The sequence below is a fragment of the Coralloluteibacterium thermophilum genome (genome assembly GCF_042654365.1).
Taxonomy (GTDB): domain Bacteria; phylum Pseudomonadota; class Gammaproteobacteria; order Xanthomonadales; family Xanthomonadaceae; genus Coralloluteibacterium; species Coralloluteibacterium thermophilum.
This window is the reverse complement of record NZ_JBHSGG010000029.1, coordinates 1-57671: the sequence shown is the minus strand read 5'-3', so window position 1 is coordinate 57671 and position 57671 is coordinate 1. Positions and strand designations below refer to the sequence as shown.

The 57671-nt window shown below is 72.3% G+C and carries 42 protein-coding genes and 1 pseudogene (1 of these 43 running past the window's edge); 15 read left to right on the top strand and 28 right to left on the bottom strand.

Annotated elements, in window-relative coordinates; all coding sequences use genetic code 11:
• From ACFO3Q_RS10130 to ACFO3Q_RS10115, 4 genes are all read left to right on the top strand, one after another.
• Positions 1-765 carry the 3' portion of an acyl-CoA dehydrogenase family protein gene (locus ACFO3Q_RS10130; RefSeq protein ID WP_377004663.1) on the top strand. Its footprint begins 417 nt before the window's first position, so only the last 765 of its 1182 coding nucleotides appear in the window; its start codon lies beyond the left edge, outside the window; its stop codon occupies positions 763-765.
• A gap of 256 nt (positions 766-1021) precedes the next feature.
• Positions 1022-5974 carry an NAD-glutamate dehydrogenase gene (locus ACFO3Q_RS10125; RefSeq protein WP_377004553.1) on the top strand — a complete coding sequence of 1651 codons (4953 nt, stop codon included), beginning with the start codon at positions 1022-1024 and terminating at the stop codon, positions 5972-5974.
• Positions 5975-6161: 187 nt separating this feature from the next.
• Positions 6162-6935, top strand: coding sequence for an NAD kinase (locus tag ACFO3Q_RS10120; RefSeq protein WP_377004552.1), 774 nt, complete (start codon positions 6162-6164; stop codon positions 6933-6935).
• Between the two features lie 209 nt (positions 6936-7144).
• Positions 7145-8146 (top strand): 5'-nucleotidase, encoded by a 1002-nt coding sequence (locus tag ACFO3Q_RS10115; RefSeq protein ID WP_377004551.1) that lies wholly within the window; start codon positions 7145-7147, stop codon positions 8144-8146.
• 9 nt (positions 8147-8155) lie between these two features.
• On the opposite strand, the gene ACFO3Q_RS10110 is transcribed toward ACFO3Q_RS10115, so the two are convergent.
• The 6 genes from ACFO3Q_RS10110 to ACFO3Q_RS10085 all read right to left on the bottom strand — a co-directional run bounded on the left by ACFO3Q_RS10110 (position 8156) and on the right by ACFO3Q_RS10085 (position 13825).
• Positions 8156-9037, bottom strand: coding sequence for a polyprenyl synthetase family protein (locus ACFO3Q_RS10110; RefSeq protein WP_377004550.1), 882 nt, complete (start codon positions 9035-9037; stop codon positions 8156-8158).
• Complete coding sequence (locus tag ACFO3Q_RS10105) at positions 9027-9278, bottom strand: exodeoxyribonuclease VII small subunit (protein ID WP_377004662.1); 252 nt, start codon at positions 9276-9278, stop codon at positions 9027-9029. The genes ACFO3Q_RS10110 and ACFO3Q_RS10105 overlap by 11 nt, the downstream gene beginning before the upstream one ends.
• A 25-nt stretch (positions 9279-9303) precedes the next feature.
• Complete coding sequence (gene tilS, locus ACFO3Q_RS10100) at positions 9304-10623, bottom strand: tRNA lysidine(34) synthetase TilS (RefSeq protein WP_377004549.1); 1320 nt, start codon at positions 10621-10623, stop codon at positions 9304-9306.
• Positions 10624-10648: 25 nt separating this feature from the next.
• Positions 10649-11167 carry a methylated-DNA--[protein]-cysteine S-methyltransferase gene (locus ACFO3Q_RS10095; protein WP_377004548.1) on the bottom strand — a complete coding sequence of 173 codons (519 nt, stop codon included), beginning with the start codon at positions 11165-11167 and terminating at the stop codon, positions 10649-10651.
• Position 11168: 1 nt separating this feature from the next.
• Entirely contained in the window at positions 11169-12653 is a 1485-nt protein-coding gene (locus tag ACFO3Q_RS10090; RefSeq protein WP_377004547.1) for an AlkA N-terminal domain-containing protein, read from the bottom strand.
• 212 nt (positions 12654-12865) lie between these two features.
• The gene (locus ACFO3Q_RS10085; RefSeq protein ID WP_377004546.1) at positions 12866-13825 is read right to left on the bottom strand and encodes an acetyl-CoA carboxylase carboxyltransferase subunit alpha; all 960 of its coding nucleotides are present in this window, start codon (positions 13823-13825) and stop codon (positions 12866-12868) included.
• Between the two features lie 380 nt (positions 13826-14205).
• Here ACFO3Q_RS10085 and ACFO3Q_RS10080 point away from each other — a divergent pair, with 380 nt between their 5' ends.
• Positions 14206-17052 carry a TonB-dependent receptor plug domain-containing protein gene (locus tag ACFO3Q_RS10080; RefSeq protein WP_377004545.1) on the top strand — a complete coding sequence of 949 codons (2847 nt, stop codon included), beginning with the start codon at positions 14206-14208 and terminating at the stop codon, positions 17050-17052.
• 89 nt (positions 17053-17141) lie between these two features.
• Entirely contained in the window at positions 17142-17792 is a 651-nt protein-coding gene (locus ACFO3Q_RS10075; protein WP_377004544.1) for a putative 2OG-Fe(II) oxygenase, read from the top strand.
• 34 nt (positions 17793-17826) lie between these two features.
• Here ACFO3Q_RS10075 and dnaE read toward each other — a convergent pair whose 3' ends face one another.
• The 16 genes from dnaE to rpsB all read right to left on the bottom strand — a co-directional run bounded on the left by dnaE (position 17827) and on the right by rpsB (position 37556).
• Positions 17827-21387 (bottom strand): DNA polymerase III subunit alpha, encoded by a 3561-nt coding sequence (gene dnaE / locus ACFO3Q_RS10070; RefSeq protein WP_377004543.1) that lies wholly within the window; start codon positions 21385-21387, stop codon positions 17827-17829.
• Between the two features lie 92 nt (positions 21388-21479).
• On the bottom strand, positions 21480-22127 hold the full coding sequence (locus tag ACFO3Q_RS10065; RefSeq protein ID WP_377004542.1) for a ribonuclease HII: 648 nt from the start codon (positions 22125-22127) through the stop codon (positions 21480-21482).
• Entirely contained in the window at positions 22124-23329 is a 1206-nt protein-coding gene (gene lpxB, locus ACFO3Q_RS10060; protein ID WP_377004541.1) for a lipid-A-disaccharide synthase, read from the bottom strand. Before lpxB ends, ACFO3Q_RS10065 begins: the two co-directional genes overlap by 4 nt.
• A gap of 92 nt (positions 23330-23421) precedes the next feature.
• On the bottom strand, positions 23422-24192 hold the full coding sequence (gene lpxA, locus ACFO3Q_RS10055) for an acyl-ACP--UDP-N-acetylglucosamine O-acyltransferase (RefSeq protein ID WP_377004540.1): 771 nt from the start codon (positions 24190-24192) through the stop codon (positions 23422-23424).
• 31 nt (positions 24193-24223) lie between these two features.
• On the bottom strand, positions 24224-24691 hold the full coding sequence (gene fabZ, locus ACFO3Q_RS10050) for a 3-hydroxyacyl-ACP dehydratase FabZ (protein WP_377004539.1): 468 nt from the start codon (positions 24689-24691) through the stop codon (positions 24224-24226).
• The gene (gene lpxD, locus ACFO3Q_RS10045; RefSeq protein WP_377004538.1) at positions 24688-25728 is read right to left on the bottom strand and encodes a UDP-3-O-(3-hydroxymyristoyl)glucosamine N-acyltransferase; all 1041 of its coding nucleotides are present in this window, start codon (positions 25726-25728) and stop codon (positions 24688-24690) included. Before lpxD ends, fabZ begins: the two co-directional genes overlap by 4 nt.
• 11 nt (positions 25729-25739) lie before the next feature.
• A complete protein-coding gene (bamA, locus tag ACFO3Q_RS10040) occupies positions 25740-28139 on the bottom strand; it encodes an outer membrane protein assembly factor BamA (RefSeq protein ID WP_377004537.1) in 2400 nt (799 codons plus the stop codon).
• Between the two features lie 110 nt (positions 28140-28249).
• Positions 28250-29605 (bottom strand): RIP metalloprotease RseP, encoded by a 1356-nt coding sequence (gene rseP / locus ACFO3Q_RS10035; protein WP_377004536.1) that lies wholly within the window; start codon positions 29603-29605, stop codon positions 28250-28252.
• 2 nt (positions 29606-29607) lie between these two features.
• Positions 29608-30786 (bottom strand): 1-deoxy-D-xylulose-5-phosphate reductoisomerase, encoded by a 1179-nt coding sequence (locus ACFO3Q_RS10030; RefSeq protein WP_377004535.1) that lies wholly within the window; start codon positions 30784-30786, stop codon positions 29608-29610.
• Positions 30783-31595 (bottom strand): phosphatidate cytidylyltransferase, encoded by an 813-nt coding sequence (locus ACFO3Q_RS10025; RefSeq protein ID WP_377004661.1) that lies wholly within the window; start codon positions 31593-31595, stop codon positions 30783-30785. The genes ACFO3Q_RS10030 and ACFO3Q_RS10025 overlap by 4 nt, the downstream gene beginning before the upstream one ends.
• A gap of 58 nt (positions 31596-31653) precedes the next feature.
• Positions 31654-32403: a polyprenyl diphosphate synthase gene (gene uppS / locus ACFO3Q_RS10020; RefSeq protein WP_377004534.1), complete on the bottom strand. Its 750-nt coding sequence runs from the start codon at positions 32401-32403 to the stop codon at positions 31654-31656.
• Between the two features lie 97 nt (positions 32404-32500).
• Positions 32501-33058 (bottom strand): ribosome recycling factor, encoded by a 558-nt coding sequence (gene frr, locus ACFO3Q_RS10015; protein ID WP_377004533.1) that lies wholly within the window; start codon positions 33056-33058, stop codon positions 32501-32503.
• Between the two features lie 96 nt (positions 33059-33154).
• Positions 33155-33883, bottom strand: a complete 729-nt coding sequence (gene pyrH / locus ACFO3Q_RS10010; protein WP_377004532.1) for a UMP kinase — start codon at positions 33881-33883, stop codon at positions 33155-33157.
• A gap of 178 nt (positions 33884-34061) precedes the next feature.
• The gene (locus ACFO3Q_RS10005) at positions 34062-35567 is read right to left on the bottom strand and encodes an HDOD domain-containing protein (protein ID WP_377004531.1); all 1506 of its coding nucleotides are present in this window, start codon (positions 35565-35567) and stop codon (positions 34062-34064) included.
• Between the two features lie 168 nt (positions 35568-35735).
• The gene (gene tsf, locus ACFO3Q_RS10000) at positions 35736-36611 is read right to left on the bottom strand and encodes a translation elongation factor Ts (protein WP_377004530.1); all 876 of its coding nucleotides are present in this window, start codon (positions 36609-36611) and stop codon (positions 35736-35738) included.
• A 141-nt stretch (positions 36612-36752) separates the two neighbouring features.
• On the bottom strand, positions 36753-37556 hold the full coding sequence (gene rpsB / locus ACFO3Q_RS09995) for a 30S ribosomal protein S2 (RefSeq protein WP_377004529.1): 804 nt from the start codon (positions 37554-37556) through the stop codon (positions 36753-36755).
• Between the two features lie 250 nt (positions 37557-37806).
• Between rpsB and map the strand changes: the two genes are divergently transcribed.
• The 6 genes and pseudogenes from map to dapE all read left to right on the top strand — a co-directional run bounded on the left by map (position 37807) and on the right by dapE (position 44263).
• Complete coding sequence (map, locus tag ACFO3Q_RS09990; RefSeq protein WP_377004528.1) at positions 37807-38583, top strand: type I methionyl aminopeptidase; 777 nt, start codon at positions 37807-37809, stop codon at positions 38581-38583.
• Positions 38580-41228 (top strand): [protein-PII] uridylyltransferase, encoded by a 2649-nt coding sequence (gene glnD / locus ACFO3Q_RS09985; protein WP_377004527.1) that lies wholly within the window; start codon positions 38580-38582, stop codon positions 41226-41228. The genes map and glnD overlap by 4 nt, the downstream gene beginning before the upstream one ends.
• An 87-nt stretch (positions 41229-41315) precedes the next feature.
• Positions 41316-42143 (top strand): annotated as a pseudogene (gene dapD, locus ACFO3Q_RS09980) (2,3,4,5-tetrahydropyridine-2,6-dicarboxylate N-succinyltransferase); the annotation flags it as partial.
• A gap of 13 nt (positions 42144-42156) precedes the next feature.
• Positions 42157-42522 carry a Spx/MgsR family RNA polymerase-binding regulatory protein gene (locus ACFO3Q_RS09975; protein WP_377004526.1) on the top strand — a complete coding sequence of 122 codons (366 nt, stop codon included), beginning with the start codon at positions 42157-42159 and terminating at the stop codon, positions 42520-42522.
• Between the two features lie 157 nt (positions 42523-42679).
• Complete coding sequence (locus ACFO3Q_RS09970; RefSeq protein WP_377004525.1) at positions 42680-42961, top strand: EF-hand domain-containing protein; 282 nt, start codon at positions 42680-42682, stop codon at positions 42959-42961.
• Between the two features lie 129 nt (positions 42962-43090).
• Positions 43091-44263 carry a succinyl-diaminopimelate desuccinylase gene (gene dapE / locus ACFO3Q_RS09965; protein ID WP_377004524.1) on the top strand — a complete coding sequence of 391 codons (1173 nt, stop codon included), beginning with the start codon at positions 43091-43093 and terminating at the stop codon, positions 44261-44263.
• Here the strand turns inward: dapE and ACFO3Q_RS09960 are convergent.
• The 3 genes from ACFO3Q_RS09960 to parC form a co-directional block, all read right to left on the bottom strand.
• Complete coding sequence (locus ACFO3Q_RS09960; protein ID WP_377004523.1) at positions 44260-44694, bottom strand: hypothetical protein; 435 nt, start codon at positions 44692-44694, stop codon at positions 44260-44262. The genes dapE and ACFO3Q_RS09960 overlap by 4 nt on opposite strands.
• A 209-nt stretch (positions 44695-44903) precedes the next feature.
• Positions 44904-47255 (bottom strand): penicillin acylase family protein, encoded by a 2352-nt coding sequence (locus ACFO3Q_RS09955; RefSeq protein WP_377004522.1) that lies wholly within the window; start codon positions 47253-47255, stop codon positions 44904-44906.
• A gap of 211 nt (positions 47256-47466) precedes the next feature.
• Positions 47467-49713, bottom strand: a complete 2247-nt coding sequence (gene parC, locus ACFO3Q_RS09950; RefSeq protein WP_377004521.1) for a DNA topoisomerase IV subunit A — start codon at positions 49711-49713, stop codon at positions 47467-47469.
• 155 nt (positions 49714-49868) lie between these two features.
• Between parC and ACFO3Q_RS09945 the strand changes: the two genes are divergently transcribed.
• The 3 genes from ACFO3Q_RS09945 (at position 49869) to ACFO3Q_RS09935 (ending at position 52833) form a co-directional block, all read left to right on the top strand.
• On the top strand, positions 49869-50321 hold the full coding sequence (locus tag ACFO3Q_RS09945; RefSeq protein ID WP_377004520.1) for a MarR family winged helix-turn-helix transcriptional regulator: 453 nt from the start codon (positions 49869-49871) through the stop codon (positions 50319-50321).
• 96 nt (positions 50322-50417) lie between these two features.
• Positions 50418-51518: a hypothetical protein gene (locus ACFO3Q_RS09940; protein ID WP_377004519.1), complete on the top strand. Its 1101-nt coding sequence runs from the start codon at positions 50418-50420 to the stop codon at positions 51516-51518.
• Positions 51519-51588: 70 nt separating this feature from the next.
• Complete coding sequence (locus ACFO3Q_RS09935) at positions 51589-52833, top strand: multidrug effflux MFS transporter (protein WP_377004518.1); 1245 nt, start codon at positions 51589-51591, stop codon at positions 52831-52833.
• Between the two features lie 30 nt (positions 52834-52863).
• On the opposite strand, the gene ACFO3Q_RS09930 is transcribed toward ACFO3Q_RS09935, so the two are convergent.
• The 3 genes from ACFO3Q_RS09930 to ACFO3Q_RS09920 all read right to left on the bottom strand — a co-directional run bounded on the left by ACFO3Q_RS09930 (position 52864) and on the right by ACFO3Q_RS09920 (position 57553).
• Positions 52864-54873: a M2 family metallopeptidase gene (locus ACFO3Q_RS09930; protein ID WP_377004517.1), complete on the bottom strand. Its 2010-nt coding sequence runs from the start codon at positions 54871-54873 to the stop codon at positions 52864-52866.
• An 82-nt stretch (positions 54874-54955) separates the two neighbouring features.
• The gene (locus ACFO3Q_RS09925; RefSeq protein WP_377004516.1) at positions 54956-56926 is read right to left on the bottom strand and encodes an AsmA family protein; all 1971 of its coding nucleotides are present in this window, start codon (positions 56924-56926) and stop codon (positions 54956-54958) included.
• Between the two features lie 177 nt (positions 56927-57103).
• Positions 57104-57553: an MliC family protein gene (locus ACFO3Q_RS09920; protein WP_377004515.1), complete on the bottom strand. Its 450-nt coding sequence runs from the start codon at positions 57551-57553 to the stop codon at positions 57104-57106.
• Positions 57554-57671 lie beyond the last annotated feature (118 nt).

Genomic DNA, 57671 nt, shown 5'->3' with positions numbered 1-57671 from the left:
GCCTCGGCCATGCGCACGCGTGCGGTGCTCTCCGCCGACGGCAGCCACTACGTGGTCAACGGCAAGAAGAGCTGGATCACCTCCGGGCCGGTGGCGAAGTACGTCACCCTGTTCGCGATGACCGACCCGGAGAAGGGCGCGCGCGGCATCAGCGCCTTCGTCGTCGACACCGACGCGCCCGGCTTCCACCGCGGCAAGACCGAGCCCAAGCTCGGCATCCGCGCCTCGGCCACCTGCGAGATCGAGTTCGTCGACTACCGGGTCCCGGTGGAGAACCGCATCGGCGAGGAGGGGAAGGGGTTCGGCATCGCCATGAGCGTGCTGGATGCCGGCCGCATCGGCATCGCAGCGCAGGCCGTCGGCGTGGCGCGCGCGGCCTACGAGGCGACGCTGGACTACGTGAAGGAGCGCAAGTCCTTCGGGCAGCCCATCGGCAGCTTCCAGATGACCCAGGCCAAGATCGCCGACATGAAGTGCCGCCTCGACGCGGCGACCCTGCTGACCCTGCGCGCGGCCTGGGCCAAGCAGCAGGCGCTGGCCAGCGGGGCGCGCTACTCCACCGAGGCCTCGGTCGCCAAGCTCACGGCCTCGGAGGCGGCGATGTGGATCGCCCACCAGGCCGTGCAGATCCACGGTGGCATGGGCTATTCCAAGGAGATGCCGCTGGAGCGCTACTTCCGGGACGCCAAGATCACCGAGATCTACGAAGGCACCAGCGAGATCCAGCGGCTGGTCATCGCCCGCAACGAGACCGGGCTGCGCTGACCGGGCGGGTGCGCCGTCCGGGCAGGCTGAACGGCGCACAACGCGCGAGCTGCGCCGCAGCAGGACGGCGCCGCGGCGGGCACTCCGCCGGCAACCCGGGCAGGGGCCAGCGCTCGCGGGTCGCCAGGTGGTGGCGTCGCCCGCGGGTTGCTGCGGCCGCAGCATGACGAACGCATCAAGAAACGCGGCGCGCGGATGGCCGGCCGTCGGAGCCGGGGGCTAGAATCCGCGGATTCCCCGCCCACCCACTGGAATCATGAGCGCGCGAGCCGCCGATCCGCAGTCCCCCGACGTGTCCCTCGACCCCATCCTCGACGCCCTCCGCGCGATCGTGCCGCAGGACCGGCTGGCCCAGGCCACCGCCTTCGTCGAGGCCTTCTACGTGAGGATGTCGGCCGAGGAGTATGCGGTGCGGCCGGCCGCCGACTGGGCAGCGCTGGCCGCCGGGATGCTCGGGTTCGCGCAGCGCCGTACGCCGGGAACGGCGTCGGTCCGGGTGTTCAACGCCAACCGCGCCGAGCTGGGCTGGGAGTCGACGCATACGGTCGTGCAGATCGTCAACGACGACATGCCCTTCCTGGTGGACTCGGTCAGCATGGCGCTGGCCCAGGCCGGCGCCGCCATCCACGTCCTGGGCCATCCGGTGCTCAACGTCGAGCGCGATGCCGACGGCGCGCTGCTCGGCCTGGGCGGAAGCGCCGCCGAGTCGCTGATGCACATCGAGATCGACCGCCAGACCGACGCGGCCGACCTGGAGAAGATCCGCGAGGGCATCGCCGCCGCGCTGGAGGACGTGCGCCTCTGCGTGCGCGACTGGCGCGCGATGCGCCGGCGCATGGAGGAGATCGCGGCCGACCTGCCGAACCATCCCTCGCCGGTCCAGGGCGCCATGGTGGCCGAGGCGCAGGAATTCCTGCGCTGGGCCGCGGACGACCACTTCACCTTCCTCGGCTATCGCGAATACGCGTTCCGCCAGGCCGACGGCGATCAGCTGCTCGCCGCGGAGCCGGGCACGGGGCTGGGTCTGCTCTCCAGCGACGACCGCGCCGGCCGGCCGCGCTCGCTGAAGGCGCTGGCCGCGCAGGGCGTGGTGCCCTCGTCGCTGCCCGAGCCCATCATCCTGACCAAGACCAACGCACGCTCCACCGTCCATCGCCCCGGCTACATGGACTACATCGGCATCCTCCGCTTCGGGCCGGACGGCACGCCGGTGGGCGAGATGCGCTTCGTCGGCCTGTTCACCTCCAGCGCCTACAACCGCCGGCCCTGGGACATCCCCATGGTGCGCAGGCGCTACGCCTACGTCATGGAGCGCTCCGGCCTGCGCGGCGACAGCCACAGCGGCAAGGCGCTGCGCCACATCCTCGAGACGCTGCCGCGCGACGAGCTGTTCCAGGCCTCCGACGAGGAGCTCTACCGGACGGCCATGGGCATCCTCGGCCTGCAGGAGCGCGTGCGCTCGAAGCTGTTCCTGCGCCGCGACCGCTACGGTCGCTTCTACTCCGCGCTGGTCTACATCCCGCGCGACCGCTTCAACACCGAGACCCGGCTGCGCATCGAGGCGCTGCTGATGGAGGAGCTCGGCGGCCAGCGCATCGACACCACCATCCAGGTCGGCGAGTCGCCGCTCGCGCAGCTGCACCTCATCGTCCGCCCGAAGGCCAGCCCGCCGCCGGTGGACACCGACGCCATCGGCCGTCGCCTCGCCGAGATCGTGCGCAACTGGCACGACGAGCTGCGCGACCTGCTCGTGCGCACGCACGGCGAGGAGCGCGGCCTGCGCCTGGCGCGCGACTTCGGCCGTGCGCTGCCGCCGGGCTACATCGAGGCGGTGACGCCCAGCGGCGCCGCCTCGGACGTGGAGGAGGCCGCGGCCCTGACCGGCCCGGACGACCTGCGCCTGAGCTTCTACCGCGCCCGCCGCGGCGATCGCGAAGGCCTGCGCTTCAAGCTGTTCCGCGAGGACGAGGACATCCCGCTCTCCGACGTGCTGCCCATGATGGAGAACATGGGGCTGCGCGTGATCAACGAGCATCCCTACCAGCTGCGCACCGGCGGACGCGAGATCTACATCCACGACTTCGAGGTGGAGCGCTCCGGCGGCGCCGACCTCGACGAGGCGGCGGTCGCGCGCGTGCACGTCCGCTTCGAGGAGGCCTTCGAGCGCGTCTGGCGCGGCCTGGCCGAGAACGACGGCTTCAACCGCCTGATCCTGGCCGCCGGCCTCGACTGGCACCAGGTCGCGATGCTGCGCGGCTACTGCAAGTACCTGCTGCAGACCGGCGTGCCGTTCTCGCAGGCCTACATGGAGCAGACCCTGCTCGACTACCCGCTGGCCGCCCGCGTGCTGGTGGAGCTGTTCGCCTCGCGCTTCGACCCGGCGCACGACGCCCCGGCGCGCAGCGAGCTGGAGGCCATCCGCGAGGCGCTCAGGGAGGAGCTCGTCGGCATCGCGACGCCGGAGCAGCGCCAGGAGATCGGGACCGTCATCGAGGAGGTCGCCTACGCCCGCGGGCTGGACCGCGACGCGCAGATGGACGCCTGCCGCGACGCGCTGGCGATCCTGCTCGACCGCGTCTCCAGCCTCGACGAGGACCGCATCCTGCGCAGCTTCCAGGGCGTCATCGAGGCGACCCTGCGCACGAACTACTATCAGTGCGACGCCGCGGGCGCGCCGCGCGAGTTCATCAGCTTCAAGTTCGATTCCAACCGCGTGCCCGACCTGCCGAAGCCGCGGCCGTACCGCGAGATCTTCGTGTACTCGCCGCGGGTCGAGGGCATCCACCTGCGCTTCGGCCCGGTGGCGCGCGGCGGCCTGCGCTGGTCCGACCGCCGCGAGGACTTCCGCACCGAGGTGCTGGGCCTGGTCAAGGCGCAGATGGTGAAGAACACCGTGATCGTGCCGGTCGGCGCGAAGGGCGGCTTCATCGTCAAGCGCCCGCCGGTCGGCGGCGACCGCGACGCGCAGCAGGCCGAGGGCATCGCCTGCTACAAGATCTTCATCAGCGGCCTGCTGCAGATCACCGACAACCTGGTGGACGGCGAGGTGGTGCACCCGCCGCAGGTCGTCCGCCACGACGGCGACGATCCCTACCTCGTGGTCGCGGCCGACAAGGGCACCGCCAGCTTCTCCGACATCGCCAACGGCCTGTCGATCGAGCACGGCTTCTGGATGGGCGACGCCTTCGCCTCCGGCGGCTCGGTCGGCTACGACCACAAGGGCATGGGCATCACGGCGAAGGGTGCGTGGGAGTCGGTCAAGCGCCACTTCCGCGCCCTGGGCGTCGATTCGCAGGGCGAGGACTTCACCGTCGTCGGCATCGGCGACATGTCCGGCGACGTGTTCGGCAACGGCATGCTGCTGTCCGAGCACATCCGCCTGGTGGCGGCCTTCGACCATCGCCACATCTTCCTGGACCCCGATCCCGACGCGGCGCGCTCGTTCAAGGAGCGCCAGCGCATGTTCGCGCTGCCGCGCTCGAGCTGGGCGGACTACGACCCGTCGCTGATCAGCCGCGGCGGCGGCGTGCACCCGCGGTCCGCGAAGAGCATCGCGCTGACGCCCGAGGTCAAGGCGAGCCTCGGCATCGATCCGTCGATCGAACGCATGACGCCGAACGAGCTGATGACGGCGATCCTCAGGGCGCCGGTCGACCTGCTCTGGAACGGCGGCATCGGCACCTACGTCAAGGCCTCGACCGAGAGCCACGAGGAGGTCGGCGATCGCGCCAACAACGCGATCCGCGTCGACGGTTGCGACCTGCGCTGCAGGGTGGTGGGCGAGGGCGGCAACCTGGGCCTGACCCAGCGCGGCCGCATCGAGGCCGCGCTCAACGGCGTGCTGCTCAACACCGACTTCATCGACAACTCCGCCGGCGTGGACACCTCGGACCACGAGGTCAACATCAAGATCCTGCTGAACGCCGCCGTGAAGACGGGCGCACTCACCGAGGCGCAGCGCAACGCGCTGCTGGCCGAGATGACCGACGAGGTCGAGCGCCTGGTCCTGTGGGACAACATCCGCCAGAACCAGGCCATCAGCCTGATGGAGCGGATGAGCGTGTCGCGCCTCGGCGCCAAGCAGCACTTCATCCAGGTGCTGGAGGCGCAGGGCCTGCTCGACCGCGCCATCGAGTACCTGCCGACGGACGCCGAGTTCGCCGACCGCCGCGAGCGCGGTCTCGGCCTGACCCGCCCGGAGCTGGCGATCCTGCTGTCGTACTCCAAGATCGTCGCCTTCAACCAGCTCCTGGAGTCCGACGTCCCCGAGGACCCGTACCTCTCCAAGGAGCTTGCGCGCTACTTCCCGGTGCCGCTGCAGGAGCGCTTCGGCGACCTGATGGAGAACCACCGCCTGCGTCGCGAGATCATCGCCACCGCGGTCACCAACTCCATGGTCAACCGCATGGGCGCGACCTTCCTGCTGCGCATGCAGGAGGACACCGGACGCGGCCCGGCCGACGTGGCCAAGGCCTACAGCATCGTGCGCGAGGCGCTGGACGCGCGCGGCCTCTGGGTCGCGATCGACGACCTCAACCTCGTGGTGTCCGACGCCGCGCAGGTGGACGCGCTGCTCGCGGTGTGGAACCTGCTGCGCACGCTCAGCCGCTGGCTGCTCAACCGCCCGAACGTCTCGCTGGACATCGCCGAGTCGGTCGCCCGCGTGCAGCCGGGGCTCGATGCGCTGCGCGCCAGCCTGCCGGGCGTGCTGCCCGAGGCCTGGCACGGCGAGTTCGCCGACGAGTGCGCGGCCTGGGCGGGCAAGGGCTTCCCGGAGCCGCTGGCCCGCGACCTGGCGACCCTGCGCTTCCTCAACGTGGCGGCGGACATCATCGCCGTGGCGGTGGAGCGCGCGCGCCCAGTGGAGGAGATCGCGCGGGTCTACTACGCGCTCGGCGACGCCCTGCACCTGCGCTGGATGATCGAGCGCATGGAGGAGCTGCCGGTCGAGGGCCGCTGGCACGCGAACGCACGTGGCGTGCTGCGCGACCAGCTCCAGGCCCAGCAGGGCGCCCTGGTCGGCCAGGTGCTGGACCTGTGCGGCGGCGAGGCGGATCCGGTGCAGGCCTGGCTGGAGCGCGACGACGCCACCCTGCGCGCGACCCGCGCGACGCTCGACGACATCCGCGGGCAGAAGGCGCTCGACTACCCGACGGCCTTCGTCGCTGTCCGGCGCGTCGCGCTGCTCATCGGCAACATGACGGGCTGAGGCCGCACCCGGGCGCCTGCGGCCGCAGGCGTCCGGGTGGGTGTCGTGCGCGTCGCGGCGGGACGCAGGCGCCGTTGGCGCGGCGCCGCGCGCGCCCGGCCCCGCGCAGCCCGGGACCCTCCGCGCTCACCCAAAGCGCCTGACAGGCTCTAAGCTTCGGCATCCGTCGAACAGGGTGTGGCCCCACGTGCTTCCCGAACAGCCCCGCATCGCCTTCCTCGCCAGCCGTGCCGAGGACGCGCAGTCCGCGCTGGCGGAACTGGTGCGCGTGCACGGCCAGCACGATCCGCGCGAGGCCGACGTGCTGTGCGCGCTCGGCGGCGACGGATTCATGCTGCAGACCCTGCATCGCCATGGCGACCTCGGCGTGCCGGTGTTCGGCATGAAGCGCGGCACGGTCGGCTTCCTCATGAACCACTACCGCGACGAGGAGCTCCTCGCTCGCCTGGCGGCGGCGCAGCCGGCGGTGCTCAAGCCGCTGGAGATGGAGGCGCTGACCGAGTCCGGCGCGAGCGTGCGCACGCTGGCCTACAACGAGGTGTCGCTGCTGCGGCAGACCCGCCAGGCGGCGCACATCGCCATCCACCTCAACGGCCGCAGCCGGCTCGACGAGCTGGTCGCCGACGGCGTGCTGGTTGCCACCCCTGCCGGCAGCACCGCCTACAACTACTCCGCGCACGGACCGATCCTGCCGCTGGGCGCCGGCGTGATCGCGCTGACGCCGATCGCCCCCTTCCGCCCCCGCCGCTGGCGCGGCGCGCTGCTGCGTGCCGGCACGGAAATCCGCTTCGAGGTCCTCGACCCGCTCAAGCGCCCCGTCAGCGCCACCGGCGACTCCCACGAGGTCCGCGACGTCGTCGAGGTCACCGTCCGCGAATCGCAGTCGCACACGGTCACCCTGCTGTTCGACCCCGAGCACAATCTCGAGGAGCGGATCATGAATGAGCAGTTCGTTACCTAGGAGAAGCGGGAGTCGGGAAGCGGGAATCGGGATCGGGAGGCCGCGGATGCGGCGAGGCTTGCTCCAGGTCGCGGCTGGATGTGGCCGTCTCCGAGCTTGAGTACGCTCATGTTCCCTGTTCCCTGTTCCCTGTTCCCTGTTCCCTGTTCCTCGTCCTGCGCCCCGATTCCCGATTCCCGATTCCCCCTTCCCGCTTCACCCAGAACGCCATGCCCACCCCAACCCCCAGCCCCATGCCCCCCGCCGAGCCGGATCCCGATCGCCTGGTCGTGGCGATCACGGCGCGGGCGCTGTTCGATCTCGAGGACAGCCACAGTCTGTTCGAGAGCGACGGGCTGGATGCGTATTCGGCCTACCAGCGCGAGCGCGAGAACGAGCCGCTGCAGCCGGGGATCGCCTTCCCGCTGGTCAGGAAGCTGATCGGCCTCAACGCCAACGACGACCCGGAGGCGCCGCGGGTCGAGGTCATCCTGCTGTCGCGCAACTCCGCCGACACCGGCCTGCGCATCTTCAACTCGATCGAGCACTACGGCCTGCGCATCATCCGCGCGGTGTTCACCAGCGGCGCGCCCACTGCGCCCTACATCAAGCCGTTCGGGGCGCAGCTGTTCCTGTCGGCGAACCCGGAATCGGTGCGCAACGCGCTCGATGCGGGCATCGCCGCGGCGACCATCCTGCCGGCCCGCGCGCCGGAGGCCGAGCCCGCGCATCCGCAGCTGCGCATCGCCTTCGACGGCGACGCGGTGATCTTCTCCGACGAGTCCGAGCGCATCTCGCAGGAGCAGGGCGTGGCGGCCTTCCATGCCAACGAGCGCGAGCTCGCGGACACGCCGCTGTCGGGCGGGCCGTTCAAGGGCTTCCTCGCCGCGCTGCACTCGCTGCAGCAGGCCTTCCCGGAGAAGGACTCGCCGATCCGCACCGCCCTGGTGACGGCGCGCTCGGCGCCCGCGCACAAGCGCGTGATCCTGACGCTGCGCGAGTGGGGCGTGCGCCTCGACGAGGCGCTGTTCCTCGGCGGGCGGGACAAGGGGCCGTTCCTGCGCGCCTTCGGGGCCGACCTGTTCTTCGACGACTCCATGCGCAACATCGACAGCGCCCGGGCTCACGTCGCCACCGGGCACGTGCCGCACGGCGTCTCCAACCCACGCGCCGAGCACGCGGTCGACACCGCCCTGACGGATCCCGACACGCCGGCCGGGCCGGCGCGCTGAGCGGCGGCCCTAGCTGCTGCGCTCGACCGCGAGCGTCGCCAGGGCGAGCAGGTCGTCGGCGCGCGGGCCGTCCTCGGCGAGCAGGGCGCGCATGAGCCCGGCCTGTTCCGCCAGCCGTGCACGTGCGCCGTCGAGGCCGAGCAGGGCCGGATAGGTGGACTTGGCCTGCGCCGCGTCCTTGCCCGCCGTCTTGCCGAGCGTGGCCGCATCGCCCTCGACGTCCAGGATGTCGTCGCGGATCTGGAAGGCCAGGCCCAGCGCGCCGGCGTAGCGCTCCAGGCGCGCGAGGGTCTGCGCGTCGGCGCCGCCGGCGAGCGCGCCCATGCGAACGGCGGCGCGGACCAGGGCGCCGGTCTTGGCGGCGTGCATGGTCTCCAGCGCGTCCAGGTCCTGGAGCCGGCCGGTCGCGTCGATGTCGAGCGCCTGGCCGCCGCACATGCCGCGCGAGCCGGCCGCCAGGGCCAGCGTCCGCACGATCTCGAGGGCCACCGCCGGCGCCACCGCGCTCTCGGCCGCGACCTGGAACGCGAGCGCCTGCAGGGCGTCGCCGGCGAGGATGGCGGTCGCCTCGTCGTAGGCCACGTGGACGGTCGGCTGGCCGCGACGCAGCGCGTCGTCGTCCATCGCGGGCAGGTCGTCGTGCACCAGCGAATAGGCGTGGATCAGCTCCACCGCCACCGCCGCACCGTCGAGCGGCGCGGCATCCGCCGCGCCGGCGAAGCGGCCTGCGGCGTAGACCAGCAGCGGGCGCAGGCGCTTCCCGCCCCCGAGCACCGCGTGCCGCATCGCCCCGTGCAGCCGGACCGGTGCGAGGTCGGCGGGCGGAAGGTGGGTCTCGAGCAGGGCGTCGATGCGCGCGCGCCAGCGGGCGAACCGCGCGTCAGGCGTCATCGCGCTCGAACGGCTGTGCGCTCTCGGGATCGAGCGGGTCGCTCAGGAGCTTGACGCGCAGTTCGGCCTGTTCGAGCGCGCTGCGGCACTGCCGGTACAGCCCGACGCCGCGCTCGTAGGCGGCGAGCGAGTCGTCGAGCGAGAGATCGCCCTTCTCCATCTTCAGGACGAGGGCCTCGAGCGCGTCCAGCGACTGTTCGAAGGCGGCGACGGGTGCGGTGTCGTCGGGCAGGTCGGGCATGGGTTCGGACGGCGTCGGCATGCGCTCAAGTTTGCCATACCAGGCGTTGTCCACGGACCTCCAGCCATGCCTGCAGGCGCGCCGAGACCAGGAGGTCGCCGGCCGCGAGCAGCTCGCCGTCGTCGGCGAACAGCAGCGGCAGGCGCGCCCGCTCCCAGGGCGGCACGGCGGCGTCCTGCAGCAGGTGCTTCAGCGCGTGCGAGTGCGCGCGTCCGGGCAGGCGCATGCGTTCGCCGCCGCGGCGCGCGCGGACGCGGAAGGCCGCTGCCGGCGCGTGCGCAGGTGCGGCGCCCGCGACCGCTTCCAGCAGGAGCAGACCGCCGCCGGGCAGCGGGAGCGGCGAGGCGCCGTCCCAGGCGAGGTCGAGCCCGGCGGGCAGGGCGTCGCGCAGCGGCGCGGCGTGCAGCAGCGTGCGCCAGCGGGTGATGGCGGCGCCGCACCAGCGGAACTGCGCCTGTGCGTCCCGGCGGACCGTCAGCAGCGCCTCGACCGCGGCGCTGCCCGAGGCGGGCAGCGGCGGCAGTCCGCATGCGGCCACCCAGTGGCGCACGACCCGCGCGCGCCGCGCGGGCGGCAGCCGGAGCAGGCCCGGCACGTCCAGCGTCGCCGGGTCGAGTCCCTGCACCTGCGCGAGCGCGCCCGCGTCCTCGCGCGCCAGCAGGCCGGCGGCCTCCGCGCACAGCGTCGCGCTCCGGGCGAGGGACGCGGCCGCGTCCGGCCAGCGGGCCCGCAACAGGGGCATGACGGCGCTGCGCAGGCGGCTGCGGTCGTGCCGGAGGTCGGTGTTGGCCGGATCCTCGACGACCGGCAGACCGTGCCGGACGACGTGGTCGATCAACACCTCGCGCGGAACGTCGAGCAGCGGGCGCCACAGCCAGCCCCGGCCGAGCGGACGCAGGGGACGCATGCCCGCCAGCCCGTCCGGCCCGCTGCCGCGCAGGGCGCGCAGCAGGAAGGTCTCGGCCTGGTCGTCGCGATGGTGGGCGACCACGAGGCGCTCGCCCGGCTCCAGGTGGGCCTCGGCCGCCGCGTAGCGCGCCTCGCGCGCCGCGCCCTCGAGTCCGCCGGCCGAGGCGGAGACCTCGACGCGGACCACCGCGAGAGGCACGTCGAGCGCCTGCGCACGGTGGGCGCAGCGGGCCGCCCAGGTCGCGCTGTCGGCGTGCAGGCCGTGGTCGACGTGCAGGGCGCGCAGGCCGTGCACGCGTGCGGCATCCAGCCGCGAGAGCGCGTGCAGCAGGGCGGTGGAGTCGGGGCCGCCGCTGAAGGCGACGCACAGCGGCGCCGGCTCCGCGGCATCGAGCGCGGCGGCGAGATGGTCGGTCAGCGGATCGTTCGTCGGCATGCGCACATGATGCGGCACGCCATCCTCAGGCCGACGCGCGCAGTGCGGCATGGCGCGCCTCGTGCGCCAGCAGCCAGCGCTTGGTGTCGAGGCCCCAGAGGAAACCACCGAGCGTGCCGTCGCTGCGCAGGACGCGGTGGCAGGGCACCACCAGCGCGACCGGGTTGCCGGCGCAGGCACTGCCGGCGGCGCGCACCGCGCGCGCGTTGCCGCAGCGGGCGGCGAGCGCGGCGTAGCTCACGGTGGTGCCGGGAGCGATGCCGCGCATGGCATCCCGGGCCGCCTGCACGAAGCCGGCGCCGGGCCGGGCGACGGGCAGTGCGTCGATGGCGTACAGGTCGCCCTCGAAGTAGGCGAGCACGGCCGTACTGGTGGCGCCGAGCTCCGGCCGTACGTGCAGCCGCACCGGCGCACGCAGCGTCGGGGCGAGGCGTTCGGGCGCGGGCGCGAAGCCGACGGCATGCAGCACGCCGTCGGCATCCTGCAGCAGGCTGAGCGGGCCGACCGGCGTGGCGTGGGTGGTGGCGTCGAGGACGAGCGGCATGTCAGGCCTCCTGGAGCGGGCGGCGCCGGGCGGGCGCGGCGCCGGCGAGATGGGTCCACAGGTGCAGGGTCGCGTAGGCGCGCCAGGGCCGCCAGGCCTCGGCGCGGCGGGCGAGGGCGCGGGCGTCCAGGGGCTGGCCCAGTCCCGCCATGGCGTTGCGCAGGCCGATGTCCGTGGCGGGAAAGGCGTCCGGATCGCGCAACGCGCGCATCGCGACGTATTCGGCCGTCCACGGACCGAAGCCGGGCAGTGCGCACAGGGCCTCGCGGGTCCGGGCGCGGTCGCTGCCCGCGTCGAGTTCCACCTCGCCCGACAGCACAGCGCGCGCCAGCGCCTGCAGCGCCCGGATGCGCCCGCCGGTCAGGCCGAGGCCCCCCAGGTCGTCGTCCAGCAGGGCCTGCGGCGTGGGGAACAGGCGGTCGATCTCGCCCTCCGGCGCGGCCAGGGGCGTGCCGAGCCGCGCCACCAGGCGTCCCGCGAGCGTGCGTGCGCCCTGCACCGTGACCTGCTGGCCCAGGACCGCGCGTACCGCCAGCTCGAAGCCGTCGACATGGCCGGGCACGCGCAGGCCGGGTCGGCCCGCCACCAGCGGCGCGAGCAGTGGGTCGGTCGCCAGCGCGGCGTCCACCGCGCGCGGGTCGGCGTCCATGTCGAACAGGCGGCGGACGCGTGCGACCGCATCCGCCAGATCGCGCAGGTCGTCCAGGCGCAGGCGGACGCGGGCATGTCCCGCCGCGGCATCGGGTGCGACGGCGACGATCGCGCCGCCATGCGCGAGCCGCAGGCTGCGCAGGTAGGTGCCCGCCTCGAGGCGTTCGATGCCGGGCACTGCGCGGCTGCCGAGGAAATCCAGCAGCGGGACGTGCGCGAACGGCGTCCGGACGGCGACGCGCAGCACGATCTCGCGGCTGTCGCCGGTCGTGCGTGGGCGGCGGCCCCGCAGCGCTCCCGGAGCGCAGCCGAAGGCCTCGTGCATGCTGGCGTTGAACTGGCGGATGCTCGCGTAGCCCGCGGCGAAGGCGACGTCGGTCACCGGCAGGGCGGTGGCCTCCAGCAGCATGCGCGCGGTCTGTGCGCGTCGGGTGCGGGCGATGGCCAGCGGGCCGACGCCGACCTCGGCGACCATCTCCCGGTGCAGGTGGCGGGGCGAGATCGACAACCGCGCGGCGAGCGCGTCCACGCCGGCCTCATCCAGGGCGCCGGCATGGATGAGACGCAGCGCCCGGGCGACCCGGTCGGCGCGCGCGTCCCACGCCGGCGAGCCGGGACTGGCCTCGGGGCGGCAACGGCGGCAGGCGCGGAAGCCGGCGGCCTGCGCGGCCGCGGCGCTGTCGAAGAACTGCACGTTCTCCCGCCGCGGCGTCCGCGCCGGGCAGCTCGGCCGGCAGTAGATCCCGGTCGTGCGCACCGCGGTGAAGAACACCCCGTCGTAGCGCTCGTCGCGACTGGCGATGGCGCGGTAGCGCGCGTCGAAGGTATCGGCCATGCGCGCAGTATCGCGCCGCCGGGCGGGCGGGACTGGCGGATTTCGGACGGGGCGGTGGGGGCGAGGGTGGAGCGGGAATCGGGAAACGGGAATCGGGACTGGAAGTCCAAGGTGCCGCCACGGGGCGTCTTCGCCGCCCTGGCGAATGCAGGGCTCGCCGCCTACGCAGCCTTCAGGTCCCTCTTCCCGATTCCCGCCTCATCCTTCCCGCATCACCCCACCTCGTACGCCCCATACGCCCGCAGCCGTTCGTAGCGTCGCTGCAGCAGGGTGTCGACGTCCTGGCCTTCGAGGGCGGCGATCTCGTTCAGGAGGATCGCCTTGAGCCGGGTCGCCATGGAACGCGGGTTGCGGTGCGCGCCGCCGAGCGGTTCGCGCACCACCTTGTCGACGAGGCCGAGGCCGTGCAGGCGTCGGGCGGTGAGCCCGAGCGCCTCGGCGGCGTCCTTGGCGCGGTCGGCGGACTTCCACAGGATCGAGGCGCAGCCCTCGGGGGAGATCACCGAGTAGGTGCTGTATTCGAGCATGAGCGTGCGGTCGCCGACGCCGATGGCCAGCGCGCCGCCGGAACCGCCTTCGCCGATCACGGTGCAGACGATGGGCACGCGCAGTTCGCTCATCTCCAGCAGGTTGCGGGCGATGGCCTCGGACTGCCCACGCTCCTCGGCGCCGACGCCCGGGTAGGCGCCGGGCGTGTCGATGAAGGTCAGCACCGGCAGGCGGAAGCGCTCGGCCAGCTTCATCAGGCGCAGCGCCTTGCGGTAGCCCTCCGGGCGCGGCATGCCGAAGTTGCGCTTGATCTTGCTCTTGGTGTCGCGCCCCTTCTGGTGGCCGATCAGCACGGCGCCGCGGCCGCCGATGCGCGCCAGGCCGCCGACGATCGCCGGGTCGTCCGCGAAGGCGCGGTCGCCCGCGAGCTCGTGGAACTCGTCGCAGATCAGCTTGACGTAGTCCAGCGTGTAGGGGCGCGCGGGGTGCCGTGCCACCTGCGAGATCTGCCAGGGCGTGAGGTCCCGGAAGATCTCGGCGCTGCGCTGGCGCAGCTTGCCCTGCAGGGTGCGGATCTCGGCCTCGACGTCCACTTCCGAGCCGGTACCGGCGTGGCGCAGTTCCTGGATCTTGCCCTCCAGGTCGGCGATGGGCTGTTCGAAGTCGAGGAAGTTCGGGTTCATGCGGACGGGCGCGGACCAGCGGAAACGGTGCGGAAGGATAGCCGATGGGCGCCGTACGGCTCAGTTCGGCCCGGTATGGATGCGCCCGAGGATCGCGGCGCATGCAGGGCACCGGGCGCGGTGCCGCGAGGGCCCTGGCGTGGGCTGCGGCGGCGGTCCGATGGTCGATTCGCGCTCCGCGTTCTGCGGGGGCAGCGTCGATTACAGGTCATGATCCGTGATGTCCATCACAAAAATAGAGCTGACCTGCGCGAGATAAACGATATATTCATCCTGCATTAACAAGAAAGTCGGCGTTCGTTCATGCAGATGTAGCGCTTTCGTGCATGGCCGTGGACCGGCTCGAGAAGGGGAGGGTCACTCTCAAGGGGAGATCCAGGATGACCTTCACGCTGCAGCCGCTCAGCAAAGCGATCGCAATGGCCTGCGCCGGCGCGACCATCGTCTTCGTCGCACCTGCCGTCGCGCAGGAAAGCTCCGCTCCGACCACCCTCGACCGCGTCCAGGTCACCGGCTCGCGCATCCCGCGGGTGGACATGGAATCCTCCCAGCCGGTGTTCTCGCTGGGACGCGACGACATCCTCGCCGAGGGCCTCACCTCCGTCGGCGACGTGCTCCAGAACCTCAGCATCGCGGGCTACGGCCTGAACACCAACGTCAACAACGGCGGCAACGGCGAGACCCGGATCAGCCTGCGCAACCTCGGTGCGAGCCGGACGCTGGTGCTGGTCAACGGCCGCCGATGGGTCGGCGGCACGGGCCTCGGCGGGCCGGTCGACATCAACACCATCCCGACCGCCGCGGTCGAGCGCATCGAGGTGCTGAAGGACGGCGCCTCGGTCATCTACGGCGCCGACGCCATCGCCGGCGTGGTGAACATCATCCTGCGGTCGAACTTCGACGGCTTCGAGGCGAACGCCTACTACGGCCAGTACGGGCAGGGCGACGGCGCGCGCGAGGCCTACGACGTGACCGTGGGCGGGACGGGCGACCGCTGGTCCACGACCTTCGGCGTGGGTTACGTCAAGGAAGAGCCCGTGATGGCGGGCGACCGCACGCTCTCCGCCGTTCCGACCTTCGGCACCGGCAACTACTACGGAAGCTCCAACACGCCGAACGGGCGCTTCGGCTTCGGCCCGCGCGGCAACCTGCGGCCGGACGGCAGCACGGGGTCGGTCACCAACGACGGGCCCGGGACCCCGACCCGGCCCTACGTGGGCGGCGCGACCGGCGACGCCTACAACTTCGCGCCGGACAACTACCTGGTGACGCCGCAGGAGCGGATCTCGCTCTTCGGCAACGCCACCTACGACCTCACCGACCGCGTCCGCTTCCTGGCGACGGCGACCTACAACGAGCGCGAGTCCGAGCAGCTCCTGGCGGCGATGCCGGTCAGCCTCGGCGCCGCCGGGCCCGGCACCCGCGGCGCCGACATCGTCTGGTCCGCGGACAGCATCTACAACCCCTTCGGTCAGGACGTCACCTCCGTCGCGCGGCGCGTCAACGAATCCGGCGGCCGTTCCTTCCGCCAGACCGTCGATACCACCGCGGCCTCCGTCGGCCTGGAGGGCGACTTCGACGTCGGCAGCCGCTACTACGCCTGGGACGTGGGCTACTTCCATGGCAGGAACAAGAACAGCCAGACCACCGAGGGCCTCTTCACCTACACCGCGCTGGCGAACGCCCTGGGGCCGTCCTTCATCGACGCGACCGGGGTGCCGACCTGCGGTACCCCGGGCGCCCCCATCGCAGGCTGCGTGCCGCTGGACATCTACGGCGCGGGCTCCATCACCCCCGAGATGCTCGACTACCTGAGCTTCACCGCGCACGACAACCGCCGCTACCAGAACAGCTACTGGTACGCGACGATCTCCGGCGACATCGTCGCCCTGCCTGCCGGGCCGCTGCAGTTCTCCTTCGGTGCCGAGAGCCGCACCGAGAAGGGCTACGACCAGCCCGACGCCCTGATCAACGCCGGCGACACGACCGGCAACGCGCGTACCGCGACGATCGGCTCCTACGACGTGGACGAAGCCTACCTGGAGCTCAACATCCCGATCCTGGCGAACGTGCCGGGGGCGCGCCTGCTCGACCTCAACGTGGCCAGCCGCTATTCGGACTACAGCTCCTTCGGCGACACCACCAACAGCAAGGCCGGCTTCCGCTGGAAGCCCATCGACGACCTGATGGTCCGCGGCAACTACACCCAGGGCTTCCGCGCGCCGGCGATCTCCGAACTGTTCCAGGGACGCTCCGATTCCTATCCCTCGGTCACCGACCCCTGCTCCATCGGCCAGTTCGCTCTGCTCAGCCCCGACGCGCAGGGACGCTGCCTCGCCCAGGGCGTGCCGGCGGGCGGCTATGCGCAGGCCAACAGCCAGCAGCGCATCACCGTCGGCGGCAACCCGGACGTGCAGCCCGAGACCTCGACCAGCAAGACGCTGGGCTTCGTCTACAGCCCCAGCTTCGCACCGGGGCTCGACGTCTCGGTCGACTGGTGGAACATCGAGATCCGCGACACGATCACCACCTTCAGCGCCAACAACATCCTGACGCAGTGCATCGTGCAGGGCATCCAGAGCTTCTGCGACCTTTACTCGCGCACGCCCGAGGGCCCGCTGGAGGACCTGCTCTCGGTGCAGACCAACATCGGCAGCAGCGAGATCGAGGGCTTCGACGTCACCCTCAACTACAGCCTGCGGGACACCCGCGTCGGCGATTTCAGCTTCACGCTCGACACGACCTACATCGGCTTCTACAAGGAGGACCGCGACGGCGACGGCGTGCGCGGGACCCGCGCCGATGGCGACAACCTGATCGGCACCTACGGCAATCCCTACTGGCGCCTCCGCTCCAATCTCGGCGCGCGCTGGCGCTACGGCGACTTCGGTGCGACCTGGAACGCCCGCTACTACTCGGGCGTGGTGGAGGCCTGCCAGTCCATCGCGAACGCGGGCTTCCCGGAACTGTGCTCCGAAGGCGTGGGGCGGATCGTCGACAACGCCGCCGGCAATCCGACCCTGGCGGCACGCAACCGCCTCGGCGGCTCGACCTTCCACGACGTCAGCGCCTTCTGGGAAGCGCCGTGGGAGGGACGAGTGACCCTGGGTGCGAACAACGTGCTCAACAAGGAACCGCCGCGCTCTGTGAATGCGACGAACAGCTTCCCGGCGATGTACGACATCCCGGGCCGCTTCGTGTACATGCGCTACTCGCAGCGCTTCTGATCCGCCGCCGGCGGCTCCGGACACGGCCCCGCGCGGGGCCGTGTTCCCGGGGCGCAGCGGCCGGCAGCTTCCGACGGAGTCGTACAGCATTGGCCAGACCCAGCATCTACCCGGCGTTCGCCGTTCCCTTTTCCGACGCGGACATGCCGGAGGCCGAGGCGCTCAACGCCGAGCTTCGGGCCCTGCTGCTGGAACGCGAGCGCGAGGGGACGTACGCCAATCCCAATCCCTCGCTCACCCTGCACCCGGGCGTCTTCGAGAGCGACTTCACCCTGTTCTCCTGGCCGGAGCCCTGCATCCTGCGCCTGCGCGACTTCTGCTGGCGGATGCTGGGCCTGACCATCCAGGAGCTCAACGGGTACGGCGAGGAGGAGATGCGCCGTCTGCAGATCTTCTCCCACACCTGGTACCACGTGACCCGCCACGGCGGCTTCACCGTCACCCATACCCACCCGATGGCGTCGTGGTCGGGCGTGTACTGCGTCGATCCCGGGGACACGCCGGCGGACCGTCCGGAGTCCGGCGTGCTGCGTTTTCACAATCCGCACGGCTACAGCGACCTGTTCCGGGACGCCGGCAACCTGCGCCCGGCGATGCCCTACCACCACGGCACCTGGAACATCCGCTTCCGTGCCGGGCAGCTGGTGCTGTTCCCCTCGTGGATCCCCCACGAGGTGCTGCCCTACTACGGCAGCGGCGAGCGCATCACCGTCGCGTTCAACACCTGGTTCAGGATGTAGCTGCCGCGCGGGCCGGGCGGCGCCCGGTCGCGCGCTAGTCGCTCCTCGCCCACGGTCGCTGCATTGCCAGGGCGACGCCGCTGATGCATGGCAGGGCGCGGAGCTGGCCGAGGAGCTCGGAGCTGGCGCGGATGGCGTGGCTGCCGTTGAGCTGCAGGCTGCCCCGCGCGCTGGGGGTGATGAGCTCCAGGCGCAGCGGCACCTTGCCGGGCCGGTGCGGAGCGAGCACGGCCTCGAAGCGCGACAGCGCGTCCGGCATGCGCGCATCGAGCGTCAGGCTCAGGCGCCGGCCGCCGCTGGCCGCGACCTGGTCGAACTCCCAGCAGTTGCGCACGCGCAGGGCGTAGCCGCCGGAGAATTCATCCTCGCGCAGACCGCCCTCGATCAGCAGCACGCGGTCGCGCCCGAGCAGGGTCGAGAACTGCGCGAAGGCCTCGCCGAAGAAGGCGCACTCGAGCTTGCCGTGGCCGTCCTCGATCTGCACGAAGGCCTGCGTCTCGCCCTTGCGGCGGACCGCGACGACCAGGCCCGCCACCACGACCTGGGTCTCGCGCCGGCCGCGCGTGTCGCCGAGCAGCTTGGGCAGGTCGCCCAGGTGGGAGCCGGTGAGGGACTGCAGCTCCGCGCGGATCGGGTCGAGCGGGTGGCCGCTGAGGTAGTGACCGAGGGTGTCGCGTTCGCCGTCGAGGCGCTGCTTGAGCGGCCACTCGTCGGCACGCGGCAGTTCGAGGTGCAGGGCCGGCGCCGCGTCCGCGGACGGGCCGCCGAACAGCGAGACCTGCCCGGCCTCGCGCTCGCGGGCCATCTGCTCGGTCGCGCGCATGACCTCCGGGAGCTGCAGCATGAGGCTGGCCCGGTTCTCGCCCAGCGCGTCGAGCGCACCGGAAAGCACCATGGCCTCGAGCACGCGCCGGTTGAGGCGCCCTGCGTCCACGCGGCGACAGAAGTCGAGCAGGTCGGTGAAGGCGCCGCCCGCGTCGCGCGCCTCGACGATGGCCTCGATCGCGCCGCGGCCGACGCCCTTGATCGCGCCGAGGCCGTAGCGGATGGTCCGCGCGTCCGTCGCCTCGAACATCCAGGTGGAGGCGTTGACCTCGGGCGGAAGCACGGTGAGGCCCATCACCCGCGCTTCCTCCAGGAAGCCCGTGACCTTGTCGGTGTTGTCCATGTCCGAGGACATCACCGCCGCCATGAACTCGGCCGGGTAGTGCGCCTTGAGCCACGCGGTCTGGTAGGCGACCAGCGCGTAGGCGGCCGAATGCGACTTGTTGAAGCCGTACTCGGCGAACTTCTCCATCAGGTCGAAGATGGCCGTCGCCGTCTGCGGGTCGACGCCGCGCTCGGCCGCGCCCGCCTCGAACATCTGGCGCTGCTTGGCCATCTCCTCGGGCTTCTTCTTGCCCATCGCGCGGCGCAGCAGGTCGGCACCGCCCAGCGAGTAGCCCGCCAGGACCTGGGCGATCTGCATCACCTGTTCCTGGTAGACGATGACGCCGTAGGTCGGCTTGAGCACCGGCTCCAGCGAGGGATGCGGGTAGGTCACCTCGGCGTTGCCGTGCTTGCGGTCGACCCAGTCGCGGTCCATTCCCGAGCCCAGCGGGCCGGGACGGAACAGCGCCGCGAGCGCGATGATGTCCTCGAACACGTCCGGCTTGGCGCGCTTGAGCAGCTCGCGCATGCCGCGCGATTCGAACTGGAACACCGCGACCGTGTCGCCGCGCGCGAAGATGCGGTAGGCCTCGCGGTCGTCCAGCGGCAGCGCGGTGATGTCGAGCGGCTCGGCGCCCTCGCGTGCGCGACGCGCGTTGATGGCCTTCACCGCCCAGTCGATGATGGTCAGCGTGCGCAGGCCGAGGAAGTCGAACTTGACCAGGCCGACCGCCTCGACGTCGTCCTTGTCGTACTGGGTGACGATGCTGCGCGCACCGCCGTCCTTCGCGGGCGGCTCGGCGAACAGCGGCGCGAAGTCGGTCAGCGGCGACGGCGCGATCACCACGCCGCCGGCGTGCTTGCCGGCGTTGCGGGTGAGGTCCTCGAGCTTCAGCGCGAGGTCGATGAGGTCGCGCACGTCCTCCTCGAGCTCGTAGCGCTGGATCAGCTCGGGCGAGCTGAGCTCGGCGTTCTCCCTGGCCTTCTTCGAGCGTCCCAGTGCGTCGGAGAGCGTGATGCCGAGCGTGTTCGGGATCAGCTTGGCGATGCCGTCGACGAAGCCGTAGGGGTGCCCGAGCACGCGGCCGCAGTCGCGCACCACGGCCTTCGCGGCCATGGTGCCGTAGGTGATGATCTGGCTGACCCGGTCGCGCCCGTACTTCCGCGCGACGTAGTCGATGACCTCGTCGCGCCGGTCCATGCAGAAGTCGATGTCGAAGTCCGGCATCGACACGCGTTCGGGGTTGAGGAAGCGCTCGAACAGCAGGTCGTAGGGCAGGGGATCGAGGTCGGTGATGCCCAGCGCCCAGGCGACCAGCGAACCCGCGCCCGAGCCGCGTCCCGGACCCACGGGGATGCCGTTGGCCTTGCCCCAGTTGATGAAGTCCGCAACGATCAGGAAGTAGCCCGGGAACCCCATCTTGATGATGACGTCGAGCTCGATGTCGAGCCGCGCCTCGTAGCTGGCGCGGTCGTGGCCCGGGGCCATCGGATGCTTGGCCAGCCGCGCGTCGAGTCCCTCGTGCGCCTGCTTGCGGATCCAGGTCTCCAGCGTCTCGTCGTCGGGGACCGGGAACTGCGGCAGGTAGTAGGTGCCGAACGACAGCGCGATGTTGCAGCGCTTGGCCAGCTCGACGGTGTTCTCCAGGGCCTCCGGGATGTCGGCGAACAGCGCGGCCATCTCCTCGGCCGACTTCATGTACTGCTCGGGGCTGTAGTCGCGCGGGCGGCGCGGGTCGTCGAGCACGCGCCCGGTCGCGATGCACACGCGCGCCTCGTGCGCCTCGAAGTCCTCGCGGGCGATGAAGCGCACGTCGTTGGTGGCGACCAGGGGCAGGTCGCGCCGTGCGGCCAGCTCCAGCGCCGCCGCGTTGAAGGCCGCCTCGCCGTCGCGCTCGGTGCGGGTCAGCGCCAGGTACAGGCGGTCGTCGAAGTGGCGCTGCCAGGGGCCCAGCGTGCGCTCGGCCTGCTCGATGCGCCCGGCGACGGCATCGGCGCCGATCAGGCTCTCGCGTCCGGCGAGCACGAACAGGCCGGTGTTGTCCTCGAACAGCCACTGCGGCTGGGCGACCACGCAGTCGCCGCGATGGCCGTCGAGGTAGGCCCGCGAGAGCAGGCGCGACAGCGCGAGGTAGCCGTCGCGGTTGCCGCACAGCAGGGTGAAGCGCGACGGCGGCCCGTCGCCTTCGGCGAACCAGACGTCGGCGCCGGCGATCGGCTTGATGCCGGCACTTTCCGCTGCGCCGTAGAACTTGACCAGGCCGAACAGGTTGCTGTCGTCGGTCAGCGCCAGCGCGGGCTGGCGCAGCTCGACCGCCCGGCTCAGCAGGTTCGGGTGCGGCGCCTTGGCCGGATCGACGTAGTCGGACTTTTCCGGCAGACGAATGATGGAGTCCCGCAGCGAGTACTCGCTGTGGACGCGGAGATGGACGAACCCAGGGGACATGGCGACTCGCGGCGACGCCCGGGAAGGGTAGGGGCGGGCAGGGGGGGCGGCAAGGCTTGACAGCATCCGCCGGGGCGGCGGCGTCGCCGGGCTCAGGAGGGCGTGGCTTCCGGCGTTTCCCGGAACAACGGCCGGGTGCAGGGCAGCGCGGGCGCCTCGCGCTCGGCGCGGATGCGCACGGGCGCGAAGCTGCGCCGATGGATCGCGCAGGGGCCGAGGCGCTCCAGCGCCTCGAGGTGCTCGGGCGTGGAGTAGCCCTTGTGGCGGGCGAAGCCGTAGCCCGGGTGGATCAGGTCGAGGTCCTGCATCAGCCGGTCGCGGGCGACCTTGGCGAGGATGGAGGCGGCCATGATGGCCGGTACCCGCGCGTCGCCACCTACCACGGCCTCGCCGGGGCAGCACAGCGCCTTCGGCACGATGTTGCCGTCGATGCGGGCGCGGTCGGCGGCGGGCACCAGTCCCGCCACGGCCCGGCACATGCCGGCGAGCGTTGCCTGCAGGATGTTGATGCGGTCGATCTCGCCCACGTCGACCACCTCGATCCGCCATGCCAGCGCGCGCGCCTGGATCCGGGGGAACAGGGCCTCGCGCGCCGCGGCGCTCAGCGCCTTGGAATCGTCGAGTCCGCGCAGGCGGCGGCGCGGGTCCAGCACCACCGCCGCCACGACCACCGGCCCGGCCAGCGGGCCGCGCCCGGCCTCGTCCACGCCGGCGACGCGCGCGGGCAGGGCGGCGCTCACCGGCCCGCCTCCAGCGCGAGTCCGGCGACGGCGTCCGCGGCCAGCACGTCGGCGTCGCGGCGCAGGGCCTCGTGCAGCGTGCGGAAGCGCGGCACGAGCGCGGCGACCTCGTCCGGCCGCTCGAACCAGCGCGCGACCGCCTCGGCGAGGTTGGGCCCGGTGCAGCGCTCCTGCATCAGTTCGGGCACCACCGGCTCGCCGGCGAGGACGTTCGGCAGGCTGTAGTGCGCGATGCGCAGCATCCCCAGGCGCTTGACGATGAAGTGGGTCGAGGCGGCGATGCGGTAGCCGACCACCATCGGCCGCTTGGCGAGCATGGCTTCCAGCGCGGCGGTGCCGGAGGCGAGCAGCACCACGTCGGCGGCGACCATGGCGTCGTGCGCGCGGCCCTCGACCACGTGCAGCAGCGGCGCCAGGCGCGCCTGCTGCGGGTGCGCGGCGAGCGCGCGTTCGAAACTCGCCCGCGCCCCGGGGCCCGCCATGGGCGCCACCGCACGCAGGCCGGGGATGCGCTCCGCGAGGAGGCCGAGCGCGTCGAGGAAGTCCGGCGCGAGGCGGCGGATCTCGCCGTCGCGGCTGCCCGGCAGCAGGGCCAGCAGCGGTGCCCCGGCCGGCAGGTCCAGCGCCCTGCGCGCGGCGGCGCGGTCGGGGTCGAGCGGGAACGCCTCGGCCAGCGGATGCCCGACGAAGCGCGCGTCCACTCCGTAGCGGGCGTAGATGGCGGGCTCCATCGGGAACAGGCACAGCACGCGGTCCGCGCTGGCGCCGATCTTCCGGGCGCGCTGCTCGCGCCACGCCCAGACCGAGGGGCTGACGTAGTGCACCGTGCGGATGCCCGCGCGCTTGAGGCGCTTCTCCAGCCCGAGGCAGAAGTCGGGCGCGTCGATGCCCACGAACACGTCCGGCCGCCAGTCCAGCAGGCGCCGCGTCAGGCTGCGTCGCAGGGCGAGCAGGCGGGGCAGGTGGCGGAGCACCTCGGTCAGGCCCATCACCGCCAGCACGCTGTAGTCGTGCCAGGCGTCGAACCCGTGCTCGCGCATGCGGCGGCCGCCGATGCCTGCGATCTCAGCGTCGGGGAAGCGCGCGCGCAGTTCGCGCACCAGGCCGCCGCCGAGCTGGTCTCCCGAGGCCTCGCCCGCGACCAGCGCGATGCGCAGCGGGCGTTGCGGTGCCGGAGCGGGGTGGGGGGCGTCTGCGCTCATGGTGCCGGGAGAGCCCGGGGGACGTCGGGTGGCCGCCCATGCTACGCGGGCGGCGGCCGCTTGTGTGCGGCCTGCAGGCGATGCGCCGCGGGTCAGCGGGCGAGCGGGCGCGTGCCCTGCCGGATGAACTCGACGAAGGCGCGCACGTCCTCGCTGTCGGCTGCGGCCGCGTCCAGCGCCTGCATGGCCTCGCTGCGCGGCAGCCCGCCCATGTAGAGCGTGCGGTAGGCGCGGCGGATGGCGCCGATGCGCTCGGCGTCGAAGCCGCGCCGCTTGAGTCCCTCGGCGTTGATGCCGCGCGGGCGGCCGTACTCGTCGGCCACCATCACGAACGGCGGCACGTCGCCGTTGACCAGGCAGCCCATGCCGATGAACGCGTGGGCGCCGACGCGGCAGAACTGGTGGACGCCGGCGAAGCCGGAGAGGATGGCGTGGTCGTCGACCTCCACGTGCCCCGCGAGGGTCGCGTTGTTCGACAGGATGATGTGGTCGCCCAGGCGGCAGTCGTGCGCGATGTGCGCGTAGGCCTGGATCCAGTTGTCGTTGCCGATCGTGGTGACGCCGCCGCCGCCCGCGGTGCCGCGGTTGATGGTGACGAATTCGCGGATGTGGTTGCGGTCGCCGATGACCAGCTCCGCACGCTCGCCCTGGAACTTCTTGTCCTGCGGGTCGCCGCCGATGGCCGCGAACGGATGGATGCGGTTGTCGCGGCCGATCCGGGTGGGGCCCAGCACCACGCAGTGGGCGCCGATGCGGGTGCCGTCGCCGATCTCGACGCCCTCGCCGATCACGCTGAAGGCGCCGACGTGGACCTCGGCGCCGAGGACGGCGCCGGGGTCGATCTGCGCGGTCGGATGGATCATGTCGGTCCCTCGGGTCGGAAGACGCGCGGCGTCAGAGCGTGCGCTCGGCGCACACGACCTCGGCGCAGGCGGCGACCTCGCCGTCCACCAGCGCCCTGCAGGAGTAGAAGCTCATGCGCTTGATCGTCCGCTTGAGCTCGACCTCGAGGACGAGCTGGTCGCCGGGCACCACCATCCGCGAGAAGCGCGCCTCGTCCACCTTGACCAGGTAGTACTCCTTGTCCTCGGTGCGCGGCGGTTCGGAGAGCTGGGTCAGGAGGCCGCCGGCCTGGGCGAGCGCCTCGATGACCAGGACGCCCGGCATGATGGGGTTGCTCGGGAAGTGGCCCTCGAAGAAGGGCTCGTTGACGGTGACGTTCTTGATCGCGCGCAGGCGCTTGCCCGGCTCGACCTCGACGACGCGGTCCACGAGCAGGAACGGGTAGCGGTGCGGCAGCATCTGCTTGATGCGCTGCACGTCGAGCGGCAGGTCGATGGGCGGCAGGTCGTGGGTGGTCATTCGGTGTCCTTGCTGGCTGCCTTGACGCGGCGGGCGAGCGTGTCGAGTTGCTTGAAACGCGCGGCGTTGCGGCGCCAGCTGCGGTTGTCCTGGATCGGCGTGCCCGAGGAATACTCGCCCGGTTCGCGGATCGAGTGCGTCACCAGGCTCATCGAGGTGATGGTGACGCGGTCGGCCAGCTCGAGATGGCCGAGCACCCCGGCGCCGCCGCCGATGAGGCAGTAGCGGCCGATGGTGGCCGAGCCCGCGACGGCCGAGCAACCGGCCATGGCGGTGTGCGCGCCGATGCGCACGTTGTGCGCGATCTGGATCTGGTTGTCGAGGCGGACGTCCTCGCCGAGCACGGTGTCGTCCATCGCGCCGCGGTCGATGGTGGTGTTGGCGCCGATCTCGCAGTCGTCGCCGACCGTCACGCCACCCAGTTGCGGCACCTTGAGCCAGCGCCCCTGCTCCATGGCCAGGCCGAAACCATCGGCACCGAGCACCGCGCCCGGATGGACGAGCACGCGCGCGCCCAGGCGCACCCGCGTCACCAGGGTGACGCGCGCGACCAGGCGGCTCTCCGGCCCCACCACGCAGTCCTCCCCGATCACGCAGCCGGGGCCGACGTAGGCGCCCGCGTGCACGACGCTGCGCGCGCCGATGCTGACGAAGGGGCCGATCTCCGCGCCCGGGTCCACCGTCGCGTCCGCCGCGACCACGCTGGAAGGATGGATGCCCGGCTGCAGCGCCGGCGTCGGGTCGAACAGCGCGGCGATGCGCGCGAAGGTCGCGTACGGGTCGCGCGCCACCAGGCATGGCACGGGACAGGCCTCCGCGTCGGCCTCGCGCAGCACCACGGCCTCCGCGCCGGTGCGCTCGAGGTCGCTGCGGTACCTGGGATTGGCGAGGAAGGCGAGCTGTCCCGCGGCCGCGCGCGCGAGCGTGGCGACGCCGTGGATGCGCGTGGACGCATCGCCACGCACGTCCACGCCGAAGCGCTCGGCGAGTTCGCCGAGCGTATGGCCGTCGTTGCTGCCGCGGGCCGGCGTCCCCATGCCGCCCCCGCTCAGAACTGGGTCCCGAAGGTGAACTGCAGGCGCTCGACGTCGTCCCCGTCCTGCTTCTTGATCGGCATCGCGTAGCTGATCGAGATCGGGCCGATCGGCGCGCGCCACTGCAGCGCGAGGCCGGCCGAGGCGCGAAGCTCGCCGGCGTCGAAGTCGTCCGTGCCCGCGTACACGTTGCCCGCGTCGACGAAGGCCGAGACGCGCGCGGCAGGGGTGTCGAGCAGACGCGGGAAGTAGAACTCCAGCGAGCCCACCGTCTTCAGCGAGCCGCCGAGCGGCTGCCGGAAGCCGGGCGAGTTCGACGCATAGGCGACCGGACCCAGGGTGTTGTCGCGGAAGCCGCGCACCGAGTTCACGCCGCCGGCGTAGAAGTTCTCGAAGAACGGCAGGCCGCTGGCGGTGATGGTCACCGTGCACTCGTCCTGGCCTTCCGGGCAGTCCGGGCGCGGACCCGTGACGGTCCGGCTGAAGTCGCTGCCGTAGGAATCGCCGTAGCCGAGGTCCGCGCGGGTCTGCATCACCAGCCACGACGCCAGCGGCCAGTAGCGCGAGTAGGTGTAGTTGAGCTTGTAGTACTCGACCGTCGAGCCCGGGAGGTTCACCTGCGCGCTGATGCGCTGCACCGTGCCGCGGGTGGGCTGGAAGAAGTCGTTGCGCGAGTCGCGCGCCCAGGCCAGCTCGATGTTCCAGGACTTGAAGGTGCGGTTGCCGACCGCGTCGATGTAGTCGACGATCGACTGCGGCGTCAGGCCCGGCCAGGCGAAGATCTCGTTGCTCTCGACGCCGAAGTTCGCCGCGACGGTGTCGGTCTCGGTGATCGGCAGGCCGAACAGCAGGCGTCCGGCCATGGCGGTGGACGAGAACTGCGCCACGTTGAAGTTCGACTGGTCGAACTCGCGGTAGAACACGTTGTAGCCGAGCGAGACGCCGTCGTCGGTGAAGTAGGGGTCGAGGTAGGTGAAGTCGTAGCGCTGCAGGTAGTCGTTGCGCTGCGCGGCGATCGAGAACTGGTTGCCCGTGCCCAGGAAGTTGCTCTGCGAGAGCTGCACCTGGGTGATGAGGCCCGACAGCTGCGAGTAGCCGAGGCCGAACACGAAGCTGCCGGAGGTGGTCTCGCGGACAGAGACGACCACGTCCACCTGGTCCGGCGAGCCCTCGACCTGCGGCGTCTCGATGTTGACGCTGCCGGACTCGAAGAAGCCCAGGCGCTGCAGGCGGATCTTCGAGCGGTCGATCGCCGCCTGCGAGTACCAGGCGCCCTCGAACTGGCGCATCTCGCGGCGCAGCACCTCGTCGGACGTACGCTCGTTGCCCTTGAACTCGATGCGGCGCACGTACACGCGCGGACCCGGCTGGACGTTGAAGTTGATCGCGACGGTGCGCGCCTCGCGGTCGATCTCCGGGATCGGGTGCACCTCGGCGAAGGCGTAGCCGACGTTGGCCAGGACGGAGACGATGCGGTCGGAGGTGACCTCGAGCAGGCGGCGCGAGAAGCGCTGTTCGGGCGCGACCAGGACCAGGCGCTCGATGTCCTCCTGCGGCAGCACGGTGTCGCCGGTGACGCGCACGTCGGAGATCGTGTAGACCTCGCCCTCGGTCATGTTGGCGACCAGGAACATGTCGCTCTTGTCGGGGCTGATCGAGACCTGGGTGGAGTCGACGCTGAAGTCGACGTAGCCGCGGTCGAGGTAGAAGCTGTCGAGCTTCTCCAGGTCGCCGGACAGTTTCTCCATCGAGTACTGGTCGTCGCGGCGGTACCACGACAGCCAGTTGCTGGTGTTGGACTCCCAGCTGGCGCGGATGTCCTCGTCGGAGAACGTCTCGTTGCCGACCAGGTTGATGTGCCGGATCTTCGCCGCCTTGCCTTCGGCGATGGTGATGGCGATGTCGACGCGGTTGCGGTCGAGCTCGGTCACCTGCGGCGTGATGGCGACGCTGTACTTGCCGCGGTTGTTGTACTGCCGGGTCAGCTCCTGGGTGACGCGCTCGAGCGCGAGCCGGTTGAAGGTCTCGCCCTCGGCCAGGCCGATGTCGCGCAGGCCGCGCTGGAGGTCCTCGGTCTTGATGTCCCTGTTGCCGCTGAGCGTGATCTGGTTGATCGCCGGGCGTTCGCGCACGTTGACCACCAGGATGTCGCCCTGCCGCTCGAGGGTCACGTCCTCGAAGAAACCGGTGCGGAACAGGGCGCGGATGGCGTCGGCCGCTCGGGTGGAGTCGAGGGTGTCCCCGCGCTCGACCGGCAGGTAGGTGAAGACCGTACCCGCCGAGATGCGCTGGAGTCCGTCGACGCGGATGTCGGACACCGTGAACGGTGCGATCGCCTGCTGGGCGGTGACCGGGGCACAGACCGCGGCGGCGAGGGCGGCGGCGAGCAGGCGGCGTTTGACGGTTCGCTTCATGTCACGTCCGGTTGGGCGGTGGCGCACGGCGCGCACCCGCGATGATGCAGTGGCGGGGGGAACAAGGGTGGGAGAGAGGATGGCATCCGGCGGTCGTGCTGCGCGAGCGGTCAGGACACCAGGCGCAGGATGTCGTTGTAGAAGGCCAATCCCATCAGTCCGGCGAGCAGGGCGAGCCCCAGGTACTGGCCCGCGATGACGGCGCGATCGCTCAGCGGACTGCCCTTGATCAGCTCGATAAGGTAATACAGCAGGTGTCCACCGTCCAAGACGGGAATCGGCAGCAGGTTCATGATGGCCAGGCTGAGCGACAGCAGGGCCAGGAAGTTCAGGAACCAGGCGACGCCGAGCTGGGCCGAGCTGTTGGCGTACTGGGCGATGGAGATCGGTCCGGACAGGTTCTGCAGCGAGGCGCGCCCGTCGAGCATGCGCCCCAGCATCGCGAAGGTCTCGCGGGTCAGGCGCCAGGACTCCGAGAAGGCCGCGGGGACGGCGCCGAGGACGCCGTGGCGCAGGGTGGTGTCGTATTCCGCCTCGCCGCGGGGCGGCTCGATGCCCAGGACCCAGCGCGGGGCGCCCTCGTCGCCCTCGTGCCAGGCGGGCGTCAGCGCGAGGGCGAGACGCCGGCCGTCGCGCTCGATCTCGACGTCGAGGGCGCGGCCCTCGGTCGCCTGCGCCTGGACCGCCGTGCCGACCTGGTCCCAGGAGCCGATCGCGGTCCCGCCGATGCGCAGGATGCGGTCGCCCGCCACGAGGCCCGCCCGCTCGGCAGGGCTGCCCTCGCGGATGGCGCCGGCGGTGGCCGGGAGCAGGAACTGCTTGCGGACCAGGCCGACCTCGCGGAGCAGGTGACGCTCCTGGACGTCGCTGCCGATGCGGTCCAGGGGAAGCTGGCGGGTGCGCACCTGGCCGGCGGCGTCCTCGACCTCCACCTCCACCTGCCGGCGGTCCATGGCCGCGGTCACCAGCGCGAGGCCGGCGTCGGACCAGGTCGGCACGGGCTTGCCGTCGATGCGCAGCAGCCGGTCGTCGCGCTGGAAGCCGGCCTCGGCGGCGACGCCCTCGACGTGGCCGACGATGGGCAGGTAGTCCGGCTTGCCCAGGGTGAACATGAGCCAGAGCAGGGCGAGGCACAGCAGCAGGTTGGCGGCGGGCCCGGCCGCGACGATGGCGATGCGCTGCCAGACCGACTTGCGGTTGAAGGCCTCGTCGCGCTGCGCGTCCGGGACGTCGCCCTCGCGCTCGTCGAGCATGCGCACGTAGCCGCCCAGTGGCAGGGCCGCGATCACGTACTCGGTGCCATCCCGGCCCACGCGGCGCCACAGGGGCTTGCCGAAGCCGATGGAGAAGCGCAGCACGCGGACGCCGCAGCGGCGGGCGACCCAGTAGTGGCCGAACTCGTGGAAGGTGATCAGCACGCCGAGGCTGACGATGAGCCACCAGATGGAGCCGAAGAAGGTGTCCATGCTCAACCGAGGGTGGGGATCAGGGCCGCCGCGCGGCTGCGCGCGCGGGCATCGGCATCGAGGAGTGCCTCGAGATCGGTGTGCGGGGCGTCGTGGAGATCATCGAGCACCGCCGCGATCAGGTCAGGGATGTCAAGGAAACGCAAACGGCGCTGAAGAAAGGCTGAAACCGCCACTTCGTTGGCGGCGTTGAGCACCGCCGCCGCGGCGCCGCCGGCGCCCAGCGCCTGGAACGCCAGCCGCAGGCACGGGAAGGCGTCCATGTCCGGCGCCTCGAAGTCCAGCCGCGCCAGGGCCGCGAGATCCAGCGGCGCCACGCCGGTCTCCACCCGCTGCGGCCAGGCGAGCGCACAGGCGATGGCGGTGCGCATGTCCGGCGCGCCGAGCTGGGCGAGCACCGAGCCGTCCACGTAGTCCACCAGGGAGTGGACCACGCTCTGCGGATGCACCACGACCTCGATGCGCTCCGGCGGCATGCCGAACAGCCAGTGCGCCTCGATGACCTCGAGGCCCTTGTTCATCATGCTCGCGGAGTCCACCGAGATCTTCCGACCCATGGACCAGTTCGGATGCGCGCAGGCCTGCTCGGGGGTCACCGTGGCCAGCTCGGCGCGGCTGCGGCCGCGGAACGGGCCGCCTGAGGCGGTCAGCAGCAGCCGGCGCACGCCGCCGCGCGGGTCGTCGGCCGCGTGCGGCAGGCACTGGAAGATCGCGCTGTGCTCGGAGTCGACCGGGATCAGGCTGCCGCTGCCGCGCGCAACCGCCTCGATCAGGAGCGCGCCGGCGAGGACCACCGATTCCTTGTTGGCCAGCAGCAGGCGCTTGCCGGCCCGGGCGGCGGCGAGCGTCGAGGCGACGCCGGCCGCGCCGACGATGGCGGCGATGACCGTGTCGACCTCGTCCGAGGCGGCCAGCGCGCCCAGCGCGTCCGGCCCGGCATGCGGGACGGTGGCCAGGCCGGCCGCCCGCAGGCCCTCGGCGAGTTCCCCGAAGCGGGCCGGATCGGCCACGACGGCGTGCCGCGGGCGGAAGCGTGCGCACAGCGCGACGAGGGCGTCGACCTGGGCGTTCGCCGAGAGGACGGTCGCCTGGAAGCGGTCCGGGTGCCGCGCGATCACGTCCAGGGAGGACGTGCCGATGGAGCCGGTTGCGCCCAGCACCGCGACGCGCTGCACGTTCACAGGCCCAGCAGTCCCTTCAGCACGACGAACACCGGCAGCGCTGCGAGGATGCCGTCGATGCGGTCGAGGATGCCGCCATGGCCGGGCAGGATGGAGCCGGAGTCCTTGATGCCGCTGTGGCGCTTGATGAGGCTCTCGAAGAGGTCGCCCACCACCGAGAACGCCCCGGCGACCGCGGCGAGCAGGGCGAGGAGGAGGTAGGAGGTCTCGATGCCGAGGATCATCGCGAAGGCCAGCGCGATCAGGATGCAGCCGGCGAGCCCGCCCCAGACTCCGGCCCAGGTCTTGCCGGGGCTGATGCGCGGCGCGAGCTTGCGGCGGCCGAGGAAACGGCCGGCGAAGTAGGCCGCCGAGTCGGCGGCCCAGATCGAGGCCAGCGCGACCAGCGCCCAGCGCGGCGACTCGCTGTGCAGGAGTGCGAGCGCGCACCAGGCCGGGATGACGCACAGGCTGCCGGCGCCCAGCTTCAGCATGCGCGCCCAGGTGGTGTCGCGGGACGCGAAGTCGAAGCGCAGCAGCCACACGAAGGCCAGGACCCACCAGAGCGCGCCGAGCAGGGTCGCCATCGTGAGCAGGGCGGTGTTGCCGCGCGAGGCCCAGGCGATGGCCGCGATCACCGCGGCGTTGGCCAGGACCAGCACGCCGCGCGCGACCGGCTCCGCGACGTCCGCCAGGCGGGTGTACTCCCACAGGCCGAACAGGAACACCGCGGCCACCAGCGCGACGAACCAGGCGGTGGGCAGCAGCAGGACCGCGCAGATCGCCAGGGGCGCCAGCAGCAGGGCGGTGATCACGCGGGTTCGCATCAGGGAGAGGTCCTCGGGAAACGGGAAGGGCATCGGCGGCCGGAGCACCGGGCGGCGGCGCTCACGTGACCGCCCCGGCCACCTGCGCGCCGGTGAGGCCGAACCGGCGCTCGCGCGCAGCGTACTCGTTCATCGCCCGGCGGAGTTCGTCCTCGCCCAGGTCCGGCCACAGCGTCTCGGTGAACCAGAGTTCGGTATAGGCGAACTGCCACAGCAGGAAGTTGCTGATCCGCATGTCGCCGCCGGTACGGATGAAGAGGTCGGGTTCCGGGAGGTCGGCCAGCGCGACGCACGCGCCGAAGGCGGCCTCGTCGATGCCCTCGGGGGCGAGTTCGCCCGCGGCCACCCGCGCCGCCAGCCTGCGGCAGGCCTGCACGATGTCCCAGCGGCCGCCGTAGCCGGCGGCGATGGTGAGGTCGAGTGCGCGGTTGCCCGCGGTCAGCCGCTCGGCGGCGTCCATCCGCACCAGGATGGCGGGCGGGAATCCGTCGCGGTCGCCGATGAAGCGCAGGCGCACGCCGCGGCGGTGCAGCTCGTCCACTTCGCGCTCCAGCGCGGCGAGGAACAGGCGCATCAGAGCGCTCACCTCGTCCGGCGGCCGGTTCCAGTTCTCGCTCGAGAAGGCGAACAGCGTCAGCGCGGCGATGCCCTCGCGCAGGCAGAAGTCGATGCAGAGGTTCACCGTGCGGGCGCCGGCGCGATGGCCGACGGCGCGCGGCCGGCGGCGGCGTTCGGCCCAGCGGCCGTTGCCGTCCATCACGATGGCGACGTGGCGGGGCAGCTTGCGCGACGTGTCGGGGATTGCGGTCATTCCGGAGCGGCGGGTAGCGCGGCGGGCCTCGCCGGTGGCGACCGGTTCCGGCGGACGGAGAGGGGCGGGCGCCGCCCCCGGGGGCGGCGCGGCCGGATCACATCGCGAGGAGCTCCTGCTCCTTGGTCTTGACCACTTCGTCGATCTCCTTGACGTAGCGGTCGGTCAGCTTCTGCACCTCTTCTTCGAAGCGGCGCTGGTCGTCCTCGGTGATCGCCTTGTCCTTCAGCAGGTCCTTGCCCTGCTGGATGGCGTCGCGGCGGATGTTGCGCACCGCGACCTTGGCGTCCTCGCCGTCGGCGGCGACGCGCTTGCCGAGCTCGCGGCGGCGCTCCTCGGTGAGCGGCGGGATGTTGATGCGGATCGTGGTGCCGGCCGTGTTCGGGGTGAGGCCGAGGTCGGAGGCGAGGATCGCCTTCTCGACCGCCGCGACCATGGGCTTCTCCCACGGCGTGATCGTGAGCGAGCGGGCGTCGCTCACCGAGACGTTGGCGACCTGGGACAGCGGCACCTCGGAGCCGTAGTAGTTCACCTTGAGGTGGTCGACCAGGGCGCTGGTGGCGCGACCGGTGCGCAGCTTGGTCAGCTCGTGCTGCAGCGCCTCGACGCTCTTGGTCATGCGCTGGCTGGCGTCTTTCTTGATGTCGTCGAGCATCGTGCACTCCGCGTCGGGAAGGTGGAAAAGTCAGCAGGCGATTATAGGCCGCTCCCGCCGGTCCCGCCGCAGGCGGACGGGCGGGGCGGGGACGGCTCAGGCCGCGGCGTGCACCAGGGTGCCGATGGCCTGGCCCTTGAGGATGCGCATGAGGTCGCCCGGGCGGGTCATGTCGTAGATGCGCAGCGGCATCCCGTAGTCGCGGCACAGCGCGATGGCGGCGGTGTCCATCACCTGCAGGTTGCGCGCGATGACCTCGTCGTAGGAGAGCTTCTCGTAGCGTCGTGCGTCCTTCTTCTTCTTCGGGTCGGCGTCGTAGACGCCGTCGACCTTGGTGGCCTTCAGAAGCAGGTCCGCGCCGATCTCGACCGCGCGCAGCGCGGCGGCCGAGTCGGTGGTGAAGAAGGGGTTGCCGGTGCCCGCGGCGAACAGGACCACCCGGCCCTTCTCGAGGTGGCGCACGACGCGGCGGCGGATGAAGTCCTCGCAGACCTCGTTGATCTTGATGGCGCTGGTGGTGCGCACCTGGGCGCCGAGCTTCTCCAGCGCGTCCTGCATGGCCAGCGCGTTGATGACCGTGGCCAGCATGCCCATGTGGTCGCCGGTGACGCGGTCCATCCCGGCCTCGGCGAGGCCAGCGCCGCGGAAGATGTTGCCGCCGCCGATGACCACGCCGACCTGCACGCCGGCCTTCTGCACGTCCAGGATCTCGTTGGCGAGGCGGCCGATGACCTCCGGGTCGATGCCGTAGTCCATGCGTCCCATCAGCGCCTCGCCGGACAGCTTGAGCAGGATGCGGCGGTACTTGATGGGTTTGTCGGTCACGGCGATTGCTCCGGGCAGGCGGCGGGCTGCGCATGCGGCGCAGCCGGGAAGGCGGGAAGAGGGCCGGCGTGCGCGCGGGTCGGATCGACCCGGCGCCGGCCAGCGGCGAATTGTAGCCGCTGCGGCCGCCGAGCGGCGCCGTCGGCGCGGTCGCGGGTGGCCGGCGAAGTGTCCGCGCTCAGGCGCGGGAGGCGTCCGGCTGCTCGCCGAGCACGCGGTTGCGGCCGCTCCGCTTGGCCGCGTACAGGGCCTCGTCGGCCGCCCGCAGCAGGTCCTGCACGCTGGCGTGCTGGTCGGTGCCGCCCTGGGTCGCGAGCCCGGCCGAGGTGGTGACGTGGATCACTTCGCCGGCCGCCTCGGCCATCGGCGTGCGCGCCACGATCTCCAGCAGCCGGTTCAGCACCGCCGAGGCCGCCTCCGCCGTGGTCCCGGGCAGCACCAGCAGGAATTCCTCGCCGCCGTAGCGGGCGACGATGTCCGAGGTCCGCAGGGTGCGGGTCACCAGCCGGGCGAAGTTGCGCAGGACCTCGTCGCCGACGAGATGCCCGTAGCGGTCGTTGACGAGCTTGAAGTCGTCGAGGTCGAGGAAGGCGATGCTCAGCGGCCAGTCGTAGCGCGCGGCGGAGTCGAACTCCTTCTGCAGGACCTCCTCCAGGCGCATGCGGTTGTAGGTGCCGGTCAGCGGGTCGCGTCGCGCCTGCTCCTCGGCGGCGCGGGCGCGCTCGACGAGCCGCTCGGCGTCCTGGGCGCGCCGGTGCGACTCGTTGAGCTGGCTGAGGTTGCGCAGCACCATCAGCTCGCGCGCGTACTCCAGCAGGCTCTCGATGCGTTCCGGGTCGGCGGGGGTGCGTTCGAGCTCGAACAGCGCGCTGATCTCGGGGTAGGCCTCGCTGACCTGGGCGAGGATCTCGGCGAAGCCGCCGCGCTCGATGCCCAGGTGCTCGCGCAGTGCGTCGCCGGCGCGACGGCGCGCGGCGACCGCGTCCTCGGCCAGCCAGGCCTCGGCGACCACCGCGGCGACCGCGACGCAGGTCACGAACCGCTCGCTGCAAGGCAGGTTGCGACTCTCCTCGATGGCAAGGACCAGGTAGTCGGGAAGTCTCCAGTGCCGGGCGATGGCGCGGCCCACCTCGGCCCGGTCGGCGCCGAAACGCGCGCGTTCGAGCGCCTGGAGTTCCGCCTCGTCGCGCGCCTGGCGGCAGACCTCGGCATACAGGACGGGTTCGAGGTGTGCGAGGGCGAGCGCGCCGATGTCGCGCATCAGGCCGGCGAGCATCAGCTCCTCGCCGCGCGGCATGCGCAGGTGGGTGGCGAGCACGCGGCAGATCGTCGCGCACAGCGCGGCGCGCTGCCAGATCCGGACGAGGTCGGGCGCCATGGGCGGGCCCGGCCGATGCAGCGTCCTGCTGAGCAGGAAGCCGAGCGCGAGGGTCAGCGCGCCGTTGAGGCCGAGCAGGGTGAGCGCCTGGCGCAGGTTCTCGACGCGGCGCTGCGTCGCGTAGAGCGGGGAGTTGGCGGTCCGCATGATCTTGGCCGCCAGGGCGGGATCCCGCAGCAGCAGGTTCGCCACGTCGGCAAGCTCGACGTTGGGATCCTCGGCGAGGGCCACCACGCGCAGGGCCACGCCGGACGGCGTCGGCAGGTTGCGCGTGTGCAGCAGGCGTGCTGCAAGCTCAGGATGCATCGATGGTCCCGGCAAGGTCAGGGCGGGGCGCGGAGTCCCCTCGGCGATATCGGCGGTGGCACCCGCGCCCTCGAGTCCCCCGGGCGCGGCGCCTGCGAAGCGTCGCAGAAACGAAACGGCCGCGGAAGTCCGCGGCCGTTTCGTTGCAGGAGGCGCTGGAGCGCGGCCTCAGGCGAGGCCGGCCTGCTTCATCACCTCGGCGGCGAAGTCGTCCTGCTGCTTCTCGATGCCCTCGCCGACGGCCAGGCGATTGAAGCCGACGATCTCGGCGCCGGCCTTGCGCAGCGCCTCGCCGACGGTGACGTCGGTGTCGAGCGCGTAGGCCTGGCCGGTGAGGGTGATCTCGGAGACGATCTTGTTGACCTTGCCGGAGATGATCTTCTCCAGGATCTCGGCCGGCTTGGCGCGGTCCTTGTCGGTCATCTGCCCGAGCGCGATCTCCTTCTCCTTCGCCAGGAACTCGGCCGGCACGTCCTCGGGGCGCGCGTAGGCGGGGTTCATCGCGGCCACGTGCATGGCCACGCCGCGGGCGATCTCGGCGTCGCCGCCCTTGAGCTCGACCAGCACGCCGATGCGGCCGCCGTGCACGTAGGCGCCGACGGTGTCGGCGCTGTCGACGCGGACCAGGCGACGGACCTGCACGTTCTCGCCGACCTTCGCCACCAGGGCGGAGCGGCTCTCCTCGACGGTGCCGTCGGCCAGGGCGACGCTCTTGAGCGCCTCGGCGTCGGCGGCGCCGCTCTTCAGGGCGGCCTCGGCGACGGCGCGCGCGAAGGTGACGAAGTTCTCGTCCTTGGCGACGAAGTCGGTCTCGGAGTTGATCTCGACCAGCACGGCCTTGCCGCCGTCCTGCGCCAGGACCACGAGGCCCTCGGCGGCCACGCGGCCGGCCTTCTTGTCGGCCTTGGCGAGGCCGGTCTTGCGCAGGTGCTCCATCGCGGCCTCGATGTCACCGCCGTTCTCGGTGAGGGCCTTCTTGCATTCCATCATGCCGGCGCCGGAACGCTCGCGCAGTTCCTTGACCAGGCTGGCAGTGATTTCCATGGATTACCTCGATGTCTGGATGATTCTTCGCACGGCGCCCCGCGCGGGGCGTCGTGCCGGGCGTGCGCTGCGGCGCACGACGGATGAAAGGCGGGGCGGCAGGCGCCGCGGACATGCTGCCCGCGGCATCCTGCACCGGCGTTACTCGGCGCCGGCCTCGGCCTTGGCGCCGCGCTTGGCGGGCGCACGGCGGGCACCCTTGTCGTCCTGGCCCTCGGCGTCGACCTCGACGAACTCGTCGTCGACGTTGCCGGTGATCGGCGAGGCGGCCTTGCCCTCGAGCACGGCATCGGCCGCGGCGCGGGCGTACAGCTGCACGGCGCGGATGGCGTCGTCGTTGCCCGGGATGGCGTAGTCGACCAGGCTCGGGTCGTAGTTGGTGTCGACCACCGCGACGACCGGGATGCCGAGCTTGCGGGCTTCCTGGACGGCGATGTTCTCGTGGCCGATGTCGATCACGAACAGGGCGTCGGGCAGGCGCGCCATGTCCTTGATGCCGCCCAGCGAGTTCTCGAGCTTGTCGCGCTCGCGGCGACGCTGCATGACCTCGTGCTTGACCAGCTTCTCGAAGGTGCCGTCGGTCTCGGCGGCCTCGAGTTCCTTCAGGCGCGCGACCGACTGCTTGACGGTGCGGAAGTTGGTCAGCGTGCCGCCGAGCCAGCGCTGCGAGATGTAGGGCATGCCGGCGCGGGTCGCCTCTTCCTTGATCGCCTCGCGCGCGGAGCGCTTGGTGCCGACGAACAGGATGGTGCCCTTCTTCTGGGCCAGGCCCGAGAGGAAGTTCATCGCGTCGGCGAACAGCGGCATGGTCTGTTCGAGGTTGATGATGTGGATCTTGCCGCGGGCGCCGAAGATGTAGGGCGCCATCTTGGGGTTCCAGTAGCGCGTCTGGTGGCCGAAGTGCACGCCGGCTTCCAGCATCTGGCGCATGGTGACCTGGGTCATGGTGTCGATTCTCGCGATGGGGAGCCGGCCGCCGGCAGAGGGCGGGGAAGGGGCTCCGGGGTTGGGCCTCCCTGCGGCGTCCGTGTCCGAACCCCTCGGAAGGGGCACCCCGGTACGGGCTGTTGCCGCAGGTGTGGATTCGCCGGTGTCGCCCGGCGTGGGCGTCCGCTGCGCGCGATGGGCGCGAAGCAAAGCCGCCGGATGATAGCTACTGGCCCAAGTGCCTGCAACTCATGGATAATCCCGCGCCATGGCCATCACCCTGAAATCTCCCGCCGACATCGAAAAGATGCGCGTCGCCGGCCGCCTGGCCGCCGAGGTGCTCGACATGATCGGCGAACACGTACGCCCCGGCGTGACCACCGAGGAACTGGACCGCATCTGCCACGACCACATCGTGAACGTGCAGGGCGCGATTCCCGCCAACGTCGGCTACAAGGGCTACACCAAGACCCTGTGCACGTCGGTCAACAACGTGATCTGCCACGGGATCCCGAGCGAGTCCAAGGTCCTGCGCGACGGCGACATCCTCAACATCGACGTCACCGTCATCAAGGACGGCTGGCACGGGGACACCTCGCGCATGTACTACGTGGGCGAGCCGTCGGTCATGGCGCGGCGCCTGGTCGAGGTCACCTACGAGGCCATGTGGCGCGGCATCCGCGCCGTGCGCCCGGGCGCCACCCTCGGCGACGTGGGGCACGCCATCCAGAGCTACGCCGAGAGCGAGCGCTTCTCCGTGGTGCGCGAGTACTGCGGGCACGGCATCGGCAAGGTCTACCACGACGAACCCCAGGTCGTTCACTACGGCCGCCCCGGTACCGGGCTGGAGCTGAAGCCGGGCATGACCTTCACCATCGAGCCGATGATCAACGAGGGCACCCGCTTCACGCGCGTGCTGCCCGACGGCTGGACGGTGGTCACCAAGGACCGCAAGCTCTCGGCGCAGTGGGAGCACACGGTCGTTGTGACCGAGGACGGGGTCGAGGTGCTCACCCTCGGCGCCGGGCATCCCGGCCGCCTGTGACCGCCGCGCCTGCCGCCGCGGCCGATGGCGAGGCCGCGCGGCTGGCGGCCCTCGACGACGACGGCGCCTGGCGCGAGGCCGCGCGGGCCCTGCTGGCCGGGGCGGACGCGACCCTCGTCGCGCGCTTCGAGGCACGCGAGGACATCGACGCCCTGCTGGCCGCGCGCGCCGAGGCGGTCGACAGCGTGGTGCGATCCGCCTGGCTGCGCTGCATTCCGGCGCAGGCTCCGGTACACCTGCTGGCGACCGGCGGCTACGGCCGCGGCGAGCTCTTCCCGCACTCCGACGTCGACCTGCTGGTCCTCGCCGACGGCGGCAGCCAGCAGGCCTGCGAGGCGGGGCTGGCGCGCTTCTTCGCCCAGCTCTGGGACGCCGGCCTGGCGGCGGGGCATGCGGTGCGTTCGCTGGCGCAGTGCGCCGAGGTGGCCGCCGGGGACGTGACCGTCGCCACGGCGCTGCTGGAGACGCGCCTGCTCGCCGGCGATCCGGGCAGCCTGGAGGCGCTCGCCGCGGCCATCGCCCCCGACCGGATCTGGCCGCCGCGCGCCTTCTTCCTCGCCAAGCGCGAAGAGCAGCGGGCGCGGCACGCGCGCTTCGACGACACCGCCTACAACCTCGAACCCAATCTCAAGGACGGTCCCGGCGGCCTGCGCGACCTGCAGACCCTGCTGTGGATGGCGCGGCGCATCGCCGGGGTCGAGCGCCTCGGCGCCCTGGTGCCGCTGGGCGGGCTGGGCAACGACGAACTGGCGACCCTGCGCCGCGAGCGGCGCGCGCTGTCGCGCCTGCGCTTCGGCCTGCATCTGGTCGCGGGCCGCCGCGAGGAGCGCCTGCTGTTCGACTACCAGAAGCCGCTGGCGGCCCGCTTCGGCCTGGTCGATGCCGGCCGCGACAACCTCGCCGTCGAGCAGCTCATGCAGGCCTTCTTCCGCAGCGCGGCGACCGTGCTGCGGCTCAACGACCGCCTGCTGCAGCGCTTCGAGGAGCAGCTCGAGGGGCCCGCGGAGGAGACCGCGCTGGAGGATGGCTTCGCGGCGCAGCGCGGCTATCTGGTCGCCCGGGACCCCGGCCGGCTCGCGCGCGATCCGGCGCTGGTGATGCGCCTGTTCGCGGTGTGGGCGGCGCATCCCGGGCTGCGCGGTCTGCACAGCCACACCGCGCGCGTGCTCGCGGAGGCGCTGCCGGACCTGCCGGCCTACACCGAGGCCGGGCCGGCGGTGCGCGAGGCCTTCATGGCCCTGCTGCGCGGGCCTGCGGCGGTCGCGACGCTCGCGCGCATGGCGCGCACCGGCGTGCTCGGGCGCTACCTGCCGGCGTTCGGGCAGGTGTCGGGGCGCATGCAGTACGACCTCTTCCACGTCTACACGGTCGACCAGCACACGCTGGCCGTGCTGCGCAACGTCGACGGCTTCGGCCGCGCCGAGCGCGATCCGCGCTTCGCCTTCGCGCAGGAGGTGCGCGCGCAGCTGCGCGCGCCCGAGCTGCTGCTGCTGGCGGTGCTCTTCCACGACATCGCCAAGGGCCGCGGCGGCGACCACTCCGAACTCGGCGCCGACGACGCGCGCGCCTTCTGCCGCGCGCACGGCCTTTCCGCCGGCGACACCGAGCTCGTCGCCTGGCTGGTGCTCAAGCATCTGCTGATGTCGGTCACCGCGCAGAAGCAGGACATCTCCGATCCGGGCGTGGTGGCGCGCTTCGCCACGGAGATCGCCGACCGCGAGCGGCTCGACTACCTCTACCTGCTGACCCTGGCCGACATCGCCGGCACCAGCCCCAAGCTCTGGAACGCCTGGAAGGACCGGCTGCTGGCCGACCTCTACTCCTCGACCCGGCTGGCGCTGCGGCGCGGCCTGGAGAACCCGGTCGGCGCGGAGGAGCGCATCGCGCAGACGCGCCAGGCCGCGCGCGAGCGCCTGCACGCCGAGGGCGTCGATCCGGCGCGGGTCGAGGCGGTGTGGAGCGAGTTCCCCGAGGAGATGTTCCTGCGCTGGCGCGCGGACGAGATCGCCTGGCAGACCCGCGGCATCATCCAGGCGCCGGGCGACCGGCCGCTGGCCCTGGCGCGTCCCCATCGCCCGGGCGAGGGCCTGCGCGCGAGCGCGCTGGAGGTGTTCGTGCACACGCCCGATCGCGACGGCCTGTTCGCGGCGCTGGTGGCGACCCTGGACCGCCTCGGCCTGAACATCGTGCAGGCGCGCGTGCTGACCTCGCGCGACGGCATGAGCCTCGACGGTTTCCGCGTGCTGGTGCCGGAAGGGCGTGAGATCGCGCCCGAGGACGTCGCGCGCACGCTCACCGGCGCGCTGCTGCGTCCGCTCGACCAGGCGCGGCCCTCCCGGCGGAGCACGCCGCGCCAGCTGCGGCATTTCAGGGTGCCGGCGCAGATCGAGTTCTCGCCCTCGCGCACGTCCGGCCGCACGCTGCTGAGCCTGGTGTGCACCGACAGGCCCGGCCTGCTCGCCGACGTCACCCAGGTGCTGCGCGCGCACCGGCTCCGCGTCCACGACGCCCGCATCGCGACCTTCGGGGAACGCGTCGAGGACATCTTCCAGATCACCGACGAGCGCGATCGCGCGTTCGGCGACCCCGCGCTGCAGCAGGCGCTGCGGGAGGCGCTCGCCGCCCGCGTCCCCGGCGACAGCTGATTCGTTTCACGTCCAGCGGCGGCCCGGCCGCCGCACCAGCAGGAGAACCCGATGCCCAACACGCCCGCCAACCCCGCCGTCCTCGCCCAGCCGGGCGTCGACGAACTCAAGGCCGTCATCGAGGGCGCCTGGGAGCGCCGCGCGGCGCTGACCGCCGCCGAGATCGAAGGCTCGACCCGCCCCGCGGTGGAGCGGGCGATCGAGGGGCTGGAGCAGGGCGTGTTCCGGGTCGCCCAGCCCGACCGCGGTGGCTGGGTGGTCAACGAGTGGCTGAAGAAGGCCGTGCTGCTGTACTTCCGGATCAGCGACAACCAGGTGGTCGAGGCAGAGCCGCAGAACTTCTGGGACAAGGTGCCGCTGCGCTTCGCCGGCGCCGACGAGGCCGCCTTCCGCGAGGCCGGCGCGCGCGTGGTGCCCGGCGCGCTCGTGCGACGCGGTGCGCACATCGGCGCGGACGCGGTGCTGATGCCGTCCTACGTCAACATCGGCGCCTGGGTCGGCTCCGGCACCATGGTGGACACCTGGGCGACGGTGGGCTCCTGCGCGCAGATCGGCCGCAACTGCCACATCTCCGGCGGCGCCGGGATCGGCGGCGTGCTGGAGCCGCTGCAGGCCGCGCCGACCATCATCGAAGACGACTGCTTCATCGGCGCGCGCTCGGAAGTGGTCGAGGGCGTGATCGTGGAGAAGGGCAGCGTCATCGGCATGGGCGTCTTCCTCGGGCAGTCCACGCGCATCTACGACCGCGCCACCGGCGAGATCAGCTACGGCCGCATCCCCGCGGGCAGCGTGGTCGTCTCCGGCTCGCTGCCGGCACCCGACGGCAGCCACTCGCTCTACTGCGCCGTCATCGTCAAGAAGGTGGACGCCAGGACCCGCGGCAAGACCTCGATCAACGAGCTGCTGCGCGCCTGAGCGGGAGACGCCCATGACCACCACGCTCTACGGCCTCGACAACTGCGACACCTGCCGCAAGGCGCGGAACTGGCTGAAGCGGTTCGACATCCCGCACACCTTCGTCGACTACCGCGCGGAGCGGCCGGCGCCGGACCTGCTCAAGACCTGGGCGCACCAGCTCGGCGGCTGGGAAAAGCTGGTCAACCGCAGCAGCCCGACCTGGCGCAACCTCCCCGAGGCGCGCAAGGCCGCCGCCAGCGATCCGGAGTGGACCCTGCTGATCCGCGAGCACCCGACCCTGGTGCGACGCCCCGTCACCGTCACCGCCGACGGCGCGGTGAGCGTGGGCTTCAGCGACAAGGCGTACAAGGAGAGGTTCGGCGGGGGGAAGGGGTAGGGCTCAGGGCGCGGGGCACAGGGCGGATCAGGTCGTTGGTCCGAACCCAGGCCCCAGGCCCCAAGCCCCAAGCCCCAAGCCCCAAAGCAGGCCCAACCTCGACACCGTCCTGACCCGTCCCGTGCTGCAGTCGGCGTACCCCATCCGGAGAACCGCCATGAAGCAGCTTCTTTCCGCGGGTCTGGCGCTCGCGTTCGTGTCCGCGCCGGCGCTGGCGCAGCAGCAGGAACTGCCGAGCAGCATGCAGGCCGCGCAGCTCCAGTTCGAGGAGATGGACGTCAACAACGACGGCATGCTGTCGATGCGCGAGGTGGGCACCGACAGCGCGCTCGCGCGCGATTTCATGACCTACGACACGGACGGCGACGGGCAGATCTCCGAGATCGAGTTCGACGCCTACCTGCGTGCGCAGGAGCAGGCCGCCGACGACGAGTTCTGAGCGCCCGCCTCGTCCACCCGCGGCGATGCCGCGTCCGCAAGGGCGCGGCATCGTCGCATCCGGCGTCCGTCGGGCCCTGTGGTGGAAGGCGCGGTAGCATGCGCGCCCGCATCCACGCAGCGCCCGACCATGTCCGACGTCCTCGACCTCGCCCGCAGCCTCATCGCCCGTGCCTCGGTGACGCCCGAGGACGCCGGCTGCCAGGACGCGATCGCGGAGCGGCTCGCCGCCTGCGGCTTCCGCATCGAGCGGCTGGACGCGGGCGAGGTGCGGAACCTGTGGGCGACGCACGGCGAGGGTGGCCCTGTGCTGGTCTTCCTCGGCCATACCGACGTGGTGCCGCCGGGCCCGGAGGCGGACTGGCGCAGCCCGCCCTTCGTCCCCGAGATCCGCGACGGCGCGCTCCACGGCCGCGGCGCGGCCGACATGAAGGGGAGCGTCGCCGCCTTCGTGATCGCGCTGGAGCAGCTGGTGGCGGCGCATCCCGACCATCCGGGCACGCTCGCGCTGCTGCTCACTTCGGACGAGGAGGGCGATGCCATCGACGGCGTACGCCAGGTCGCGGCACGCTTCGCGGAGCGCGGCGAGCGCATCGACTGGTGCCTGGTCGGCGAGCCGTCCTCGAAGGACCGCCTCGGCGACGTCGTGCGCATCGGCCGCCGCGGCTCCCTCACCGCCACCGTCGTCGTGCATGGCGTGCAGGGGCACGTCGCCTATCCGGAACTGGCGGACAACCCGATCCACCGCATGCTGCCGGCCCTCCAGGAACTCGCCGCGCGCGCGTGGGACCCGCAGCCGTATCCCGATTTCCCGCCGACCAGCCTGCAGATCGCCAACATCGAAGGCGGCACCGGCGCGAGCAACGTCATTCCCGGCAGCGCCCGGGTGCAGTTCAACCTGCGCTACGCGCCGTCGTGGACGAGCGATGCGCTGATCGCGGAGATCGAGAGCGTGTTCGACCGCCACGGCCTGCGACGCGAGGTCCACTGGCACCGCTCGGGCGAGCCCTTCCACACGCCGGAGGGCGCACTGCGCGCCGCTGTGCGCGATGCCGTGCAGGCCGAGTGCGGAATCGCGCCGGACGAGAACACCGGTGGCGGAACCTCCGACGGCCGCTTCGTCGCGCCGCTCGGGGCCGAGGTGGTGGAGCTGGGCCCCCGCAACGGCAGCATCCACAAGATCGACGAGCACATCGCCCTCGACGAGCTGGAGTGCCTGCCGCGGCTCTACCGCGGCGTCGCCGAGCGGCTGCTGGGCCTGGGCGGGCGGGAGGCCCGCCCGGCGACCGGCGTGTCCCGCTAGGCGGCCGAGGCTTCCAGCAGCGTGTCGCGGGCGGCATGCGCGGCGTAGCTGCCGCGCAGCTCTCCCAGCATGCCCAGGACCTCGCGGTGCAGGGCGGCCAGCCGCGGCTGGGCGCTGCCGCGCGTCTCGTAGTAGACGACGGTGAGCCACTGCGCGATGCCGCGGACCCGCAACTGCACGGCGCCGGCCTGGGCCTTGCCGGTGGCCTGCGCGGCGACGTCCGTCCAGGGCTGGTAGGGCTGCACGTCGCTGGCACCGTGGAAGTGCGGCACCTGCAACTGGCCCGCGCGCTGCATCTCGCGGATCGCGAGGGCTGCGGCCTCGCTGCGTGCGGCCTGCGGCAGCGTGTCGATCGAGGCCCGGATCGCGCGCGCCTGGCGGCCGAGTTCGCGTGCACGGAGGAAGGTCAGGGTGTTCAGGAGCAGACTCATCTCGCCCTCGCCATCGGAAGATGTCGAACGTCGAAAGAGATCGTTCCCCTAAACGATCCGCCTGCGGCGCGCTGGCCGCGTGCGACGCGGTCGGGCCGGGTCGCGGTGCGCATTGTGGGACGGGCTTCGCCGGCTGGCAAGGCGGGGTAGGAACGGGCGGGCCGATGCGGGAGCGTGCGGCGCTCCCGCGCGTCGGCCCGTCGTGGCGCCTACCGCGGCGCCCCGGGCCGCGCCACGGGCGCCAGGCGCAGCGTGTGTTCCGGTGCGCCGGGCAGGAAGGGCGTCGGGCGGCCGGCGGCCCAGTCGGCGTGGCCGGCGCTCCAGAAGGGCGAGAGCGGATGGCCGCTCTGGCCGCCCGGCATGTGCAGGATGCCGTCGGCCTCGTGCCCGGGCGCGACCACCATGCGCTGGGACGCGCCGAAGGCCGGGCCCTGCACGCGCGGCATGTGCGCGTCGCCCGGCAGCGGCTCGCGCGGCATGCACAGCCGGTCCCGGAACGGCCCGGGCAGCGCCGGCGCCAGCGGATGGCAGATGGACGCGGTGTTGCGCTCGCCCCAGGTGCGCGCGGCGAGGTCGCCGCCGTCCTGTCCGAGTTCGGTCGCCAGCGCGTCGGCGGCGTCGGCCAGCAGCGCCTCCCAGCTGTCGAATCCCGGGGGCAGCAGGTGCGCGGGCCGCTCGCTCACCAGCGGCCACAGCGTCGCCTCGAACTGCGAGGGCCGAGGCAGCCGGAAGTCGGCGCCCAGCGCCGCCCGCGCCGGCCCCAGCAGGCCCTCCAGGACGCGGTCCATGACCTGGCCGCGGAAGCCGCGGGCGAGGCGGTAGCTGGTGGCCTCGACGTCGGCGCGGCCGGACCATTCGCGGCTGGCGGCTTCGAGCCGCTGCAGCGCAGGGGCCTCCGCGTCGGCGACCACCTCGCGCAGCAGCCGGTACCAGCGTTCGAGGAAGAGGGCGCGGTCGTCGAGCTGGATCGCGAGCAGGTCCGCCTCGGTGAAGCGCTCTTGCGCCAGCAGCGCGTCGTGGATCTGCCGCTGGCGCGCGCCGAGGTCGTAGCCGCCGTCGCCGACGACGGCGAGCAGCTCGCCGTCGACCACGCGCGCGTTCGCGGTCCAGATGCGATCGTCCCGCACCACCGGGTGCGCAGGGCGCAGGACGGCGGCGGGCGGCGGTTGCGTCGGGTCGAGCGGCGCGGTCCGCGGCAGCGGATGGCCGGCGAGCATGCGCGGCAGTCGCGGCCCCGCGAGCGTCCACAGCACGCGGCCGCCGCTGTCGCCGGCGACGAGGTTCTGCGCCGGGAGACCCATGTCCGGTGCCAGTTCCGCCAGCGCCTCCGCGTCGGGCGCGCGCGCGGCATCCAGCAGGGCGAGGCGGATGGCACCGCGTTCGTGCGCCTGCCAGTGCAGGGCGAGGCGGCGCCCGTCGTCGGTGCGTTCGAGCACCGGTCCGTAGGCGCTCTGCTCGACCTGCAGGGTGCGGGCCTCGGCGCCTGCGACCTCGATGGTCTCCTCGACGGTCTCGACCTCGGCGTCCTCCGGCAGCAGGACCCAGTCGGCCCAGTCGCCGTAGCTGTTGGTGAAGCCCCAGGCGACGTGGCCGTTGCTGCCGACGATCACGCCGGGAATGCCGGGGAGGGTGACGCCGCCGACGTCGACCTCGCCTCCGGGCGCACGCGGGTCCGGGTAGCGCAGCCGCGCGCGGAACCAGATGTTCGGCGCGCGCAGCCCGAGGTGCATGTCGTCGGCGACGATGGCGCGGCCGTCTGCGGTGAGCGCGCCGGACACCGCGAAGTTGTTGCTGCCGACCGCCGGCGCCTCGGCCGGCAGCGCGGCGCCCTGCGCTTCGAGGTGCGGCAGGCTGCGCAGGTCGAGTTCGTCCGGCCCGGGCAGGACGCTGTCGCCGCGCGCCTCGCCGATCAGCGGGGCGTCCCAACTGCTGCCCTCGGGCGCGAGCAGGCGGTACAGCGCCGGCGGGACCGCCTCGCGCAGGCGCCACAGCGCGAGCTCTCGCGCATTGGTGGCGTCCTGCAGGTCGAAGAACATGGCGTAGCCGACCAGGGCGGTGTCTTCCTGCAGCCAGGGCGAGGGCGCCCGGCGCAGCAGCAGGTAGGGCCAGGGGCGCGCGGCGAGGTCCGCCAGGCCCGCGTTCACGCCCTCGCGGTAAGCGCCGAGCTGGCTGCGCTGGGCGCCGGCGAAGGCGTCGAAGCCCTCGCGGACGCGCGCGCGCAGGCGGTGCACCCGGACCTCCTCGTCGTGCGCGAGCGCGCGCGGCCCGAACAGCGCGGCGAGCTCGCCGGCGGCGGCGCGGCGCATCAGGTCCATCTCGAAGTAGCGTTCCTGGGCGTGCACGTAGCCCAGGGCGCGCAGGGCGTCGTGCTCGCTGCCCGCGGTGATGGTGACCGTGCCCAGCGCATCGCGCTCGACCGTCACGGGGCCGGCGAGGCCGGGGAGGACCCGCTCGCCGTCCAGCACCGGCAGGCTACCGCGCAGCGCCCACCAGCCGGTGCCCAGCACGAGCACGATGAACAGGCCCGCGATCGGCGCGAGCCGCGACAGCCATTTGCGCATGCCTTCGATGTCCCCTGGTGGTTGCGCCGGATCGCCGCGTCCTGCGGTCCGGCGAGGTGGCGCCACTATAGCCGCCGCACAGGGACGGGGAGGAGCGGGGAATGCGGACGGGGAAGCGGATGCGCCCCGGAGGCGGCGCCGGATACGGAACCGGGGCGCGGGCCGATGCGGGAGCGGCGCGAGCCGCTCCCGTCCCGACGTCCCCGCGGCGTTAGCCGGCCACCGCCGCGTCCACGCGCTGGAAGCCGCGCGGCAGCAGGTGCCCCCGCTGGGCGCGGCTGCCCAGGTAGCTCTGCAGGTCCTTCCAGGTCAGGGTCAGCTTGCGCTGGCCGCAGTAGAGGGTCAGTTCGCCGCCCTGGCGGACGCTGGCGACGGCGGTGACCGATTCGTCGCCGGACTTCAGCCGCGCCGGCGGGATCTGGATCAGCTTGTTGCCCTTGCCGCGGTCGAGCTCGGGCAGCTCCCCGAGCGGGAAGGCGAGCAGGTGGCCGGCCGAGGTGATCGCCACCGCCAGGTCGTCCTCGCCGGCGACCGCCACCGGCGGCAGCGCCACGGCGCCCTCGGGGACGGTCAGGAGCGCCTTGCCCGCCTTGTTGCGGCCCAGGAAGTTCTCGAGACGGGTCACGAAGCCGTAGCCGTGGTTCGACGCGACGATGTAGCGCAGCTCCGGCTCGCCGAAGGCCATGCCGACGAAGGCGGCGCCGGCCGGCGGCGCGAAGCGGCCGGTCAGCGGCTCGCCGTTGCCGCGCGCCGAGGGCAGGGTGTGGGCCAGGGTCGAGTAGGCGCGGCCGCCGCCGTCGAGGAAGGCGACCTGCTGGTTGCTGCGCCCGCGCGCATGCGCCCGCAGTGCGTCGCCCTCGCGGTAGGCGAGCGAGGCGGGGTCGATCTCGTGCCCCTTGGCGGCGCGCACCCAGCCCTTCTCCGACAGCACGACGGTCACCGGCTCGCTCGCGACCAGGTCGGTCTCGGCCAGCGCCTGCGCGGCGCCGCGCTCGACCAGCGGCGAGCGGCGGGTGTCGCCGAACTTCTTCGCGTCCGCCAGCAGCTCGTTCTTGACCAGCGTGCGCAGCCTGGCCTTCGAGCCGAGGATGCCGACGATCTTCTCGAGCTCCTTGCGCAGCTCGTCCTCCTCGCCGCGGATCTTCATTTCCTCGAGGCGCGCGAGCTGGCGCAGCTTGGTCTCGAGGATGTAGTCCGCCTGCACCTCGTCGAGGCCGAAGCGCGCCATCAGCACGGGCCTGGGCTCGTCCTCGCTGCGGATGATGCGGATGACCTCGTCGAGGTTGAGGTAGGCGACCAGCAGGCCGGCCAGCAGGTGCAGGCGACGCTCGACCCGTTCCAGGCGATGGCGCAGGCGCCGGGTCACCGTCTCCAGGCGGAAGGCCAGCCATTCCGACAGCAGCGCCTTGAGGTCGCGCGCCTGCGGCCGCCCGTCCACGCCGATGACGTTGAGGTTGACCCGGAAGCTCTTCTCCAGGTCGGTGGTGGCGAACAGGTGCCCCATCAGGGACTCGGCGTCCACACGGTTGGAGCGCGGCACCAGCACCAGGCGCACGGGGTTCTCGTGGTCGGACTCGTCGCGCAGGTCCTCCAGCCAGGGCAGCTTCTTCGCGCGCATCTGCTGGGCGATCTGCTCCATCACCTTGGACGGCGAGACCTGGTGCGGCAGCGCGGTGACGACGAGGTTGCCCTGCTCGCGGGTGTAGACCGCCCGTGCGCGGATCGAGCCGTTGCCGGTCTCGTACATGCGCAGGATGTCGGCGCGCGGGGTGATGATCTCGGCCGAGGTCGGGTAGTCCGGCCCCTGGATGTGCTCGCACAGGTCGCGCACGGTGCAGTCGGGCTCGTCGAGCAGGCGGATGCAGGCGCTGACGACCTCGTTGAGCTGGTGCGGCGGCACGTCCGTGGCCATGCCCACGGCGATGCCGGTGGTGCCGTTGAGCAGGAGGTGCGGCAGGCGCGCGGGCAGCCAGGACGGCTCCTCCAGCGTGCCGTCGAAGTTCGGCGACCAGTCGACCGTGCCCTGGGCCAGCTCGCCCAGCAGCACCTCGGCGATCGGCGTCAGCTTGGCTTCCGTGTAGCGCATGGCGGCGAACGACTTGGGGTCGTCCGAGGAGCCGAAGTTGCCCTGGCCCTCGATCAGCGGATACCGGAACGAGAAGGGCTGCGCCATCAGCACCAGGGCCTCGTAGCAGGCCGAGTCGCCGTGCGGGTGGTACTTGCCGATCACGTCGCCCACGGTGCGCGCGGCCTTCTTCGGCTTGGCCGCCGCGTTGAGACCGAGCTCGCTCATCGCGTAGACGATCCGCCGCTGCACCGGCTTGAGGCCGTCGCCGAGGAAGGGCAGGGCGCGGTCGAGCACGACGTACATCGAGTAGTCGAGGTAGGCGCGCTCGGCGTACTCCCTCAGCGGGATCTGCTCGAAGCCATGGAAGGTGGGGCGGACGAGATCGGTCATCGGGGACTCCAGGACGCAGCCGCGCATTATCGGCCAGTGCGGCGGTGGCTCAAGCGTCGCGGCCGGAAGCGCCGGGCCGCGGGGCGGGCGGCGCGATGCGTGCCGCGGAGATAATTGCCTTGACAATCACTTGCGCCGGAGGACAATCGCCGCCCATGTCCAGCGCGCCGGGCCAGCACAGCCTTTCCAACTTCGGCCTGCTCCTGCGCCAGGTCCGCGACGGCCTCGCCCGGCGCCTGGAGCACGAGCTGACCGCCGGCGGCCACGACCTGAACCTGACCCAGTACCTGGTCCTGAAGCACCTCGCGGCGCGGGGAGAGACGACCGCCATCGAGCTGGCCCGCCACCTCGACCACAATCCCGGCGCGATGACCCGCCTGCTCGACCGGCTCCAGGCGAAGGGCTACGTCGAGCGCCGCCCCCACGGCGCCGACCGCCGCGCCCTCCTGGTGTCGCTCACGGGCGAGGGGCGCGGCATGTGGGAAACGCTGCAGGCCTGTGGCCGGCGCGCCATCGGCGCCGCGCTGCAGGGGCTGTCGGCCGACGAGACGGACGCGCTGCTGCGGACGCTGGAGCGCGTGCGCGACAACCTCTCGGGCGCGCAATGACGCGAGCCGGTCGCGTCGGGGGGATGTCGGTCCTGCACGCGCCTTCGATGGCGCCGGGCCGACACTCGTGCGCGGCGATTCCCGGAGGAGGCGGCGATGCCGACAGGACGTGCCGCCATGGCGCTGGCACTGGGGGCGACGCTGGCGATGCCGGCGGCGCTCGCACAGGAGGTGGACGAGGGCCTGCACCTCGGCGGCGCGGTCCGGTTCACCACCGGCTGGCGCGACTACGGCCCTTCGGAGGGCGACGGCGACGTGGACCTCGAACTGCTGCGGGTGGACGTGCGCGGCCGCCGCGGCGCGTTCGAGTTCTCGGCGCAGTACCGCTGGTACGAGACCTTCGACGCCATCCACCACGCCTGGGTGGGATGGCGGCTGGACGAGGGGCGGGGCCTGCGCCTCGGCGTGCAGCAGGTGCCCATCGGCCTGCTGCCGACCGCCTCGCACGGCTTCTGGTTCGGCTCGGGCTACTACCTCGGCGTCGAGGACGACTACGACCTCGGCCTCGTGTGGCGCGATATCGATGCCGGGCGCAGCTGGCACGTCGGGCTGTTCGCCGCCGACGAGTACGGCACGGGGTGGCGCTACGGGCGCTACTCCTTCGACGTCGCCAGCGTGCCGGGCAGCGAGCATCGCGAGCGCGAGCGGCTGGTGCTGCGCCACGCGCGCCGGCTCGAGCGCGGCGGATGGGACCTGGAACTGGGCGGCAGCGCAGCGCTCGGGCGGATCGAGGCGCGCCCCAGCGGCCGGCATCCGCGGCACGCGCTCGGCGCGCTGCACGCGGAAGCCGCGCGCGGGCCGTTGTCGCTGCAGCTGCAGTGGCTGCGCTACGGCTACTCGGTCGACGGCGAGCGCATCGCGCTGGCGGCGTTCGACGCGCCGTTCGAGATCGCCGCCCGCGCCGACGTGTACACCGCGAACCTCGCCTACGCCTTCGACATGGACGGCCGCTGGCTGGACGCGCTGACCTGCTACAACGACTTCAGCACGACCCGCCCGCGCCGCGGCCCGGGGCTCGCCGACTCCTACCAGAACGTGCTTGGCTGCAGCTTCGGCAAGGGGCCGATGCTGACCTACGTCGACCTGATCAGCGGCCGCAACATGTGGTTCGTCGGCGGCCCCGGCGTGGGCATCGACGAGGGCGACGCGGGGCGCTGGCACTCCCGCCTCAACATCAATCTCGGCTTCTATTTCTGAGGCGACGCGCAACCGGAAAGGCCGCCTTCGGCTGCTATCCTCCGCGCGCCCGTCGCCGGCGAATCTCCCCATGACGTCCCAGCCCGCGGTTCCCCGCGGCCGCATCGCGCTGCTGCTCGCCGGCCTCGCGATGTTCGGCCCGTTCGCCATCGACACCATCTTCCCGGCCTTCCGCGTGATCGCGGCGGACTTCGACGCGGGGAAGGTCGCGATGCAGCAGACCATCAGCGTCTACCTGATCGCCTATGCCGCCACCAGCCTGTTCCACGGGCCGCTGTCGGACGCCTACGGGCGCAAGCGGGTCATCCTGGGCGGTGTCGCGATCTTCGTCCTGGCCTCGATCGGCTGCGCGCTGGCGCCCGACCTCGGCACGCTGCTGGCCTTCCGCGCCCTGCAGGGCGTCTCGGCCGGCGCGGGGCTCATCGTCGGGCGCGCGGTGATCCGCGATCTCTACGACGGCGACGACGCGCAGCGCCTGATGAGCCTGGTGATGATGATCTTCGGCATCGCCCCCGGCATCGCGCCCATCATCGGCGGCTGGATCATCGGCTGGGCGGAGTGGCATGCGATCTTCTGGTTCCTGGCCGCGTTCGCCGGGGTGCTGCTGGTCGCGACCCTGGTGGCCCTGCCCGAGACCCATCCACCGGCGGCGCGCACGCCGATGCGGCCCGGCCCACTGTGGGCCAACGCCCGGACCATGGGCGGCGATCCCGCCTTCGTGCGCCTGGCGCTCGCGGGGTCGTTCAACTTCGGCGCGCTGTTCCTGTACATCGCCAGCGCGCCGGAGTTCGTGCAGACCCACCTGGGCCTGGGCGAGCAGAGCTACGGCTGGTTCTTCGTGCCGGTGATCGTGGGCATGATGAGCGGCGCCTTCCTCAACGGCCGGCTGGCGGGGCGGATGGCGCCGACGCGGGTCGCCAACATCGGCTTCGGGGTCTGCCTCGCCGCGGTCGCGGTCAACCTCGCCGGCAGTCTGGTCGCGGCGCCGGCCCTGCCGTGGGCGGTGCTTCCGCTGGCCTGCGTGTCCTTCGGCGTGGCGCTGGCGTTCCCCATCCTCACGCTGGCGCTGCTGGACATGTATCCCCAGCTCCGCGGCGCGGCCTCGTCGATGCAGGCCTTCGTCAGCCTGGTCTGCAACGCCCTGGTCGCCGGCGCCCTGTCGCCGCTGCTGAGCGCGCGGCCGGCGGCGCTGGCCGCCGGCGCGGCGGCCTTCACCCTGGTCGCGTGGCTGCTGTGGCGCTGGCACCTCGCGCAGGGGCGCCGCCTGCCGCGGGCGACGGAAGCCGCCGCCCTGGAGCCGCTCGACCGCATGTAGCGCGGCATCGGCGCTGCCGGTGTCGCGGGTTCAGCGTGCCGCGGTCCGGGCGGCCGGCGCGCCACCGCCTTCCGGCCAGCCGCAGGCATGGCCCTGGTTCTGCTGGCTCAGCCAGTCGGACAACGGCTGGAAGTAGTCGAGGATGGCGCTGGCGTCGAGCTCCTCCCGGCCGGTCAGTTCGCGGATCGTCTGCTGCCACGGCTGGCTGGCGCCGGCCGCCAGCATCGCGCGGAACTTCGCGCCGGCCTCTGCGTTGCCGTGGATGTTGCAGGCGTGCAGCGGGCCCTGGTGCCCGGCCGCCTCGCACAGCGCGCGGTAGAACTGGAACTGCAGGATGTGCGAGAGGAAGTAGCGCGTGTACGGCGTGTTGCCTGGCACGTGGTACTTGGCGCCCGCGTCGAAGAACTCCTCGCCGCGCGGCTCCGGCGGCGCCACGCCCTGGTACTGCGCGCGCAGGCGCCACCACGCGGCGTTGTACTCGCCCGGCGCGATGGAGCCGTCGAACACGCCCCAGCGCCAGCGGTCGATCAGCAGGCCGAAGGGCAGGAAGGCGACCTTGTCGAGCGCCATCTTCATCTGCGCGTTGATCAGCGCCTCGTTGCTCTGGCGCTGCGCGTCGATCAGGCCGATCGAGGCGAGGTACTCCGGCGTCATCGACAGCACCACGGTGTCGCCGATGGCCTCGTGGAAGCCGTCGTTGGCACCGGCCTGGAACAGCGGCGGCTGCTCCTTGTAGGCGATGTAGTAATAGATGTGCCCGAGCTCGTGGTAGATGGTGAGGAAGTCCTCCTCCGTCGGTCGGATGCACATCTTGATGCGTACGTCGTCGGCGAAGTCCATCGACCAGGCGCTGGCGTGGCAGACCACGTCGCGGTCGCGCGGCCTGACGAGCTGCGAGCGCTCCCAGAAGCTCTCCGGCAGCGCGGGCAGCCCCAGCGAGACGTAGAAGTCCTGCGCGCGCTCGGTCATCGCGCGCGCCATCGCGAGGTCGACCTCGCGCTCCAGCTCGACGCGGTCGGCGGGCGAGGGCGGCCGACCCAGCGCCGTCAGCCGCTCCTGCAGCAGCGCCTCGCGCTGGGCCTGCAGGGCCGGCGTGATGCTCAGCTGCGGCTCGTTGCGGTAGGGCATGACCAGCGGCCAGAGGTTGCCCCACTGCTGCGCCCACATGTTGCCGGTGAGATGGGCCGGGATCTTGCCGTCGATCTCGCCCTGCTCGCCGTACTTCTGCACCAGCCTGGTGCGCACGTAGCACTGCAGGTTGTCGTAGAGCGGCTTGACCTGGCCCCACAGACGGTCGGTCTCCTCCCGGAAAGCGTCGGCGTCCATGTCGTAGCCGGAGCGCCAGAGCGCGCCGGTGTCGGCGAAGCCCAGGTCCCGCGCACCCTGGTTGGACAGCTCGACGAAGCGCTGGTAGTCGGCGCGCATCGGCACGGCCACGGCGTGCCAGCCGCTCCAGGCGTCCAGATGGGCGGCGTAGTCGCTCGCGGGGTCGGCCAGGACCTCCTCCAGCGCGCCGAGCTGGCGGCACTGCCGCTCGCCGTCGACCTCGCGACAGTAGGTGCCGGCACCGTAGGCCTGGTCCAGGCGGGTGGCGATGCGGGTGAGTTCCGCCAGCGCCTGCGGGTCGTTCGGCGCCGGCATCGGGGTGGCGAGCTTGAGGAGCTGCAGCGCGCGCCCGGTGGCAGGGGTGAGTTCGAGCCCCTCGAAGCGGCGCGACTCCTCGACGAAGCGGCCGAGCTGGGCCAGGCCGCGCTCAGTGGCCTTGGCCGCGACGGTGGCGCTGTCGGGGCCGATGTAGGTCTGCGACAGCCACTGCGCGGCGGTCTGCTCGGGATAGTCGGCGCGGAGCGTGTCGTTGACCCGCGCGACGAAGGCGTCGGCCTCGGCGGTTTCGGCGGCCGTCCGCGCCTGCGCCTCGGTGTCGGCGGCGCGCTGCGCGGCCTCGGGTTCGATGGGCGGCGGCGGTGCGTCGCGCTGGCAGGCGGAGACGACGAGGCAGCCGGCGAGGGCCAGGGCGAGGGGAGCAGGGCGAAGGATCACGTGCTGAACGTCCGACCGATGCGCGGGGGGCGCGGGAGCGGCAGGCTAGGGCCGCGCTTCGCCCCCGTGCAAGGGGCGGATGTCAATCCGCGCCCTGTTGCCGCAGGGAGGCGCCGCAGTCGCTGTCCTCGCCCGGTCCCAGTTCGAGCAGGGCGAGCAGGGCGGCGGGCGGCGCGATGCTGCCCAGGGCCACCGCCGCGGCGCCGCGCAGGGCGAGGCCGCTCGCCTCCGGGCGCACGCTCGGCGACGCGAGGGTGCCGCGGATCCACAGGGGCGTGCGCACGCTGAGGAAGCTGCGGTCCTTGGGCTGCGGCTCCACCCGGATCTCCAGGCTCTCGTCGGCGAGGTTGATCCGCGCGTCGCCGTAGATGACGGTGTCGTCGGTGTCGAACAGCAGCCCGCGCGAGGTCATGAGGCCGTCCTCGACCCCGAAGTCCACGTAGCCGCAGCGGATCACCACGTCCGGGTCCCGGCCCAGCCAGTAGCGGAGCGCCTCGGCGATGTCGAGGCCGACCAGCTCCAGCAGCAGGTTGCTCATGCGGCCGCTGCCCATGCCGAGCGCGACGTCGCCGCTGCTCGATCCCAGCATCGCCGCCACCGAGTTGCCGGTACCGCGCAGCTCGGCGTCGCCGGAGATGCTGCCCACCGCGTCGCGCATGCTCTCCGCGGCGGGGAACAACCGGGGCAGTTCGAGCCCGCGCACGTTGATCCGCGCCGCGGTGCGGATCGGCTCGCGGCTGGCGTCCATGTCGATGGTGCTGCGCACGTTGCCGCCGGCCACGCCGAAGTTGAGCGGGTCGAGGTTGACCACCCCGTTCTCGAGCACCATGTGCGCGTCCATGTCCTCCAGCGGCCAGCCCGGCGCCTCGATGCGCGCGGCGCGCAGCCGGACGTCGGCGTCGAGGCTGCGCAGCTTGCCGAGATCGTAGGGCGTGTCGGGGAGGATGCGGCCGGAGGCGGCGCGTTCGGCGGCCTGGCGCTGCTGCTGTTCGGAGGCTGTCTCGCCCTCGCCGGTCCGCGGGGGGGCGCCGACGAAGCCGGCGAGGTCGTCGAAGTCGAGCAGGTCGGACGCGAGCTCGGCCTCCATGCGCAGGCGGTCGCCGCCGGTCTCGACCACCACGTCGCCGCGCAGGTCGCTGTCGCCGACGGTGCCGCGGAACCCGCGGTAGCTCCAGGTGTCGCCGTCGCGGGCGAGGCGGCCCTCGAGCGTGTAGGGCGGAGTCTCCGGCAGGGCCAGGCCGATCAAGCGATACAGGTCGCCGAGGTTGGCACCCTCCAGGGACGCATCGGCCTCGAAGGCGTCCAGCCGCAGCTGGCCCTGCAGCGCGCCGCGGACGTGCGCGCGGGTCGCGCCGGCGCGTGCGCGCAGGTCGACCCGGTAGGTGTCCGCGCTCTGCGCCTCGATCAGTTCGAGTGGCGACTCGATGCGGCCTTCCAGGGTGAACGGCTCGTCGCGATAGGTTCCCTCGCCCGCGACCGCGAGCGGCGCCGGCGTGCCGGCCTCGCGGGGTTCAACGGTGTCGACGGAGAGCCTCAGATCGGTACGGCGGTCGCCCTCGCGGAACACCAGCTCGCCGTCGACGATGCGCAGGTTGCTGAGGTCGGGCAGGTGCGGCGCGCGCCCGTCGTCCTCCGCGTCCTCACGGAACACCCAGTTGCCGCCGTCCTCGTGGGTCTCGATGATCACCCGCGGTTCGGTGAGGTCGAGCCGGGGCAGGACGACCTGGCCGCGCAGCAGGCGCCAGAGCGCGATCCTCGCCTCCAGCCGTCCGACGCGCACCATCTCGGGCTCGTCCGACCACTCGGCATTGGCGAGCATCAGCCCGTCTGCGCGGATCGTCGGGGCGGTCAGCGACAGGTCCACGTCGAGATCGCCCTCGATGCGGAACTCCCGTCCCGTCGCCGCCTCGACCCGGCGTTCGACGGGCCCCTTGAACCAGTTCCAGTCCCAGACCAGCGCCAGGACCACGAGCGCGAGGACGATCGCGCCCACGACGTAGGGCCATCGGCGGCGGCGGGCGGGCGGGGCGGCGGGCGGCGTGGTCGCATTCATGCGGCCGAGTCTTCGCCGCCGCATGTTTAGAGGGTGTCATGCGCCGCTACGGTCCGACGCCTCGCCGCCGGCGGCGGGCCGGCCGAGCCCGCCACCGCACCGCGCGAGTCCGCGGCGCCGTGGCAGGCGCATCCGGTTCCGCTGTGCTGCGCGCCGGGGCCGCAGCCCGGCGGACGGCTACGGCGCCCGGGCGATCTCGCGGCAGTCGCGCGGCGCCGCGCCGCCCTGCTCGAGGGTGCCGCTGTTGCCGCGCGTCCACCAGGACAGCCCGTCGGACTGGTAGTGCGCGCCGGAGGCCGACACCACCTGCGGCAGGTCGATCTCCTGGTCGTCGAGCGTCAGGGTCGCGTTGTCCTCGCCGTAGCGGGCGTGGAAGCGGAAGCCGTCCTCGCACTCGTAGGTGACCGTCCCGGCGACCGGCTGGGGCGCGGCCGCGCCGTCGGCGCCCAGGTTCGCGGGCGGCGCCGCTTCGGGCGTCTGCGCGGTCTGTGCCGGCGGCGGCGCCAGGTCTTCGCGGGTGGGGGTGGGGGACGTGGCGGCGTCCTGGGCGGGCTGGTTGCCGCAGGCCGCGAGCAGGAGGGCGCTCAGGGCGATCGATGGAAACAGCAGGGCGTGACGGTTCGACATCGCGGTTCCTCGGTTCCAGTGGCGGGTGAACGATAGGCCATGCCGCGTAAAACTTCCGCTAGGTGTGGAGCTTCAATAGGTTGTTTCGACTGAGTCCCAGTCGTGAGACGGGAGCCAA

Excerpts from the sequence above, each read along its gene's own strand:
- ACFO3Q_RS10125 (WP_377004553.1), top strand. The coding sequence starts at position 1,022 with ATGAGCGCGCGAGCCGCCGATCCGCAGTCCCCCGACGTGTCCCTCGAC.
- ACFO3Q_RS10115 (WP_377004551.1), top strand. The coding sequence starts at position 7,145 with ATGCCCACCCCAACCCCCAGCCCCATGCCCCCCGCCGAGCCGGATCCC.
- ACFO3Q_RS10110 (WP_377004550.1), bottom strand. The coding sequence starts at position 9,037 with ATGACGCCTGACGCGCGGTTCGCCCGCTGGCGCGCGCGCATCGACGCC.
- ACFO3Q_RS10105 (WP_377004662.1), bottom strand. The coding sequence starts at position 9,278 with ATGCCCGACCTGCCCGACGACACCGCACCCGTCGCCGCCTTCGAACAG.
- tilS (WP_377004549.1), bottom strand. The coding sequence starts at position 10,623 with ATGCCGACGAACGATCCGCTGACCGACCATCTCGCCGCCGCGCTCGAT.
- ACFO3Q_RS10095 (WP_377004548.1), bottom strand. The coding sequence starts at position 11,167 with ATGCCGCTCGTCCTCGACGCCACCACCCACGCCACGCCGGTCGGCCCG.
- ACFO3Q_RS10090 (WP_377004547.1), bottom strand. The coding sequence starts at position 12,653 with ATGGCCGATACCTTCGACGCGCGCTACCGCGCCATCGCCAGTCGCGAC.
- ACFO3Q_RS10085 (WP_377004546.1), bottom strand. The coding sequence starts at position 13,825 with ATGAACCCGAACTTCCTCGACTTCGAACAGCCCATCGCCGACCTGGAG.
- ACFO3Q_RS10080 (WP_377004545.1), top strand. The coding sequence starts at position 14,206 with ATGACCTTCACGCTGCAGCCGCTCAGCAAAGCGATCGCAATGGCCTGC.
- dnaE (WP_377004543.1), bottom strand. The coding sequence starts at position 21,387 with ATGTCCCCTGGGTTCGTCCATCTCCGCGTCCACAGCGAGTACTCGCTG.
- lpxB (WP_377004541.1), bottom strand. The coding sequence starts at position 23,329 with ATGAGCGCAGACGCCCCCCACCCCGCTCCGGCACCGCAACGCCCGCTG.
- lpxA (WP_377004540.1), bottom strand. The coding sequence starts at position 24,192 with ATGATCCATCCGACCGCGCAGATCGACCCCGGCGCCGTCCTCGGCGCC.
- fabZ (WP_377004539.1), bottom strand. The coding sequence starts at position 24,691 with ATGACCACCCACGACCTGCCGCCCATCGACCTGCCGCTCGACGTGCAG.
- lpxD (WP_377004538.1), bottom strand. The coding sequence starts at position 25,728 with ATGGGGACGCCGGCCCGCGGCAGCAACGACGGCCATACGCTCGGCGAA.
- bamA (WP_377004537.1), bottom strand. The coding sequence starts at position 28,139 with ATGAAGCGAACCGTCAAACGCCGCCTGCTCGCCGCCGCCCTCGCCGCC.
- rseP (WP_377004536.1), bottom strand. The coding sequence starts at position 29,605 with ATGGACACCTTCTTCGGCTCCATCTGGTGGCTCATCGTCAGCCTCGGC.
- uppS (WP_377004534.1), bottom strand. The coding sequence starts at position 32,403 with ATGACCGCAATCCCCGACACGTCGCGCAAGCTGCCCCGCCACGTCGCC.
- frr (WP_377004533.1), bottom strand. The coding sequence starts at position 33,058 with ATGCTCGACGACATCAAGAAAGACGCCAGCCAGCGCATGACCAAGAGC.
- ACFO3Q_RS10005 (WP_377004531.1), bottom strand. The coding sequence starts at position 35,567 with ATGCATCCTGAGCTTGCAGCACGCCTGCTGCACACGCGCAACCTGCCG.
- tsf (WP_377004530.1), bottom strand. The coding sequence starts at position 36,611 with ATGGAAATCACTGCCAGCCTGGTCAAGGAACTGCGCGAGCGTTCCGGC.
- rpsB (WP_377004529.1), bottom strand. The coding sequence starts at position 37,556 with ATGACCCAGGTCACCATGCGCCAGATGCTGGAAGCCGGCGTGCACTTC.
- map (WP_377004528.1), top strand. The coding sequence starts at position 37,807 with ATGGCCATCACCCTGAAATCTCCCGCCGACATCGAAAAGATGCGCGTC.
- ACFO3Q_RS09975 (WP_377004526.1), top strand. The coding sequence starts at position 42,157 with ATGACCACCACGCTCTACGGCCTCGACAACTGCGACACCTGCCGCAAG.
- ACFO3Q_RS09970 (WP_377004525.1), top strand. The coding sequence starts at position 42,680 with ATGAAGCAGCTTCTTTCCGCGGGTCTGGCGCTCGCGTTCGTGTCCGCG.
- dapE (WP_377004524.1), top strand. The coding sequence starts at position 43,091 with ATGTCCGACGTCCTCGACCTCGCCCGCAGCCTCATCGCCCGTGCCTCG.
- ACFO3Q_RS09960 (WP_377004523.1), bottom strand. The coding sequence starts at position 44,694 with ATGAGTCTGCTCCTGAACACCCTGACCTTCCTCCGTGCACGCGAACTC.
- ACFO3Q_RS09955 (WP_377004522.1), bottom strand. The coding sequence starts at position 47,255 with ATGCGCAAATGGCTGTCGCGGCTCGCGCCGATCGCGGGCCTGTTCATC.
- parC (WP_377004521.1), bottom strand. The coding sequence starts at position 49,713 with ATGACCGATCTCGTCCGCCCCACCTTCCATGGCTTCGAGCAGATCCCG.
- ACFO3Q_RS09945 (WP_377004520.1), top strand. The coding sequence starts at position 49,869 with ATGTCCAGCGCGCCGGGCCAGCACAGCCTTTCCAACTTCGGCCTGCTC.
- ACFO3Q_RS09940 (WP_377004519.1), top strand. The coding sequence starts at position 50,418 with ATGCCGACAGGACGTGCCGCCATGGCGCTGGCACTGGGGGCGACGCTG.
- ACFO3Q_RS09935 (WP_377004518.1), top strand. The coding sequence starts at position 51,589 with ATGACGTCCCAGCCCGCGGTTCCCCGCGGCCGCATCGCGCTGCTGCTC.
- ACFO3Q_RS09925 (WP_377004516.1), bottom strand. The coding sequence starts at position 56,926 with ATGAATGCGACCACGCCGCCCGCCGCCCCGCCCGCCCGCCGCCGCCGA.
- ACFO3Q_RS09920 (WP_377004515.1), bottom strand. The coding sequence starts at position 57,553 with ATGTCGAACCGTCACGCCCTGCTGTTTCCATCGATCGCCCTGAGCGCC.